The 53,867-nt window shown below is 52.2% G+C and carries 48 protein-coding genes; 27 read left to right on the forward strand and 21 right to left on the reverse strand.

Annotated features, from left to right (window positions below; all coding sequences use genetic code 11):
* Positions 1–64: 64 nt before the first annotated feature.
* From DXU84_RS21915 to DXU84_RS21925, 3 genes are all read left to right on the forward strand, one after another.
* Positions 65–1,942 carry a hypothetical protein gene (locus tag DXU84_RS21915; RefSeq protein WP_228389044.1) on the forward strand — a complete coding sequence of 626 codons (1,878 nt, stop codon included), beginning with the start codon at positions 65–67 and terminating at the stop codon, positions 1,940–1,942.
* A 42-nt stretch (positions 1,943–1,984) separates the two neighbouring features.
* Positions 1,985–3,835, forward strand: a complete 1,851-nt coding sequence (locus tag DXU84_RS21920) for a hypothetical protein (RefSeq protein ID WP_153376655.1) — start codon at positions 1,985–1,987, stop codon at positions 3,833–3,835.
* Positions 3,836–4,260: 425 nt separating this feature from the next.
* Positions 4,261–4,770 (forward strand): GNAT family N-acetyltransferase, encoded by a 510-nt coding sequence (locus DXU84_RS21925; RefSeq protein WP_119261097.1) that lies wholly within the window; start codon positions 4,261–4,263, stop codon positions 4,768–4,770.
* Here the strand turns inward: DXU84_RS21925 and DXU84_RS21930 are convergent.
* The gene (locus DXU84_RS21930) at positions 4,767–5,993 is read right to left on the reverse strand and encodes an MFS transporter (protein ID WP_013573533.1); all 1,227 of its coding nucleotides are present in this window, start codon (positions 5,991–5,993) and stop codon (positions 4,767–4,769) included. The genes DXU84_RS21925 and DXU84_RS21930 overlap by 4 nt on opposite strands.
* 198 nt (positions 5,994–6,191) lie before the next feature.
* Between DXU84_RS21930 and DXU84_RS21935 the strand changes: the two genes are divergently transcribed.
* Positions 6,192–7,898 carry a lysophospholipid acyltransferase family protein gene (locus DXU84_RS21935; protein ID WP_013573532.1) on the forward strand — a complete coding sequence of 569 codons (1,707 nt, stop codon included), beginning with the start codon at positions 6,192–6,194 and terminating at the stop codon, positions 7,896–7,898.
* Between the two features lies 1 nt (position 7,899).
* Here DXU84_RS21935 and DXU84_RS21940 read toward each other — a convergent pair whose 3' ends face one another.
* Both DXU84_RS21940 and DXU84_RS21945 read right to left on the reverse strand, forming a co-directional pair.
* Complete coding sequence (locus DXU84_RS21940) at positions 7,900–9,111, reverse strand: serine hydrolase (protein WP_112152015.1); 1,212 nt, start codon at positions 9,109–9,111, stop codon at positions 7,900–7,902.
* Between the two features lie 35 nt (positions 9,112–9,146).
* Positions 9,147–9,389: a hypothetical protein gene (locus DXU84_RS21945; RefSeq protein WP_013573530.1), complete on the reverse strand. Its 243-nt coding sequence runs from the start codon at positions 9,387–9,389 to the stop codon at positions 9,147–9,149.
* Between the two features lie 156 nt (positions 9,390–9,545).
* On the opposite strand from DXU84_RS21945, the gene DXU84_RS21950 reads away from it, so the two are divergent.
* Both DXU84_RS21950 and DXU84_RS21955 read left to right on the forward strand, forming a co-directional pair.
* Positions 9,546–11,201 carry a methyl-accepting chemotaxis protein gene (locus DXU84_RS21950; protein ID WP_153376656.1) on the forward strand — a complete coding sequence of 552 codons (1,656 nt, stop codon included), beginning with the start codon at positions 9,546–9,548 and terminating at the stop codon, positions 11,199–11,201.
* Between the two features lie 41 nt (positions 11,202–11,242).
* Positions 11,243–11,551, forward strand: a complete 309-nt coding sequence (locus DXU84_RS21955) for a hypothetical protein (protein ID WP_013573528.1) — start codon at positions 11,243–11,245, stop codon at positions 11,549–11,551.
* 140 nt (positions 11,552–11,691) lie between these two features.
* Here DXU84_RS21955 and DXU84_RS21960 read toward each other — a convergent pair whose 3' ends face one another.
* Positions 11,692–12,894 (reverse strand): NAD(P)/FAD-dependent oxidoreductase, encoded by a 1,203-nt coding sequence (locus tag DXU84_RS21960; RefSeq protein WP_112151949.1) that lies wholly within the window; start codon positions 12,892–12,894, stop codon positions 11,692–11,694.
* A gap of 311 nt (positions 12,895–13,205) precedes the next feature.
* Here DXU84_RS21960 and pitA point away from each other — a divergent pair, with 311 nt between their 5' ends.
* Positions 13,206–14,711 (forward strand): inorganic phosphate transporter PitA, encoded by a 1,506-nt coding sequence (gene pitA, locus DXU84_RS21965; RefSeq protein WP_013573526.1) that lies wholly within the window; start codon positions 13,206–13,208, stop codon positions 14,709–14,711.
* 100 nt (positions 14,712–14,811) lie between these two features.
* Here the strand turns inward: pitA and uspB are convergent, their stop codons facing one another.
* Positions 14,812–15,147 (reverse strand): universal stress protein UspB, encoded by a 336-nt coding sequence (uspB, locus tag DXU84_RS21970; protein ID WP_013573525.1) that lies wholly within the window; start codon positions 15,145–15,147, stop codon positions 14,812–14,814.
* Between the two features lie 337 nt (positions 15,148–15,484).
* Here uspB and uspA point away from each other — a divergent pair, with 337 nt between their 5' ends.
* Positions 15,485–15,925 carry a universal stress protein UspA gene (gene uspA / locus DXU84_RS21975; protein ID WP_013573524.1) on the forward strand — a complete coding sequence of 147 codons (441 nt, stop codon included), beginning with the start codon at positions 15,485–15,487 and terminating at the stop codon, positions 15,923–15,925.
* A 93-nt stretch (positions 15,926–16,018) separates the two neighbouring features.
* Here the strand turns inward: uspA and rsmJ are convergent, their stop codons facing one another.
* Positions 16,019–16,765, reverse strand: coding sequence for a 16S rRNA (guanine(1516)-N(2))-methyltransferase RsmJ (gene rsmJ / locus DXU84_RS21980; protein WP_037033739.1), 747 nt, complete (start codon positions 16,763–16,765; stop codon positions 16,019–16,021).
* Between the two features lie 9 nt (positions 16,766–16,774).
* Entirely contained in the window at positions 16,775–18,835 is a 2,061-nt protein-coding gene (prlC, locus tag DXU84_RS21985) for an oligopeptidase A (RefSeq protein WP_153376658.1), read from the reverse strand.
* Positions 18,836–19,016: 181 nt separating this feature from the next.
* Between prlC and DXU84_RS21990 the strand changes: the two genes are divergently transcribed.
* From DXU84_RS21990 to DXU84_RS22000, 3 genes are all read left to right on the forward strand, one after another.
* Entirely contained in the window at positions 19,017–19,859 is an 843-nt protein-coding gene (locus tag DXU84_RS21990; RefSeq protein ID WP_013573521.1) for a 23S rRNA (adenine(2030)-N(6))-methyltransferase RlmJ, read from the forward strand.
* Between the two features lie 176 nt (positions 19,860–20,035).
* Positions 20,036–21,388: a glutathione-disulfide reductase gene (gene gorA, locus DXU84_RS21995; protein ID WP_112151951.1), complete on the forward strand. Its 1,353-nt coding sequence runs from the start codon at positions 20,036–20,038 to the stop codon at positions 21,386–21,388.
* A gap of 267 nt (positions 21,389–21,655) precedes the next feature.
* Positions 21,656–21,889, forward strand: coding sequence for a hypothetical protein (locus tag DXU84_RS22000; protein ID WP_013573519.1), 234 nt, complete (start codon positions 21,656–21,658; stop codon positions 21,887–21,889).
* 83 nt (positions 21,890–21,972) lie between these two features.
* Here DXU84_RS22000 and cho read toward each other — a convergent pair whose 3' ends face one another.
* Positions 21,973–22,824, reverse strand: coding sequence for an excinuclease Cho (gene cho / locus DXU84_RS22005; protein WP_013573518.1), 852 nt, complete (start codon positions 22,822–22,824; stop codon positions 21,973–21,975).
* A gap of 120 nt (positions 22,825–22,944) precedes the next feature.
* Complete coding sequence (locus DXU84_RS22010) at positions 22,945–23,253, reverse strand: antibiotic biosynthesis monooxygenase (protein ID WP_037033745.1); 309 nt, start codon at positions 23,251–23,253, stop codon at positions 22,945–22,947.
* Between the two features lie 139 nt (positions 23,254–23,392).
* On the opposite strand from DXU84_RS22010, the gene DXU84_RS22015 reads away from it, so the two are divergent.
* The gene (locus DXU84_RS22015) at positions 23,393–24,301 is read left to right on the forward strand and encodes a LysR family transcriptional regulator (RefSeq protein WP_013573516.1); all 909 of its coding nucleotides are present in this window, start codon (positions 23,393–23,395) and stop codon (positions 24,299–24,301) included.
* A gap of 37 nt (positions 24,302–24,338) precedes the next feature.
* Here DXU84_RS22015 and DXU84_RS22020 read toward each other — a convergent pair whose 3' ends face one another.
* The 3 genes from DXU84_RS22020 to DXU84_RS22030 form a co-directional block, all read right to left on the reverse strand.
* Entirely contained in the window at positions 24,339–25,925 is a 1,587-nt protein-coding gene (locus DXU84_RS22020) for an MFS transporter (RefSeq protein WP_112197957.1), read from the reverse strand.
* Positions 25,922–26,341, reverse strand: coding sequence for a DoxX family protein (locus DXU84_RS22025; RefSeq protein WP_131638473.1), 420 nt, complete (start codon positions 26,339–26,341; stop codon positions 25,922–25,924). Before DXU84_RS22025 ends, DXU84_RS22020 begins: the two co-directional genes overlap by 4 nt.
* 62 nt (positions 26,342–26,403) lie before the next feature.
* On the reverse strand, positions 26,404–27,045 hold the full coding sequence (locus DXU84_RS22030) for a hydrolase (RefSeq protein ID WP_013573513.1): 642 nt from the start codon (positions 27,043–27,045) through the stop codon (positions 26,404–26,406).
* A 327-nt stretch (positions 27,046–27,372) separates the two neighbouring features.
* Between DXU84_RS22030 and DXU84_RS22035 the strand changes: the two genes are divergently transcribed.
* Entirely contained in the window at positions 27,373–28,194 is an 822-nt protein-coding gene (locus DXU84_RS22035) for an alpha/beta fold hydrolase (protein WP_126124579.1), read from the forward strand.
* A 67-nt stretch (positions 28,195–28,261) separates the two neighbouring features.
* Here DXU84_RS22035 and DXU84_RS22040 read toward each other — a convergent pair whose 3' ends face one another.
* The 3 genes from DXU84_RS22040 to DXU84_RS22050 form a co-directional block, all read right to left on the reverse strand.
* Positions 28,262–31,177, reverse strand: a complete 2,916-nt coding sequence (locus DXU84_RS22040) for an FKBP-type peptidyl-prolyl cis-trans isomerase N-terminal domain-containing protein (RefSeq protein ID WP_153376659.1) — start codon at positions 31,175–31,177, stop codon at positions 28,262–28,264.
* On the reverse strand, positions 31,174–31,542 hold the full coding sequence (locus tag DXU84_RS22045) for a hypothetical protein (RefSeq protein ID WP_037033751.1): 369 nt from the start codon (positions 31,540–31,542) through the stop codon (positions 31,174–31,176). The genes DXU84_RS22040 and DXU84_RS22045 overlap by 4 nt, the downstream gene beginning before the upstream one ends.
* Positions 31,543–32,096: 554 nt before the next feature.
* Positions 32,097–33,029, reverse strand: coding sequence for a sugar-binding transcriptional regulator (locus DXU84_RS22050; protein ID WP_013573509.1), 933 nt, complete (start codon positions 33,027–33,029; stop codon positions 32,097–32,099).
* Positions 33,030–33,262: 233 nt separating this feature from the next.
* Between DXU84_RS22050 and DXU84_RS22055 the strand changes: the two genes are divergently transcribed.
* The 7 genes from DXU84_RS22055 to DXU84_RS22085 all read left to right on the forward strand — a co-directional run bounded on the left by DXU84_RS22055 (position 33,263) and on the right by DXU84_RS22085 (position 37,770).
* Complete coding sequence (locus tag DXU84_RS22055) at positions 33,263–34,198, forward strand: tagatose-bisphosphate aldolase (RefSeq protein ID WP_013573508.1); 936 nt, start codon at positions 33,263–33,265, stop codon at positions 34,196–34,198.
* A complete protein-coding gene (locus DXU84_RS22060; protein WP_013573507.1) occupies positions 34,191–34,787 on the forward strand; it encodes an ATPase AAA in 597 nt (198 codons plus the stop codon). The genes DXU84_RS22055 and DXU84_RS22060 overlap by 8 nt, the downstream gene beginning before the upstream one ends.
* Before the next feature lie 206 nt (positions 34,788–34,993).
* Complete coding sequence (locus DXU84_RS22065; protein ID WP_013573506.1) at positions 34,994–35,437, forward strand: PTS sugar transporter subunit IIA; 444 nt, start codon at positions 34,994–34,996, stop codon at positions 35,435–35,437.
* Positions 35,438–35,501: 64 nt separating this feature from the next.
* Positions 35,502–35,804, forward strand: a complete 303-nt coding sequence (locus DXU84_RS22070; protein ID WP_013573505.1) for a PTS sugar transporter subunit IIB — start codon at positions 35,502–35,504, stop codon at positions 35,802–35,804.
* Positions 35,805–35,876: 72 nt separating this feature from the next.
* Entirely contained in the window at positions 35,877–37,142 is a 1,266-nt protein-coding gene (locus DXU84_RS22075; protein WP_013573504.1) for a PTS sugar transporter subunit IIC, read from the forward strand.
* A gap of 20 nt (positions 37,143–37,162) precedes the next feature.
* Positions 37,163–37,468 carry a hypothetical protein gene (locus tag DXU84_RS22080; RefSeq protein ID WP_013573503.1) on the forward strand — a complete coding sequence of 102 codons (306 nt, stop codon included), beginning with the start codon at positions 37,163–37,165 and terminating at the stop codon, positions 37,466–37,468.
* Positions 37,469–37,587: 119 nt separating this feature from the next.
* Positions 37,588–37,770, forward strand: a complete 183-nt coding sequence (locus tag DXU84_RS22085) for a 4-oxalocrotonate tautomerase (RefSeq protein ID WP_013573502.1) — start codon at positions 37,588–37,590, stop codon at positions 37,768–37,770.
* Positions 37,771–37,839: 69 nt separating this feature from the next.
* Here the strand turns inward: DXU84_RS22085 and msrA are convergent, their stop codons facing one another.
* Positions 37,840–38,382 (reverse strand): peptide-methionine (S)-S-oxide reductase MsrA, encoded by a 543-nt coding sequence (msrA, locus tag DXU84_RS22090; protein WP_013573501.1) that lies wholly within the window; start codon positions 38,380–38,382, stop codon positions 37,840–37,842.
* A 220-nt stretch (positions 38,383–38,602) separates the two neighbouring features.
* Between msrA and DXU84_RS22095 the strand changes: the two genes are divergently transcribed.
* Both DXU84_RS22095 and DXU84_RS22100 read left to right on the forward strand, forming a co-directional pair.
* A complete protein-coding gene (locus DXU84_RS22095; protein ID WP_153376660.1) occupies positions 38,603–39,238 on the forward strand; it encodes a carbonic anhydrase in 636 nt (211 codons plus the stop codon).
* A 163-nt stretch (positions 39,239–39,401) separates the two neighbouring features.
* A complete protein-coding gene (locus DXU84_RS22100) occupies positions 39,402–40,529 on the forward strand; it encodes a GNAT family N-acetyltransferase (RefSeq protein ID WP_112197951.1) in 1,128 nt (375 codons plus the stop codon).
* A gap of 9 nt (positions 40,530–40,538) precedes the next feature.
* Here DXU84_RS22100 and DXU84_RS22105 read toward each other — a convergent pair whose 3' ends face one another.
* Together DXU84_RS22105 and DXU84_RS22110 are read right to left on the reverse strand one after the other, a co-directional pair.
* A complete protein-coding gene (locus DXU84_RS22105; protein WP_153376661.1) occupies positions 40,539–42,386 on the reverse strand; it encodes an ABC transporter ATP-binding protein in 1,848 nt (615 codons plus the stop codon).
* A 102-nt stretch (positions 42,387–42,488) separates the two neighbouring features.
* A complete protein-coding gene (locus DXU84_RS22110) occupies positions 42,489–43,988 on the reverse strand; it encodes an MDR family MFS transporter (RefSeq protein ID WP_013573497.1) in 1,500 nt (499 codons plus the stop codon).
* Between the two features lie 84 nt (positions 43,989–44,072).
* On the opposite strand from DXU84_RS22110, the gene DXU84_RS22115 reads away from it, so the two are divergent.
* The 3 genes from DXU84_RS22115 (at position 44,073) to DXU84_RS22125 (ending at position 47,427) form a co-directional block, all read left to right on the forward strand.
* Positions 44,073–44,774 carry a TetR/AcrR family transcriptional regulator gene (locus DXU84_RS22115; RefSeq protein WP_153376662.1) on the forward strand — a complete coding sequence of 234 codons (702 nt, stop codon included), beginning with the start codon at positions 44,073–44,075 and terminating at the stop codon, positions 44,772–44,774.
* 143 nt (positions 44,775–44,917) lie between these two features.
* Positions 44,918–46,003: a type I restriction endonuclease gene (locus DXU84_RS22120; RefSeq protein ID WP_013573495.1), complete on the forward strand. Its 1,086-nt coding sequence runs from the start codon at positions 44,918–44,920 to the stop codon at positions 46,001–46,003.
* 209 nt (positions 46,004–46,212) lie between these two features.
* Positions 46,213–47,427, forward strand: a complete 1,215-nt coding sequence (locus DXU84_RS22125; protein WP_013573493.1) for an MFS transporter — start codon at positions 46,213–46,215, stop codon at positions 47,425–47,427.
* On the opposite strand, the gene DXU84_RS22130 is transcribed toward DXU84_RS22125, so the two are convergent.
* From DXU84_RS22130 to dcp, 3 genes are all read right to left on the reverse strand, one after another.
* The gene (locus DXU84_RS22130) at positions 47,399–48,151 is read right to left on the reverse strand and encodes an isocitrate lyase/phosphoenolpyruvate mutase family protein (RefSeq protein ID WP_013573492.1); all 753 of its coding nucleotides are present in this window, start codon (positions 48,149–48,151) and stop codon (positions 47,399–47,401) included. The genes DXU84_RS22125 and DXU84_RS22130 overlap by 29 nt on opposite strands.
* A gap of 14 nt (positions 48,152–48,165) precedes the next feature.
* Positions 48,166–49,224, reverse strand: a complete 1,059-nt coding sequence (locus DXU84_RS22135) for a bifunctional transcriptional activator/DNA repair enzyme AdaA (RefSeq protein ID WP_013573491.1) — start codon at positions 49,222–49,224, stop codon at positions 48,166–48,168.
* Positions 49,225–49,361: 137 nt separating this feature from the next.
* Complete coding sequence (gene dcp, locus DXU84_RS22140; RefSeq protein ID WP_013573490.1) at positions 49,362–51,515, reverse strand: peptidyl-dipeptidase Dcp; 2,154 nt, start codon at positions 51,513–51,515, stop codon at positions 49,362–49,364.
* Between the two features lie 187 nt (positions 51,516–51,702).
* Here dcp and DXU84_RS22145 point away from each other — a divergent pair, with 187 nt between their 5' ends.
* Both DXU84_RS22145 and cytX read left to right on the forward strand, forming a co-directional pair.
* Complete coding sequence (locus DXU84_RS22145) at positions 51,703–52,359, forward strand: Qnr family pentapeptide repeat protein (protein WP_013573489.1); 657 nt, start codon at positions 51,703–51,705, stop codon at positions 52,357–52,359.
* A 156-nt stretch (positions 52,360–52,515) separates the two neighbouring features.
* Positions 52,516–53,769 carry a putative hydroxymethylpyrimidine transporter CytX gene (gene cytX / locus DXU84_RS22150; RefSeq protein ID WP_013573488.1) on the forward strand — a complete coding sequence of 418 codons (1,254 nt, stop codon included), beginning with the start codon at positions 52,516–52,518 and terminating at the stop codon, positions 53,767–53,769.
* Positions 53,770–53,867: the final 98 nt, after the last annotated feature.

The raw sequence follows: 53,867 nt of genomic DNA on the forward strand, positions 1-53,867 counted from the left end.
ATGCGAGGGAAGTGAGAGAAAAAAGGTCAAAATATCCCTTAAAAAACAATGCCGGTCACCTTAAGTGACCGGCATTACCAATCAGGGCACCGTTATTTCCTCGTTAAAATCCGCTAAAGGCCGCTGGTTGCAATTACATAACGGCGTCATGGATTTTCGTCAGTTTGGTATAGTTAACCGACAAAATGCTGCAGATGCGGCACTGAAGGCGATGATCAGTGATCCGCTTATTCACCGGATTGAAGCACATACCTCGCTGAATTTCATGTCGCGCCATCGCTTTAACCGTTCGAATATCACCCTCGATTTTAATGGCCAGACAGTGACCGCGACAGGACTGGAAACCCTGGCAGATGCCAAAAATAATTACCTCTCCGCTATTTTCTTTTTCAGGGGAATAGCAGAAGAAAAAACATCAATATCCCTTCTCAGGGATCCTTTGCCTTTATTGTCAGAAATCTATCCGGTAGATGACAGCAGCTTATATCCTGTCGGCCAGTGGTATTGCCTGGAATCGGACAAAGTCTCCGGCCACTGGGAACGCAAAATACAACGACTGGTGCAGGTGACAGAATGCATTGATGAAACGCATATCCGGCTCAATTACAGAAGCGGCTGGGCGCTGGACGCCCAAAGTCAACTGCACTGGCGCAAAGTCACGCCGGTTGAAAATGTCTGTATTCAGAACATGCATTATTTCGCAGAGGGGCAGCTGGCTAATAGCAGTTCCCAGCCGGTCGCCTTCGAATATGCCATTTATTGCGATGTTCTGAATGTTCATGCTCAGGGGACATTCTGGTCAGTCATTTTCCGTCGCTGGAATACCTTCTTTCGCACCGAACAATGCTCGCTGACTAATCCACCTTCGGTTTCCTGGGGCGGCGCAGGCTATCTGACTCAGCAAATTTACTGTCAGTATGGCGTGATTACGGACTGTACGGCATCCAATGCCCGGCATCTTAACGATTTCACCGCCAGCTCTTCCTGCGTGGTAAAGCACTGTCACAGCAACGGTGACAGTTCCGGTGCTTTCGTCACGCACGGTCAGTATGAACATGATCTGCATTTTACGGCCAACTCCGGCATCCTGACACTGGCCAATTCCGGCAAACCCTGGGGACAGTCGGCGGCACGTATTGTCATCAACCAGCACCATTGTTCTATGCTGACAGCCGACACGCACGTTACTGATCTGACCTTAACGGATGTGCACATTTACCGGAGTGTGGAACAGGATAATCTCGGCATATTGCGCCTGAATTGCGACGGACTGACGGTGCAAAACTGCAGCCTCAGCGGAGAACTGACATTACTGCAAAACAGTCAGCGCAGTATCAAAATGAACGTATTCGAAAACTGCGGGTTCGTACTGGATCCTCGCCATGATTCCACTATCAGTAACCTGGCGCCGGATGACCCGTTTATTGTTTCTCATCCTGCTGCCGAAGCCCGGAATTCCATTAATGGCCGTTCGCTGCTGTATTTTTCCCATTGCCAGTTTAAAGGAACGGACAAAGATGTCTCGCTGTTAATTAAAAATAAAGAAGTTAACTTTAACGCCTGCCGTCTTGAAAATGTGTCCCTTATTTTAACGGCTGATGAACCTCAGAAAATCGTTATTAATGGTGATTCCACACTGTCCAGTGATCAGGCCTCCCGGCCTTTACTTTCACGGACCGGCGAACATCCTGTGACCTGGCGATTAGGCCCAATGCAAACTGAAGTGACCGGTGACGATCAGCTTCATATTCACATTACCGCCGGCATTAATCATTATCAGGCGCATCACGTGACATTCACGCACGGTAAGCGGTTATTCACAGATAAGGCATTTTCCCGTCCGTCTTATTTTATTGAACAGAACAATATCATGATAAATACCCGATCCGTTGTGCCAGCCAGTACAGGGCCGCATATTGTGGTTGAAAATACGGAGATATAACAAAATAAAGTGGCTCACCTCTGAGCCTTAAAAGGATTCACCATGAAAACGTTCAATTCTGTATCCGCGCTGAAGAATCATAAAATACGTCTGGATCATAATGTCTTCGTTAATGGTTATTTTCAGGCCGGTGACGGCGGTGGCGGTCATTATCACTGGGACAAAAACTGCGTTCTGCCCGCCAATAACGGCACAGTCATCCCTTCTGACCACTCGGACACCGGACGCTGGCTGCTTATCCATCAGGGCGTGGGCGATTTCCGCACTTTCGGTATTCTCAATGCTGATCAACCCGCCGACGATGCGCTGGATGCATTAGTCAATGACCCGGCCATCAGCCAGATCTTCGCTTTTTCAGATTTGCTTTTTCAGCGCCGCCATCGTTTCTCACGCTCAGACATCACCCTGGATTTCCAGAACAACCGGGTTTTCACCACCGGCATTGCCAGCGCACCGGTCAATGACCCGTTTGCCGCCGTACTGTTCTTCCGGGGCACGGTGACCGGCACCCCCGTCTCCTTCACGCTGACTGAAACGTTGCAGGAGCAAACGGATATTTTCCCGGTCGCGGATTCGTCACTGTTCAGCGTGGGCGACTGGTATGCAGTGCAGGTTGCACCGGTGAAAGGCGCGGCGGAACGCGAGCTGCAAAAGCTGGTGGAAATCATCGCGATTCCTGACAGCACGCATATTCAGATTGGCTATTACAACGGCTGGGAACTGCTGGCTGGCAGGGTGATCAGCTGGCAGAAAGTCGAACCGGTCGCATTCGTCACCATCAAAAATATGCAGTTCTTCGGGGCGGGGGCTGATCAGATCACCGGCAGCCATCCGGTGGCGTTTGAATACGCGGTATATGCCAATGTCGAGGGGATCCATTCGACAGGTTCTTTCTGGCCGGTGGTGATGCGCCGCTGGAATACCCATTATCTGACGCAGCAGTGCTCTCTTATTAATCCGCCGAATACCGCCTTTGGCGGTGCCGGATATCTGACACAGCAAATCTATTGTCTGTATGGACATGTCAGTGATTGCAGCGTGGCGAACGCGCGGCATTTAAATGATTTCACGGCGTCGGCATATTGCCTGGTCGAGAATTGTCACGCCAGCGGACAGAGCGCGGAAAAAGGCCCGTTCGTGACTCACGGTCAGTACGAACATGATCTCACCTATACCGGCAATTCCGGCCTGATGACCTTTGCCAATTCCGGTGCCACCTGGGGAGGCAGCGCCAAACGTATCAATGTACGTAAGCACGTCTGTCCGTGGTTTGTCGCCCGCTCCGGCGTGAGTGAACTGACGCTGGAAGATCTGGTGGTGATCACCAACGAGACTATCCCGCAGTCCGGGATGTTGTGGGTGAATGCCGACGGTTTGCAGATGACCGGCTGTACCGCTGACCGCACCCTGATTATCAGCCAGGCATCGCAACGCGCTGCGCGCCCGAACGTTATTCGTCAGTGTCAGTTTTCCCTGCAGGAGGACGGCGCGCCGGTAGTACAAAGCAACGTCACTGCCGCCATCACCTTTACCGATACGGTATTTAATGACATCAACGGGCATTCATTTGACAGCACGGCGCCGGTGAATTTTGTCCGCTGTACGTTTAATGCCACCACCGAATTTGCACCGCTCACGCTGAAATCCTCCACACTGTCGGTTCAGGCATCGCAGTTTAATCAGGTCGGCTTCACGCTTTCCGGCACTGCGCCAAAGCAAATCGATATTCTTTCCTCAACCCTGACGCAGGCAACGTTCGACTTCACCGACGTCGCCGCACAACCCGCCAGTTCACTGATGTTCCTTAATAACCGTTTATCCGGCAGCACCGTCATCGCCCAACCACCCGCCGGAGATCGGGTGATATGGCAGCAGAATATGATTCTTGCCTGACGCGGGATTCTTCTAATTAACGTGTTTTTAGAAATAGTTTGAGTTGTGGAGAAGATATAAAGGAGTTTTTCGAAATAGTTTGAGTTGTGGGCAGGCGGCCAGCAAGCGAATCCCCGGGAGCATACACAAGTATGTGACCGGGGTGAGCGAGCGCAGCCAACGCATCCACAGCTCAAAATATGAAGAAAAAAAAGCCAGCACCCGGCTGGCTAAGTAATACTGGAAGCAATGTGAGCAATGTCGTGCATTCATGGGGACCCGTTTGACCTTGGTGTGAGGCCATCCCCGGAACGCATGGCAATAATAATCATTATCATTCGCACTTGTAAAGCGTTTTTTTCACCAAACATTCGATTGACAGTTTTCCTATTCCTGATAAATGTAGAGGATATTCAAACAGTAACCACAAAAAGAGGAGTGTCGCCATGAGCGAAATAGTCATTCGTCACGCTGAAGCCGCAGATGCAGAGGCGCTTCAACACCTATACGCTCAGGTTCCTGTTTACAGCGACACCCTGCAACTCCCTTATCCGCCTGCCACGCTATGGGAAGACCGCCTTGCCAATGCCGCACCCGGCCGGTTCGCGCTGGTTGCGTGTATCGACGGCAAACTGGTGGGCAATCTCACCCTGATGGTTGAGCAGCCGTGGCGACGCCGTCATGTGGCGACTTTCGGCATTGGTGTGGATACGCAATTTCAGGGAAGAGGCGTCGGCAGTAAGCTGATCGCTGCTGCCCTTGAGTTATGTGACAAATGGTTGCACGTGATCCGCGTCGAGCTGACGGTTTATGCCGATAATGATGCCGCAATCGGGCTGTACAAAAAGTTCGGTTTCAGCGTTGAAGGCCTCAGCCCGAGCTACGCAATGCGCGACGGCGAACTGGTGGATACGCTGCATATGGGGCGCATCCGTGGCGTACGGCAACCGGTTTAATCAGCACTGACGGAGGCGCTGGTTTCAGCCGGAGGCTGACGTAACAGCAACCGGACGACCAGCGCCAGCGCCATCAGCACCAGCAGCGCCGAGCCAAGATAAATCGCATCAATGCCAGCCTGCGCCATCAGCACACCGGCCAGCGGGCCGGTAATCCCCAGAGATAAATCAAGAAATGCCGAATAGGTCGCCAGCGCGCTGCCCTGATTTTCCTGCGGCAACTTTTTGACTGCCACCACGCCCAGCGCCGGATAGACCAGCGAGAAACCCACACCGGTAATGAAAGCACCGGCCATTGCTGCCCACGCCGTCGGGGCGAAAAACACCATAATCAGCCCGGCAATCTCCACCACAAAACAGGCCAGCGCCACACGCAATCCGCCAAAACGGTTGATGCTGTTGGGCAATAACAGCCGCATGCCGACAAAGGCCACACTGAAGAATGTCAGGGAAAATGCCGCGCCCGGCCAGCCTTTTGCGGCATAAAACAGGGTGATGAAGGTGGCAATCACCCCAAAGCCGGTGGACGCCAGCGCCAGCATCATGCCATAAGGCAATATTTTCCCCAGCACCTGGCGGAACGGGATTTGCGCCGGGGCTTTTGTGACCACCGGCGGCTTGCGCCACGCGGTGATGAGCGCCGTCAGCGCCACCAAAATGATGCACACCGACAACAGCGTCAGGCCGCCGAAACTGAAAATCAGCACACCGAGTGGTGCACCGATCGCCATCGCACCGTAAGTTACCACCCCGCTCCATGAAATCACTTTGCCGATATGCAGGGAGCCGACCACGCTGATGCCCCACAGCGTCGAACCGGTTCCGGCAAAACTTTGCCCGGCACCAAGCATCACGCGCCCGAGACATAACAACGCCAGACTGACCGCCGGTGTGGCGTCAAATCCCAGCGCCAGCAGATAGAACACGCCGCTGAGCAGGCAGCCGCTCAGCCCGAATATCACCACCCTTTTTGGCCCGACTTTATCCGCATAACGCCCGGCATAAGGGCGGCTCAGCAGCGTCGCGAAATATTGCAGGCTGATGACCAGTCCCGCCCAGAAAGCACTGTAGCCGAGATGCTCATGTACATAACCCGGCAGGATCGCCAGTGGCAGGCCGATGGTCAGATAGTTGGCAAAATTGAACACCAGAATCGAGAGAATTCGCAGCGTGGTCTTTGACGGACTGGTGGCAGTCAGGTCGGGCGAAGCAGCGTCAGGCATGGAAAGTCGCGTCTCACAAAAAAGGGTTCTGGCATGTTACGAAGCCGTAAATGAGTGTTTGACTTTATTAGCAATAGCTTGCTTTCGCAACAAATTGAACCGTTGTTTTACTCAGGCTTCCCCGTACTGCCATCAAAGTGACACATCACTGTCATGCGCGCTGATTATGGTCGGGAGACTTCAACCGGAGGACATCCTATGTTCAGCATGGATACCCTGTTTCAGGATCTCGACCCGCAGCAGAAAACCCCTTCCTGGCAACGCAAACTGTTAAAAATCCTGTTCCGCGAAAAAGAGTTTCACCGTTTCGCCGATCAGTATCCGCACCTGAAAGGCATTGATATGGCCGAGCAGGTACTTGAACATTTTAATATCCGCTGTGAACTGACCGAGCGCGACCGGGAGCAGATCCCGAGCTACGGCCCGGTAGTTATCGTAGCGAATCATCCGATTGGCACGCTGGACGGACTGGCGATATTACATGCGGTGGCGTCGGTACGTCCGGATGTCAAAGTGGTGGCGAATCAGTTGCTGTCGCTGGTGTCTTCGCTCGGCAGCCTGATGATCCCGGTGGATAATATGGGCAACCGCACGCGGCGCAATCAGGTCACACAGATGCAGGAACATCTGGAGAATCAGGGCGTGCTGATTGTGTTCCCCGCAGGTGAAGTATCCCGCATGAGTTCGAAAGGCGTGCGCGACGGAAAATGGCACACCGGATTTATCCGCCTCGCCGCCAAAGCCCGTGCACCGGTGGTGCCGGTGCATATCAGTGGCAGCAACAGCGCGCTGTTTTATCTCAGTTCTATGATTTACCGCCCGCTCAGTACGCTTTTACTGGTACATGAAATGTTCGGCCAGCGCGGCAACAGCCTGACGCTTAAAATCGGTGCGCGCATTCCGTATACCAGCTGGCACGATGGACAAATGCAGGCGGGCGATCTGGCAGCGCGTTTTCGTAAACACCTTTACCGCCTCGGCGCTGGCAAGCCGGGTTTGTTCCACACCGAAACGTCGATTGCCCGTGCGGAAAACCGTGCGGTACTAAAACACGCGCTGGAAGCCAGCGAAGTGCTGGGCAACACGCCGGACGGCAAAATGATTTACCTCTATCGTCGTCACGGTGAAGACACTGTGCCGATTTTGCGCGAGCTGGGGCGTTTGCGCGAAATCGCGTTCCGCGCCGTGGGCGAAGGCAGTGGTCGCCGCCGTGATCTCGACGGCTATGATGATGATTATTATCACCTGGTTTTATGGGATCCGCAGGCGCTGGAAATTGTCGGTGCTTACCGGTTCATCCCGACCGCAGAACAAGTCGCCAGCAAAGGGCTGAACGGGATCTACAGCCAGAGCCTGTTCCACTATGGCCATCAGATGGACCCGATTCTGGCGCAGGGTGTCGAACTCGGGCGCAGCTTTATTCAGCCCGCCTACTGGGGAAAGCGCGGGCTGGATTATCTGTGGCTCGGCATCGGCGCGTATCTGGCGAAATATCCGCAGACCCGTTATCTGTTTGGTCCGGTGTCGATTTCCGGCGGAATGCCGCTGCCCGCCCGTGATTTACTGGTGGCGTTTTACCGCCTGTATTTCTCCCCGGCATTACCGCTGGCGACGTCACGACGTCCGTATCCGGCTTCGCTGCCCGATGTGTTAGCACAGTTTTGCGGCGATGATTATCAGGAAGACTTGCAGCGCCTGAAACGCCTGCTGGCGAATCTCGGGTGCAGCATTCCGGCGTTGTATAAACAATATTCCGAGCTTTGCGAAACCGGTGGTGTGCAGTTTATTGATTTCGGCAGCGACCCTGAATTCAACAACTGCATCGACGGGTTAGTGCTGGTGGATCTCAGCCAGTTAAAACCGGCGAAGTTTGAGCGGTATATTGCAGTGCATCAGGCAGAATAGATCACCGGGCTTCTCCCTCTTTAACGGGGGAGGAGAAAAACGTCTCTTTCCCGCAGGTTGCCTTATAGTCATCCGCCATTGCCATTTTCAGCAGTAAATCATGACCAATGTAATTGCTCCAGTTGAAGGTATTCTGTAAAACCACTACCGCATTTTTATGCTTCTTATCAAAACCAATATAACTGGAATAGCCGCCGATATAACCGACCTGGTAAGTAATAATCTGGCCATCTTTATAATCCGTGACCCAGGCAATATTGGCCGCTTCTATTTTTCGCTGGAAATAGACTTTTTCCGTCACCTGAATGGCGTCACTGAGATCGCCTGGTTGTGAATCATCAATATGCGCCCGCAGATATTTCAGCAAGTCATCAGCATTACTGTAAAGGCTGGCCGCCGCTACCATATTATTCGAGAAATGCCAGTCGGGAACGACCTCGCCACGGCGGATAAGTTTAGGCTGATCTCCCGCATGTCCAATCGCACGATACGGATAGGCTTTTAACTGGCTGGCATAAAAACTGGTGTTATCCATTTTTAAGGCATTAAAAATAAAGGCATAAGATAATTGCTGGATATCTTCACCGGTTTTCAATTTCAGAATATAACCGAGCAGTGCATACCCTAAATTAGAATATTGCGGCACAAGCAATAATGGCTTTTTAAATGACGACAGATTATCCACAACGGCGTCGCTGTCCAGTTCATGATAGAAGTTGTCGCCGGTATATAAATACCTGAGAAAACTTTCCAACATATCTTTGGTCATTTTCTGACGGGGCAATCCCGAAGTATGCGTCGCCAGTTGCAGCAGAGTGATATTTTTAGCGTCTTCGCTCAGCGGAATATTTTTTGGCAGTAAATCTGCCAGTTTGTCATCCCACTTTAGCTGCCCTTTGTCGACCAGCCCCGCCACCACTTCTCCCGTCACGCCTTTACTGACCGAACCAAGCGCAAATAGCGTTTCGCCATCAATTTTGTAGCCGTTCACCGCGTTGGTATAGCCATAACCCCAGGTTCTGGCCGCGCCGTTATTTCTGATGATCCCGACCGCCATGCCGCTGGATTTTTCTCTGTGCAGATATCGCTGCGCGACGGTATCCACCATGTCGTCAAGATTTTGGCTACAGGCAAGCTGCTTCACTTCATGAGGATTTTCCTCCACCTGCATTTCAGAAAGTGTACCGCATGACGTCAGAAGCAGAGGAAGCATGATGCTTAAACCGGTAAATCGTCCCGTCATTCTTTTCATTTCATTGATTTATACAGCGCAATAGCACGGTAACAATTATGGGTAAACATCAGATGACCTTGTGACAGAGAAAGAGACATGCCGGATGGCGCAGTGCAGGCCGCAGACTGGGTTATTTCTTCGCGCTTTTCAATGAGAAATTGCTGTGTTCCTGATGTTCTTTTCAACAAACCTTCCTGCCCCTTCGGGAATAATTCAAAAACCGACTCAATGAGAATGAAAAATTTCTTTAAATGCATAAAAAATCACTTTAAACATTCACGTCACGAACATTGAATTAACGTAAATTGTTGAATTAGATCAGTTTAATTAATGTTGATGCAACATTTGCCGATAACCTTGATTCACATCCTGCCGCTTTCCTGAAGGCGGGACTTTTAAAATCAGGGGAAAATATGAACATCACACAGCGTCTTTTACTGACGTTCTCGCTGCTTTCTGCGGCCCTTATCACAATGGGCATCGTCGCGATCATGTTGATTTCGGGTTTCCAGAACCGGTTTGAATATGTTCAGGTCAATACGATCCCTTCAATTAAGGATCTCAATAATCTTATTGATCAAAGCAATAAGCTTTCTCTCACCCTCTATAAACATCAGAGCCAGACTGATAACAGCAAAATGCCTGAAGTAGAAACCCGCATTCAGCAGCAGATTACCGGGTTAAAAACGCTGACAGATTATTATCTGCAGCACGACATCTCAGATGCTGAAGATGAAAGGCTGACGCACGTGGCTTTCGACAATATTCGTAAAGTGGAGGAGGCGCTTCCCGCCTTTCTGACCTCTTCACGGGCGCATCAGGACGAGGTCACTCTGGCAATGATTGAGGGCGATGACAGTATCGGCGGGGCTATCCGTCAGCTCATCTCCGATTACCGAAAGCAGCTTACCTTAAATATCAACATTGGTGAGGAGCTGCGGGCCACCAACCACAACATTTTCAGCACCACACTGTGGGGAATGGGCGGCAGCGTAACGATCATTATCCTGCTGTTGGGATCCCTTGCACTGGCCACCATCCGTCGGGTACGAAAAAGCCTGCTGGACATCGGGGGGATTATGGCCGTTGCCAGCGAGCGGCTTGATCTGACAGTGAGCGCCGATGACAGCCGTCATGATGAAGTGGGCAACATGGCCCGCGCGTTCAACAACCTGATGCAACGCGTATCCGGAGCGCTGCTGTCTGTGAGCGCGGCTTCCCAGTCCGTCAGCAGCGCCTCGGCACAAATCGCGGCCGGTAACGAAGATCTCTCCTCGCGCACCGAGCAGCAAGCGGCCTCTCTGGAACAAACGGCCGCCAGCATGACCGAGCTCAGTGAGACGGTTCGCCAGACGGCTGACAACACGCGCCAGGCCAGCCAGCTGGCGGGTAACATGAATGCGCTGTCGGAGAAAAGTGCATCATCACTTGAGACGATGCTGGGTACGATGGGTGATATCCGCAGCAGTTCGCGCAAAGTCACTGAGATCATCACGCTTATCGAAGGCATCGCCTTCCAGACCAATATTCTGGCGTTAAATGCTGCCGTAGAAGCGGCACGAGCCGGTGAGCACGGTAAAGGCTTTGCTGTTGTTGCCGGTGAAGTCAGAAATCTTTCACAACGTTCGACCACCGCCGCGCGTGAGATAAAAGAACTGATCGACCTTTCCTACAGCCTGATCGAAGCCGGTGCCCATCAGGCGGGCGATGTCGGCGAGAACATGAACTCCATGGGTAATGCCATCCGTCAGGTGACTGATTTGGTCAACGAGATTGCCGCAGCGGCAACAGAACAGAGTCAGGGAATTTCTCAGGTGCATCAGGCGGTCAATCAGATGGATGACGTGACCCAGCAGAACGCCGCGCTGGTTGAAGAAGCCTCTTCAGCCTCGCGCTCGTTGCAGGATCAGGCGGATGGCCTGGCGAGACTGGTCGGCGAATTCAACCTCAGCAACGCCACGGCTCAGCATCAGTCCCTGGCAAAACCGGCGCAGGCACTTGCCGCCCTTCCACGCAAGGAAAAGCCGGGGGCACTCTCAGCCAATGAGGCCGACTGGCAAAGCTTCTGATCAGGCTTTTACCGTCGTCTTATTACCGGGAGAACGTCATTATGGAAAATCTTCAGGAGCATACCGGCCATCTGGAAAAACACAGGGCGCTGGTAGAGAGCTTCGAACAGATGGCGGCGCTGGTGAATCAGCTTGCTACGGGAGAATACCGGTCGCTGGATTTGTACATTAATAACTGCCGCCATTTTCGCGATCGCAGTCTGGAAGTTCAGGCGGTGCTGGCAGATAAGCGTTTTGAAACATACCTGATGCGCAATGATATTACGCTGTATTACAGCATTCACAGCGTAAATATGGCCTTCGGCATGATGACCAACATGCTGGAAAATTTGAAAGGTTTTTTGTCCTGAGAATGTGTTACCGGGGATACGGTAACGCGGCACGGGGTATTTTTTAATCTTTCCCCTGAAGGATCACTTGCTCCTTCAGGGGGATTTTTAATTCACCGCGCAGACAGCACGTCCTGATGGCGGGTACGGGATGAAGAGTGTTAACTGCCACGAACAGCCACCAGATCCTGCGCACATGCCCACGCCGAGCTCCATGCCCACTGGAAATTGTATCCGCCCAGCCAGCCGGTCACATCCACCACTTCGCCGATGAAATACAGGCCGGGGACTTTCGCTGCCGCCATCGTTTTTGAAGATAATTCTTTGGTATCGACGCCGCCGAGTGTGACTTCCGCCGTGCGGTAACCTTCGGTGCCGTTCGGCTGTACCTGCCAGTTTTGCAGTTGCTCAACCAGTTCGGCCTGCTGAGGCACGTTCAGCTGTTTCAGTGTCACGTCCGGCAACTGCCCCAGCGTTTGCAGGCATTCGACCAGACGCTTCGGCAGTTGCATCGCCAGCGTGTTTTTCAGACTCTGATTTGGGTGTTCCTGACGCTGTGCATTCAGAAACGCCGCCAGATCGACATCAGGAAGTAAGTTAACGCTCACAAACTCGCCAGGCTGCCAGTAACTGGAAAGCTGTAAAACGGCCGGGCCGGACATGCCACGATGGGTAAAAAGAATGCTTTCACGGAAGACAGTGCCGTCTTCAGCAGTAAGCACCGCCGGGACTGACACCCCGGAAAGCGTCTGCAAGTGATCGAGCAGCGGCTTGTGCAGGGTAAATGGCACCAGACCGGCGCGGGTCGGCAGTACTTTCAGGCCAAACTGTTCCGCCAGACGGTAACCGAAGGGTGTCGCGCCCAGCCCTGGCATGGAAAGCCCGCCGCTGGCAATAACAAGTGAGTGAGTGCTTACAGTTGAGCCATTCACTTTGATAACAAAGCCATTTTCGGTTTTCTGCACGTCGGAAATCTCGCTGCGCAAGCGCACATCGACATTGCCCTGCTCGCATTCTTTATCGAGCATGGTGACGATTTGCTGCGCCGAGTCGTCGCAGAATAGCTGCCCGAGCGTTTTCTCGTGCCAGGCGATGCCGTAACGGTTGACCATATCGATGAAATCCCACTGGGTGTAACGCGCCAGCGCGGATTTACAGAAATGCGGGTTTTCGGAAAGATAGGCAGCGGGTTCGGCATAAAGGTTGGTGAAATTGCAGCGTCCGCCGCCTGACATCAGAATTTTTCGCCCGGTTTTTTTGCCGTTATCCAGCAGCAGAACACGGCAGCCACCCTGTCCGGCCTGTGCTGCGCAGAACATGCCTGCCGCACCTGCACCAATGACTACCACATCAACCTGTTCCACTTTTGGCCTCTCTTTTCCGGAAATTCAACTACGTTTTAGATAAGGTTTGCCCTGTTAACCAGGGCTTTGAGTCGCGGATTGTAAGGGACGGAGGGCTGTTAAACCAGCCAGACAGACTGCTTGCCGGACGTCGTAAGTAAATGTTTCTGCGTTCAAAGGAGGAATAACATATTGATAGATAAATACTTAATTGAAATAAAGCCAAACATTGAACTGTTTTTAGTCAAAAAAATGTCATATTTTCCTTTTCCCGTCCCCCTGTTCTCGCAGATAATGCGCGGCGTTCATGACCACTAACTGGCGTAACAATTATGCTGCATCTATTTGCCGGATTGGATATTCATACCGGTTCGTTATTGATTCTCGCGTTACTGTTTGTTCTGTTCTATGAAGCCATTAACGGTTTTCATGATACGGCCAACGCAGTGGCAACCGTCATCTATACCCGGGCAATGCGTTCGCAATTAGCGGTCGTGATGGCAGGGGTATTTAACTTCTTTGGCGTCCTGCTCGGTGGTTTGAGTGTGGCCTATGCCATCGTTCATTTACTGCCAACCGATTTGCTGCTCAATGTGGGTTCTGCTCATGGCCTTGCCATGGTGTTCTCTATGTTACTGGCCGCGATCATCTGGAACCTCGGTACCTGGTATTTCGGCCTGCCGGCGTCCAGCTCCCACACCCTTATCGGCGCCATCATTGGCGTAGGGCTGACCAATGCATTAATGACTCACACTTCCGTGGTCGATGCGTTAAACATCCCTAAAATGATTGGTATTTTTGCTTCGCTGATTATCTCTCCGCTGGTCGGGATGATTATCGCCGGTACCATGATTTTCCTGCTGCGCCGTTACTGGAGTGGCAATAAGAAACATGCCCGTATCCACCTGACACCGGCGGAACGTGAGAAGAAAGACGGCAAGAAAAAGCCGCCATTCTGGACACGTACAGGTCTGATTCTGTCGGCTATCGGCGTGAGTTTCTCTCACGGCGCTAACGATGGTCAGAAGGGTATCGGTCTGATCATGCTGGTGCTGATTGGCGTGGCGCCAGCCGGTTTTGTGGTGAATATGAACGCGACCGGTTACGACATTACCCGTACCCGCGACGCCGTGACACACCTCGGCCAGTATTATCAGCAACATGTTGATGCCGTGCCGCACGTGGTTGCACAGACGCCAATAGTGCCGGCACCGGACGTCAATATCGCACCGACCGATGAGCCTAAAGTGTTCCACTGCGACAGCAGCCACGCACTTGACGCTATCGGCCGCGCGCAAACCCTGCTGACCAATCTTCAGTCTTACAGCGACCTGGCACCGGAAGAACGCAGCCATATGCGTCGCCTGCTGATGTGTGTTTCTGATACTGCGGATAAAGTGGCCAAGCTGCCGGAAACCTCTCCTGCAGACAAACGCTTCCTCGGCGAGCTGAAAACAGACATTCTGCAAACCGTTGAATACGCGCCTATCTGGATCATTATCGCTGTGGCACTGGCACTGGCGCTGGGTACGATGATTGGCTGGAAACGTGTCGCAACCACTATCGGTGAGAAGATTGGTAAGAAAGGCATGACTTACGCACAGGGTCTGTCTGCACAGCTCACGGCGGCGGTCTCCATCGGCGTAGCCAGCTATACCGGCATGCCGGTATCCACCACGCACGTGCTGTCTTCTGCGGTCGCAGGAACCATGATTGTCGATGGTGGCGGTGTGCAGTCGAAAACCGTGAAAAACATCGCGATGGCGTGGGTCTTAACCCTGCCTGTGTCGATTGTGCTTTCCGGTGTCCTGTACTGGATTGCACTGAAGCTGATCTGATGATTGTCTGACCGGCATGAAATAAAAAGGCGACCTTGCTCAGCAGGTCGCCTTTTTTGTTTCCTTTTTCACGCATCCTCCCTCGCGTTTCTTTCCGTTTCTAATACCAAATCAGCATGGCTAACATACTGATTAATATTAAACCGACCAATGCTGTTGTCAGGATAAACTGACCGCGAACCCGTTCACAACGGCGAATAAACTCAGGATCGTGATGTTCAACGTAGCGCTGAGCATAAATATAGCGTACCAACCTTATTTGCTTGCTGGGCTGACCGTGAGACGTAAAAAATCCTCCTCCATCAACGTACTGATACAGCAGCGGATCACACCCTCGCAGAACCACCAGCAATGCGCGCAAAGAAGAGTAATAGCGCAGCATATTCACTACACACACAAAACATAAAGCCCAAAACAGCGCAACGGGACTGATCATGATTCCCCCTCAAGGCGAACTGACACCGCGCAATGCGCCCGTCGTGCTGGCACACACCCGGCGTTTCGCCCTGCCTTTCCGCAATTTCACACCCCCGGGCTACGTTCGCCCGCCCTCTTGCCCTATCACAGAAGATTGCCAAAACAGGAGACGCCTGCATTATTCAGTGTAGGAAACGAATCCGTAACTGTTCATATTATTTATATCTATACATAGCCGGAAACGGAAATGGGATCTGTATGCTTGATTTATTTAACCCTTTTGGCGCTATACTGAAGTCATGAGTTTTGCATGATGCTGATATTGCTATTAACCGACTTATGGAAGGAGTTTTCTTATGGCTTACAAACACATACTTATTGCTGTGGACTTGTCACCGGAGAGCAAAGTTCTGGTCGAGAAAGCCGTTTCCATGGCGCGTCCGTATAACGCCAAAGTGTCCCTGATCCACGTTGATGTAAACTATTCCGACCTGTATACCGGTCTGATCGACGTTAATCTGGGTGACATGCAGAAACGTATTTCCGAAGAAACGCATCACGCGTTGAACGAACTGTCGCAAAATGCCGGCTATCCGATTTCAGAAACCCTGAGCGGCAGCGGTGATTTAGCGCAGGTGCTGGTGGATGCCATCAACAAATATGGCATGGACTTAGTACTGTGCGGCCATCACCAGGATTTCTGGAGCAAACTGATGTCCTCCGCACGCCAGCTAATCAACACCGTTCATATCGACATGCTGATCGTGCCGTTGCGCGATGAGGAAGAAGAAGAATAAGAGGCGTTGTTGTTAATTTAAAAAAGCCCGCTGGTTTTCACCTGCGGGCTTTTTTTTATGACAGTAGTGGAAAGACGTTACAGCAGCGGCTTTCTATAACGGCGTATAGATATCAAACCGGTGGCTCTTGGTCACCACGGCGGCCTGTGCAGGGATGTCGGCCATCGGCGGCGCATAGTCCGGGCGTTTCACCACAATACGTTTGGTCGCTAAACGGCGTGCCGGTTCCAGCAGGCCATCAGCATCTTCGTCCGGGCCGACCAGCCCCTGAAACACGCGCATCTCTTTCTTCACCAGCGCACTTTTCTGTTTGTGCGGATACATCGGGTCGAGATACACCACTTCCGGCTTTGGCGAAAGCTCAGCAAGCGCCGTCAGGCTTGAGACGTGCAGCAGCGTCATACGCTCGCGCAGCCACGGGCCAATTTCTGCATCGCGATAACCCCGCGCCAGCCCATCATCAAGCAGTGCCGCGACCACCGGATTACGTTCCAGCATCCGCACTTTGCAACCCAGAGAAGCCAGCACAAACGCATCGCGGCCCAGCCCGGCGGTCGCGTCGACGACATCCGGCAGATAGCGCCCCTTGATGCCGACAGCTTTGGCCACCGCTTCACCGCGCCCGCCGCCAAATTTGCGACGATGCGCCATCGTGCCGCCGACAAAATCGACATAAATCGCGCCGAGTTTCGGCTCATCACGTTTACGTAATTCCAGACGTTCAGGCGTCAGCACCAGTGCCATCACAGCATCCGGGTCAGACGTCAGATTCCAGCGCTGCGCCAGAACAGATAAGGCGCCTTCATCGGCGCCTTCTTCACACAGTAAACACACACTCACAGGCAGAGGTTATCCTTTGATTCCGTAGTGGCGCAGCATAGCATCCAGCTGCGGCTCACGCCCGCGGAAGCGTTTGAACAGCTCCATAGGCTCTTCGGAACCGCCGCGCGACAGAATGTTATCCAGGAACGACTGACCGGTTTCGCGGTTGAAAATCCCTTCTTCTTCAAAGCGGGAATAGGCATCTGCAGACAGCACTTCCGCCCACAGATAGCTGTAGTAACCGGCCGCATAACCGCCTGCAAAGATGTGGCTGAAGGCATGCGGGAACCGGCCCCATGAAGGTGACGGCACCACGGCAACCTGTTTCTTGATTTCAGCCAGCGTTTGCAGGATTTGCGCGCCTTTAGCCGGGTCGTATTCCGCATGCATACGGAAATCGAACAGGCCGAATTCCAGCTGACGCAGGATAAACAACGCCGCCTGATAGTTTTTCGCCGCCAGCATTTTATCCAGCATCTCTTTCGGCAACGGTTCGCCGGTTTCGAAATGACCGGAGATGAACGCCAGTGCGTCCGGCTCCCAGCACCAGTTTTCCATAAACTGGCTTGGCAGCTCGACGGCATCCCACGGCACACCGGCAATACCGGCGACTCCCGGCGTGTCGATGCGGGTCAGCATATGATGCAGGCCGTGACCGAATTCATGGAACAGCGTCGTGACTTCGTTATGGGTAAACAGCGCCGGTTTGTTGCCGACCGGACCGTTAAAGTTACAGGTCAGGTACGCGACCGGTTTTTGCAGTTCGCCGTCGGCTTTACGCATGCTGCCAACGCAGTCGTTCATCCATGCGCCACCGCGTTTGTGTTCGCGGGCATACAGGTCGAGATAGAAGCTGCCGCGCAGGTCGCCGGTTTCATCGAACAGGTCGAAGAAACGCACGTCTTTATGCCAGGTTTCTACGTCTTTACGTTCTTTGGCGGTGATGCCGTAAATGCGTTTCACCACTTCAAACAGCCCTTCCAGCGCACGCTGCTCAGGGAAGTAAGGACGTAACTGTTCGTCGTTGATGGAGAACAGATGCTGTTTCTGTTTTTCGCCGTAGAACGGCAAATCCCAGGCTTCCATTTCGTCCACACCGAAATATTCTTTGGCGAAAGCACGCAGTTGGGCCAGTTCCTGCTCGCCCTGCGGACGCGCACGGGTTGCCAGACCGCTCAGGAAGTCGATCACCTGTTTCGGGCTTTCGGCCATTTTGGTGGCGAGAGACATATCCGCGAAAGAATCAAAACCTAACAACTGAGCCAGTTCGTGACGCAGCGCCAGTTCTTCGGCCATGACTTCACTGTTGTCCCACTTACCGGCATTCGGACCCTGATCGGAGGCGCGGGTAGCAAATGCGCGGTACATCTCTTCACGCAGTTCACGGTTTTCGCCATAGGTGATCACCGGCAGATAGCTCGGGATATCCAGCGTCAACAGCCAGCCTTCCTGCTCTTTCGATTCTGCCAGCGCTTTCGCGGCGGCCAGCGCACTTTCCGGCAGACCTTTCAGGTCATTCTCATCAGTGATGAGTTTGCTCCAGCCCATCGTGGCGTCGAGCACGTTGTTGCTGTAGGTCGAACCCAGCTCAGACAGACGCGCGGAAATTTCGCCATAGCGCTTTTGTTTTTCCATCGGCAAACCAATGCCGGACAGCTCAAAATCACGCAGCGCGTTATCAATGGCTTTTTTCTGTGCCACGGACAGCGTGCTGAAATGTTCGCTGTCTTTTAAATCGCGGTAGGCCTGATACAAACCGGCGTGCTGCCCGGTCCAGGTGCTGAATTCAGACAGAATCGGCAGGCACTGCTCGTAAGCTTCACGCAGTTCCGGGCTGTTTTTTACGGCATTGAGATGCCCGATCGGCGACCAGATGCGGCTCAGGCGGTCATCACTTTCGGCCAGCGGTTGACAGAGATTTTCCCAGGTATAAGGCGCGCCCTGCGCGACAACACGTTCGATCGTCTGACGGCTTTCTTCGATAGCGGATTTCATCGCAGGGACAATATGTTCAGGCTTGATCGCAGAGAAAGGAGGCAGGGAGAACGGTTTTAAGAGCGGATTCGACGCGTTTTGCTGTTCAGTCATAGGGCCAGTCCTTCGTAATAGCGTTTGGGGCTGATGCGCCTGTGGCGCACCACGCCGTGAATTCGGGTCGTCTTAAAGATGACGTAACTTCTAACATGCGGTCAAGTTACGGGGAAATCAATGGGTGGCGGCGGGATAGTCTTTAATGGATAATGCCGCGAAGCCGCAGGAGAAGCCGCACATGTTGAGTTACCGCCACAGTTTTCACGCCGGCAACCATGCCGACGTACTGAAACACACCGTTCAGAGCCTGATCATTGAATCTCTGAAAGAAAAAGAAAAGCCCTTCCTTTATCTCGACACCCACGCGGGTGCCGGGCGTTATCAGCTGAGCGGCGAACATGCCGAACGTACTGGCGAATATCTGGAAGGCATCGCGCGCATCTGGCAGCGGGACGATATTCCTGAAGAACTGGCGGCGTATATGTCAGTCGTCAATCACTTCAACCGCAACGAGAACCTGCGTTATTACCCGGGTTCACCGCTGATTGCCCGTCAGCTGTTGCGCGAAGACGACAAACTGCACCTGACCGAACTGCACCCGAGCGATTTCCCGCTGCTGCGCAGTGAATTCCAGAAAGATGACCGTACCCGCGTTGCGCGTGCCGACGGTTATCAGCAGTTGAAAGCCCAGTTGCCACCGCCTTCACGTCGCGGGCTGATCCTGATGGACCCGCCGTACGAAATGAAAACCGATTATCAGGACGTGGTAAAAGGCATTCAGGAAGGCTACAAACGTTTTGCCACCGGCACTTACGCGCTGTGGTATCCGGTGGTGATGCGCCAGCAAATCAAGAAAATGCTGCGTGATCTCGAAGCGACCGGCATCCGCCGTATTCTGCAAATCGAACTGGGCGTGCGTCCCGACAGCGATCAGCGCGGCATGACCGCTTCCGGCATGATCGTGATTAACCCGCCATGGAAGCTCGAGCAGCAGATGAACAACGTACTGCCGTGGCTGCTCAAAGTGCTGGTGCCTTCCGGTACCGGTCACACCACGGTGAACTGGGTAGTGCCTGAGTAAGTAAAGAATTTCCCTTCGCTGAGGCCTTTTTCTAAGGTCTCAGCTATCAAACCTATTGCAGCCATCGATCCAAACTTTGCGACAAAACGCATTCACGCGCTAAACTCACAAGCAATTTTTAAGATTAGCGACGCCGGTATGGCGTTCTTCATTTTTGACAACTCATGGAAAATCCGATGACCAAACATTATGACTATCTGGCAATTGGCGGCGGCAGCGGCGGTATCGCATCAATCAACCGTGCAGCCATGTATGGGAAAAAATGTGCGCTGATCGAAGCTAAAGAGCTGGGCGGCACGTGCGTCAACGTGGGTTGTGTCCCGAAAAAAGTGATGTGGCATGCCGCGCAAATCGCTGAAGCGATCCGCAACTACGGCCCGGATTACGGCTTTGATACCACCGTGAACAGCTTCAACTGGAAAACGCTGGTCGCCAACCGTACCGCCTACATCGACCGTATCCATACCTCGTACGATAACGTGCTGGGCAAAAATAACGTTGATGTGATCAAAGGCTTCGCCCGTTTCGTTGACGATCATACTGTTGAAGTGAACGGTGAGAAGATCACGGCAGATCACATCCTGATCGCTACCGGCGGACGCCCGAGCCATCCGGATATTCCGGGTGCAGAATACGGCATTGATTCAGACGGTTTCTTCGATCTGACCGAAATGCCAAAACGCGTTGCGGTGGTTGGCGCAGGTTATATCGCGGTAGAAATCGCCGGTGTGATGAACGCGCTGGGTGCTGAAACTCACCTGTTCGTGCGTAAACACGCGCCGCTGCGGACTTTCGATCCGCTGATCGTTGAAACGCTGGTGGAAGTGATGGAAACCGAAGGCCCGGCGCTGCATAAAGAATCCATTCCGAAAGAAGTGGTGAAAAATGCCGACGGCAGCCTGACGCTTAAGCTGGAAAACGGTCAGGAATTTGAAGTCGATAGCCTGGTCTGGGCGATTGGCCGCGAACCGGAAACCGATAACTTCAATCTGAAAGCGACGGGCGTGAAAACCAACGAAAAAGGTTACATCGTCGTCGATAAGTTCCAGAACACCAGCGTAAACGGGATTTACGCCGTTGGCGATAATACCGGTGCCGTTGAACTGACTCCGGTTGCCGTTGCTGCGGGTCGTCGTCTGTCTGAGCGTCTGTTTAACAACAAACCTGACGAACATCTGGATTACAGCAACATTGCGACCGTGGTGTTCAGTCACCCGCCAATCGGTACGGTCGGTCTGACTGAACCGCAGGCGAAAGAGCAGTTCGGCGAAGAAAACGTGAAAGTCTACAAATCTGCTTTCACCGCCATGTACACTGCCGTCACTCAACACCGCCAGCCGTGCCGCATGAAACTGGTGTGCGTCGGTGCTGAAGAGAAAATCGTCGGTATCCACGGTATCGGCTACGGTATGGATGAAATGTTGCAGGGCTTTGCGGTCGCACTGAAAATGGGCGCGACCAAGAAAGACTTCGACAACACCGTCGCCATCCACCCGACCGGTGCGGAAGAGTTTGTGACTATGCGTTAATTCGCCAGTCGGTAAAAAATAAAGGCCTGAGATTTTCTGATCTCAGGCCTTTTTGCTTTTCGACATTGAGCTCAGGGAAATTCAATATGAATTTCTAAGAAAGGTAAAAAACTTAAAATTAAAACCTTTTGAATTCATGTTGATATATAGAAAACCAAAAAAAACTTAACTTAAATAGTTATTTAACTAATTAAAACGGCGTTTCAAAATCTCATCTTAGAAAAAGACAGCGCAATTCCTGTGCTGGCATTAGAAGGAATTAATGAAATGGCTAAAAATGATAATGAATTTATTAATCTGGATAAATCTCAAGAATATGAGTTAAAAGATTGGTTGGGGCGTAATGAGTATTCCAGAAGTCAGGATAACGTTGATGAGTTAAGAAATATTATCATCGATAAACTGAAAAATGGTGACACTGCAAAGAATGTCAGATGGTCCGAACTCGACGCAGCGCTTGCAAACCACCCAAGCTGGTTTAGCGGTTTGGCAACTAAGTAATACGACAAAAGCGAATAAAAGAGGCGATTCATAGCCTCCTCTCACGAGTGAGCGAACTGCTCACTCGTTTTCATTGTACTTTCTCAGTCCAGCAAAATCACTTTCGAACTCTCCGTCTCGAATAGCGGCTTACAGAGTATTTTATAACTGTCGCGGTCAAAGTGCGGCACAGCGATATCGAAGGCTTTGGCGTCTTCCAGCGTTTTGACCGTTCCCAGATAGAACCAGTGATTGATGACGTGATAATCGGTCAGCCCGTTGGCTTCTTCGGCGATGGCAATGCGCCCCGGATACGGCCAGCTGCGGATTCTCAGGGTGCTGAGTGCATTTCTGAGGCGCGCCTGATGGACGTCGGGCGTCTCTTTACCGCAACAGACACCGGCACATTTGCCGAGTGAAAAGCGGAAACACGCACGATTTTTTGCCAGTTTTTCCAGCCCCAGCGCGCCGTAACACAGCTTTTCCTGATCGGCGATATCCCGGATTTTTTCGACTGCCGACATTTTAGTTTTAAACAGGCCAAATAAATCTTCGCTGTGAGAAAAATCCACGTCATCACTAAACACAATACTGGCCGTCAGCCCCTGAAGCCGGATCGAACACAGCTTGCGGGCGGTGCGCAGCCGCTTATTAAACAGCGGTCGTCGGGTTTTAATCAGATCCGATTCCAGCAGTAACGCCCCCACTTCACCGATCGTCTCAATGAATTCAATATCGCGGGTCATATGCAGAAGTTTGGCTTCGGCAGGATTGCGGAAATGCGACATCACGCGGCTGCGGATATTCACGCTTTTACCGATATACAGCGGAAAGGCATTATCGTCGCCGTAAAAAATATAGACGCCGCTGCCGTTGGGTAAGTTTTCTAAGGTATGGCGAAGATGTTCAGGGTACTGATAAAGCTCGGTAAAAAACTCTTTTTCGGGATTCCACAAAATAACTGACCTGCTTTAACCGGATAAACGTCGTATAGAAAACAGACGAATAATACTGGCGATTTATACAGCCTTCAACCTTTATGGAAAAAATCGGGTGTAAATGTTGGACGTCAGGATTTACGCCTGCGTACGCAGCTCAATATATTCCTGTCCGCTCAGTAAGTTGGCTAATGCCGCCTCACGGATTTCGCGCTGATCGGATTGTATCCAGAGATACAAATTATCGACGTTATCAAACCGCACCAGCACGGTATAGATAGTTTCGCCATGCACCGGGCGCAGGATATTTACATTCTGATAACCTGGAAACCGGGCCGCATCGGTCTTCAGCTGTTCCAGCCAGCGTTCATATTCCGTCAGCTTATCCCGCTGTACGCCGTGGGTGATCACCAGAGTAATGTGGTCAGGTTGATGAGGATAAGTCACAGGATGTTCCTTCTGATTAACCGTTGTTCTGGTTAACTGAATGTTGCGTTATATTCATGAACGATACGAAATCAACACGGCCATTCATAACGGAAATATTTTGGGTTGTTGTTAAACAATTTTTGGGGTGGGGAAAATAATGCGATTAAGCCTTGAAGCGCTGCTGATCCTGGATGCGCTGGACAGACACGGCACTTTTGCCGCAGCGGCCGCCAGACTGTTTAAAACCGCTTCTGCACTGAGTTATACCGTGCAGAAAATGGAAAGTGACCTGAACATCAAACTTCTGGACCGCTCAGGCCATCGCGCGACATTCACACCAACAGGCCGTCTGATGCTGGAAAAAGGCCGTGTGCTGCTGCGTGCCGTCAGTGAGCTGGAACAACAAGCGCAGTACGTCGAAAGCGGCTGGGAAAGCAAACTGACCATCAGCGTCGATGCTTCCGTCCCCTTCGCGCTGCTTGCGCCGTTGATTGACCGTTTTTACGCAGAACATCAGCACACGCAGTTATTGTTCCGCCACGATGTACTGGCCGGTTGCTGGGAAGCGCTGAGTTATGGCGAAGCCGACATCGTATTTGGTGCCGTGCAGGAACCGGTGACGCGCAGCGGCATTGAATACCGTCCGATCGGCTGGCTGGAATATGTGTTTGCCGTCGCGCCGCATCACCCGCTCGCCTCGCTGCCGGAACCGCTGGTGCGTGAGCAAATCCGTCAGTATCGCGCCGTGGTGGTTCACGACACGTCCCGCCATGGCACAGGTGCGGATTTGCGCGTGCTCGATGAGCAGAAAATGCTCAGCGTTCATGATTTTAACGCCAAAGTTCACGCGCAAATTGCCGGGCTGGGTTGTGGCTATCTGCCGCGTTATCTGGCCGCCCCCCATCTCGAAAGCGGTGCGCTGGTTGAACGCCGTCTGGATACCGAAACCCGCCGCGATCAGGCTTTTATGGCCTGGAACGAAAACGCGACCGGCAACGCTGCCATGTGGTGGCGCGAAAATTTACAGGATTTCGAGGGCATTGCGGCGGTGTACAGCCAGGCCTGAAAAACAAAAAGCCGCACAATGCGGCTTTTTACGGCGACTAACGCACCGACAGATAATGATGCACCTGAGGTTTATTTTCGCCACGGTGATAACGCGTCACTTCGCTTTGTAAATCGGCATCGGCATGTGACACACGCTGATGCTGACGCAAATGCTCATGCCAGGACTCCACCAGGAACCATTCCACCAGACGCGACGGGTCATCGCTGTGTTCGGTGATCCCCCACGCATAAGCACCGTCACGGCGGCGCGCCAGCGAAAGTTTCCGAATTTCCGCCAGAAACGCCGGGCGATCTTCTTGTGCAATCATGTATTCAATCTGGATCATCACCGGACCGCGGTCGCCCTGCACATCGCCTTCAACCACCGGATTTTCCCAGTGACCGGCAGGCTGTAAATCCGCCTCGCCTGCGGGCAGTTTCAGCCGCCAGCATACCAGCGCGGCGATAACCAGGCCGGTACCGGCGAGTAATAACGCCCCGACCAGACCGGTTTCCTGTGCGATTAATCCCCAGAACAGGCTGCCCGCCGCCATCGCGCCGTTAAATACCATCAGGTACACCGCCAGCCCGCGGCCACGTACCCAGTCAGGCAGCACCGCCTGCGCCACGCCGTTCATGGATGTGAGCGCGATAATCCAGCCAATCCCTAATACCACCATCAGCACCACGGCCAGCCATTTTGCCGGTGACGTCGCCAGCAGCAACATCACGGCGGCGGACAGTAAGGCGGAAAGCAACACCAGCCCGTCAACACTCAGTTTCTGACGTAAACGGGGCAGCAACAGTGCACCGCAAATCGCACCGACGCCCACCGCGCCGAGCAGAATGCCGTAAAATCCGGCGGTACCGTGCAGCATATTGCGGGCAATCAGCGGCAACATCGCCCAGATCGCACTGGCGAAAGCGAAGTAAATCGCGGCACGCAGCAGCACACGATGAAGTTCCCGGCTGGCTTTGACATATCGCAGCCCGGCACGGAACGCGCCAAGAAAGTGTTCTGATAACTCATTTTTCGCTTTGACCGGACGCTTCCACCACAGTAATGCGCCAATCACAAAAACATAGCTCATGACATCTGCGCCATAAGCCGCACCGGCACCGAGACTGGCTAACAGTAAGCCACCGCCCGCAGGCCCTACTGCGCGGGCAATATTAATCCCAAGCGAGTTCAGGGCAACGGCATTTCGCAAATCAGAACGGGGCACCAGTTCCGGCACAATCGCCTGCCAGGCTGGCCCCATCAGCGCCGCACCGATACCGCCGATAAAGGTCAGCGCGACCAGATATTCCACGGTCAGCAAATTATTGTGCGACAACAGAAGCAAGGTTCCGCTGACGCCCGCCAGTAACAACTGAACAAAAATCAGCAGGCGGCGACGGTCAAGAATATCGGACAGCACACCCGCAGGGATCGCCAGCAAAAAAATCGGCAACGTTGCTGCGGTTTGCATCAGCGCCACCGCCGCAGGGTTTGATGACAGCCCGGTGACTAACCATGAGCTGGCCACATCACGCATAAAACTGCCGGTATTGCCGAGAATGGTTGCCACCCAAATCGTGGCAAACAGCCCCTGTTTGAGCGGCGAAAAAGCGCCGCCGGCCGCAACATTATTCTGGCTCATACCCGCTCCTTAAGGTCATTCCAGGCGACATAGATAAAAGCGCCGACCAGCCCGATGTGCTCGAAGAAACCGTTCATCATCATGGCGCGTTCATGGCCGGAAACCTGCCAGTACGCATTCGCCATAAAGTTGGCGCTGAAAGTGAACAGTGCCAGCGCCAGCGCGCCAGCCCAGCGAAAGCGCCCGGAAAGAATCAGCGCTGAAGCGCCCAGTTCCAGCACAATCACGGCCGCAGCCATGGGCGCGGCGGGCGATAAGCCGAAATGCTGCATCTCGGCAATCGCGCCAGGAAAATCGAACAGTTTGACGATACCGCCCTGCAGATACGCGGCACACAAGGCCAGCAGGGCCAACCAGCGGATAACCGCGAAAGGGATAACAGGTGCCGACAGGCGGGAAACAGGGGCATGACGCATGATGTCTCTCCTGCCGGAACCCGCCTGAGCACGGTTCCGGCTTAATGGATAAATGAAGAAGGTTACGCTTTGCGCTGAGGGGCTTTGTGCACCATGGTGTAGGCATAATCGACGCCCATACCGTACGCACCGCTGTGCTCGCGAACCAGATTCATCACATCGTCGTAAGTCTCTTTGCGTGACCAGTCGCGCTGGTATTCGAGCAGAACCTGCTGCCAGGTCACCGGCACCGCACCGGCCTGCACCATACGGTCAATGGAACGTTCGTGTGCATCCACGCTGGTGCCGCCGGAAGTGTCGGTCACCACATACACTTCATACCCTTCTTTCAGCGCCATCAGTGCCGGGAATGTCAGACACACTTCAGTCCACAGGGCCGAGATAATCAGTTTCTTACGGCCAGTGGCTTCAACAGCTTTCACGAATGCCGCGTCTTCCCAGGAGTTCATTGAGGTACGCTCAATCGGTTTCACATCCGGATGTACCGCCAGTAATTCCGGCCAGATATAGCCGCTGAAGCTTTCCGTTTCAACCGAGGTGTAAATCACCGGCACGTTAAAAACTTTGCCCGCTTTAGCGAGAGCGACCGTATTATTTTTAAGCTGCTGGCGATCGATATTCGCAACGCCGAATGACATTTGTGGCTGATGGTCGATGAAAATCAGGGTGGAGTTCTGTGGATCCAGCAGATCGAATTTAGACATTTTCATTTCCTCTCAGAGTGCATTGTTGGGTTGTGTGTTTGTATTTCACGTTGTGTTGTTGTGCTGCTGGAATTAACAATAGGTCAGGACATCAAAAGCGGATAGCGGAAAGAATTTGGCAACTTGTTCAGATTTTTTTGACAGGCATCTCCCTCTCTATACCGTCGTAAATCCCTATTACTTTCAGACTGATAGAAGCAACAAAATCTTTTAACGACTTGTCAAAAATAACCCATTATCAATATTTCCCTGCCATGCCTAATGTTGTTTGCAACACAACACACAACCTGTTTAAAACCTGCAAATAACCGCTGAGGAAATATAAAAATGAGCACATTCAATACCCAAGACGGCACTCAAATTTATTTTAAAGACTGGGGCAAAGGTAAGCCGGTGTTATTCAGCCACGGCTGGCCGCTGGATGCCGATATGTGGGACAGCCAGATGAATTTCCTGGCCGATCGCGGCTACCGCGTTATCGCTTTTGACCGTCGTGGTTTTGGCCGTTCAGAGCAGCCATGGGAAGGTTACAACTACGACACTTTCGCCTCTGACATCAACGATCTGATTGAACATCTCGACCTGCACGACGTTACGCTGGTCGGCTTCTCGATGGGCGGCGGCGATGTGACCCGCTACATCAGCCGTTACGGTTCAGAACGCGTCACCAGCCTGGTATTGCTCGGCGCGGTCACCCCGCTGTTTATTAAAACGGATGATCATCCGCAGGGCGTGGATAAATCAGTATTTGACGGCATCCGGGCCGGTTTACTGAAAGACCGCGCACAGTTCATCAGCGACTTTGCGACGCCGTTCTACGGCACTAATCAGGGGATGACCGTTTCCGACGGCGTGATGACACAGACGCTGAACATCGCGCTGATGGCGTCGCTGAAAGGCACCGTCGATTGTGTCACGGCCTTCTCTGAAACAGATTTCCGCCCGGATATGGCGAAAATTACCGTGCCGACGCTGGTTATTCACGGCAGCGCGGATCAGATAGTGCCGTTCGAAGCCACCGGCAAGCTGGCGGCAGAAATGATTAAAACTGCAGAACTGAAAATCTATGAAGGCGCACCGCACGGTTTTGCCGTCACACATCAGGATCAACTGAACGACGATTTGCTGGCATTCCTGAGCGGAAAATAAATCAGGCCGCAGAAATAAAACAGGCAGGTGATCTGACGATCGCCTGCCTTTTTTTATGCGGCCACTCTTACTTGTCTTTTATACCTAATATTTTGATATTCATGATGGAAAGTGAATTCGGCGGAATTTTACCCGGAATGCCGTCTTTGCCATACGCCAGTTCAGGTGGAATATACAGTGTCGCTTCACCTTGCAAACCCAGCTTCAGCACGACTTCCTGAAGCACTGCAGGGATTTCCGTTACGGACGCGCTGATCACATTATTGTCTTTTTCGCTGGCAATGACTTTACCGTCGCCCAACGTCTCAATAATCTGCAAACGAATGCCCTTATCCATCGTCACTTTAGGTGCAGAACCTGGCTTAGTAATCTGGTAAATAAAGCCAGATTTGGCTTTCACCGCGCCTTTAGCCTTGCCCGCTTTATCGAGGATTTTCTGGTTATTCTCTACATTTGACGTTTTTTGCTTTTCCTGACGAGAGCGGATATCACTGTCCAGACTGTTCAGCGACTCCCGCATGTCTTCAGTCGACATGTTGGACAGCTCATTCATCCGGTCAACAAAGCCTTTAACAATCACATTGCGATCAATTTTCTCACCGGCGGATACCACCTGCTCGATTTTTGAATTCGCGGCCTGCCCCAGCAAATACCCGACAGAATAAGAACGCCCGGTTTTCTTGCTTTCTTTCGCCTGCAACGTTTTAAGTTCTGCATCACTGATCAACTCTCCGCCAGATTGCGTCACGGCAGCAATACTGTGTGAGGCGAGGTCTTTCTTCGTTTTATCCAGTTCGGCTGTCAGCTTATTTTTTTCTTCAGTGACTTTGGTCGCCGCCAGCTGACTCTCGCTGAGCTGGGCTGTCAGACGTTTCACATCCTCAGAAGATTTTGATAATGCCGTTTGTGACGCCTGATAATCACTTTGCGACTTTTTGTTCGCGGCCTCAGACGCCACCAGTTTTTCCGCCTGCGCTGCGCTCTGTTTCTGCAAATCTGCCAGTTGAATACTCAGTAGCGCTTTATCATCCGTGGCTTGTTTCAGGGTTTTCTGCAAAGCCAGATAATCCGCCTGAGATTTCTTATTGGCGGCTTGTGAAACGGACAACTTTTCATTTTGTGCCGCGCCTTGTTTCTGCAACTCTGCCAGTTGGGTTTTCATTTGCGCATTCTCATCAGCGGCCTGTTTCACGCTTTTCTGCAAGACCAGATAGTCAGCCTGTGACTTTTTGATGGTCGCCTCATACACGGACAGTTTGCCATTCTGTGCGGTGCCCTGTTTTTGCAAGTCTGCCAATTGAGTTTTCATTTGCGCATTCTCATCAGCGGCCTGTTTCAGGATTTTCTGCAGAGCGACATAGTCGGCCTGAGATTTTTTAACCGCCGTCTCTGACACTGACAATTTTCCGGTCTGCGCAGCAGTTTCTTTTTGCGATGCCGCCAGTTGGTTTTTCAACCCGGCATTTTCATCGGTCGCCTGTTTGAGGGTTTTCTGCAGAGCCACGTAGTCAGCCTGAGATTTCTTATTCACAGCATCTGAAACTGACAGTTTGTCATTACGTACAGCATCCTGTTTCTGCAAGTCTGCAAGCTGCGATTTCAATTGCGCATTCTCATCAGTGGCCTGTTTAAGGGACTTTTGCAGTAGCTGATTTTCATTGAGGGATTTGTTATTGGCCTCGACAGCGAACGCTATTTTTTCATTCTGGCTGGCGCCTTGCTTTTGCAGGCTGGCCAGCTGCGTTTTCAGTTGAACATTTTCAGCAGCAGCTTGTTTTGCCGTCGTCTGCAACTCAACCACATTAGCCTGAGATTTATTGCCCGTGCTTTGTAAAGCCTGCAATTTATCGGCCTGTGCAGTCGACTGCTTTTGTAGTGTCTCAAACTGCGTTTTAAGCTTATGATTTTCTTCTGTCGCCTGCTGTAATGTCGCATTCAGCACTGCGAATTCTGCCAGAGATTTACCGTTAGCGTGTTCGGATGAGACCAGTTGTTCGATGCGTGCCGAGGATTGCTTTTTCACGGTATCGAGTTGCGTTTTGAGCTGTGTATTCTCACTGCTTAATTTTTTAAAGCTCGCCTCCAGAGCAGCGAATTCTTTCTGGGCTTTTTTAGTCGCCAATTGAGAGGCAGCTACCTGTTCGGAGGATTTTTTGACTGAGCCGTCCTGACTGGTTTTGAATGCGGTTAACTGTGCTTTCAACCGGGCATTTTCACCCATAGTCTTTTTCAAAGATTGCTGAATATCTGCCACTTCGTCCTGGTATTTTTTTGTCGCCGTCTGCGCCACGGAAAGTTTTCCCGTCAGACTTTCAGCATGTTTCTGGCTGCTCTTTAGCTTCTGCAACTGAGTGGTAATCTGCTGGTTTTCTTGTTGTGTATTTTTCAGCGAATTTTGCAGTTTTTTCAGTTCATCCTGCGTTTTTTTCTGCGCAAGTTTTTGATCTGCCGACGGCGGGATGACCACAGGTTTGGCTTTTAACGCCGCGATCTGCGTTTGGAGTTGTTGATTTTCTTTTTGTGTATCCGCATAAGATTTTTGCAAAGCCGCGTATTGATCACGGGATTTTTCTGCCGTGGATTTTGCTGTCTCAAGGGATTTTTTGAGCTGCTCATTGGCCTTTTTCTGGGTGTCGCTGACATTCGCAGTAGCAGGCACCGCAGGTGCAGACTGAGTGCTCGCAGGCTGAAGCGCTTTAGGGGCTTTCCTGACGGGCGCTGGCGTCGGTTTAGGTCGCGGTTTTTGCGCTACCGGTTTTTCAACAAGGGCTTTCGGCACGACGATATTTTTTGGAGGCTGGATCAGCGGAGAGGAAGTCTTATCTTTTTCCGCAAAAACAGACGGTTCTGGAGCAGAAATTAAATTTTCACTCTGCAACTGATCCAAAAGACCCAGGTTAGCATCCACCGGTTCTTCAGCATGGGCTCCCTGTATATTGATCAGGAGCAGAATTAAGAAGAAAGACTTCACTCGCGCCATCATATTTTATTCACTTCCTGAGAGCGCTCGTCCATGCTCTTAAAGGCCGCCCCTTTAACTCTTGCGCAGATAAGTTTTAATTTAGAATCCAGCTCTATGTTCAGGATCTCCTGAGCATCTTTATTTATCAAACCTTTATTGGTTTTATAGACATCATAAGATTTTGTCAGTTGATTAAACTGCTTCTGATATAGATCAAAATCGTGAGGAGAGAGACGTTGTAATGCTTTGAATTCATTAACGCACGTATTATTCGAGCTTTTATTTACTGATACCTCTTTTATCGTAGCCACATTATTTTTAGTGCTACAAGCAGTCAATGCGATTAACGCAATGAGAGTCAAAGACATTAAGCAAGGCTTATTCATGGGGATTATCCTGTAGGGTTTTACTGCTAGAACACATTATTTTCCCAGCAAAGTACCCCGTGGAACACCCACTTTTACTGAAATGATCATTTAGCAAACACCACATCAAATAAAAACAAAATAAAATCAATAAGTTAAATTAATAAAAATGAAAAAAACCTTTCTTTTTTATGCGTAAAAGAAAATAATTCGTCGTTGTAACGATGTCTTAATGGATAAATAATTTGTGAAAATTGACATATATCATTATTTATTTTTCAGAAATCCCGCGAGATCCTCAAATATCAATTAACATTTCTGGATAAAACGGAATGCTCCTCAATCACGATTAGGATTATTGGTAGCTTTAATTTTCAAACCACCTTCCCTGCATCCAAACGTTCAACAAGAAAATCAATCATACTACGGGGAAACTGCAGTGCTCATCAGGGCACGGCATTTCCGACGGTGCGGTGTGATAGCATAGATGCAGAAACGAAAAGGCATTCCCGCAAAGGAATGCCTTTTTCTTTTAAGCATATTTTTTAAGCACTGCTTTTTTAAGCAAGCAGGCGTCAGACCACCGGCAGTTTATCCAGAATCGCCTGTGCGGTATTCACGTCTGTCACTAATGAATTAATCATGCCTGAACGCACGGCACCGATAATCCCTGCCGCTTTTTCCGGCGTTGCCGCCACGCCGATAGTCAGCGGCGTATTGCGTAGCTGTTCAACCGAGGCCGCAATCATTCGCTCCTCGCCTTCCCAGTGCAATAACTCTCCGGTTCCCGTGAAGTAATGGCGCAGCACATCGCCTGCGGCATCGCTCAATGCCTGCTCACCGGGCGTCGCGGTAGTGGATTCACTCGGTTTCGGGGTATGCGTCAGACCCACACCGACAATCGCCGCATCGAGTTTGTCCCACAGTGAAATGATTTCCTGCACGCTCGGGTCCGAGAGAAACGCATCACGCAGTTCCGCCGAAGAAAGATAAGGGGCATGAAGAAAATACGGTGTGCCTTCCATCTGTTCCGCCGCACGGCGCACGAACTCGGTTATCTGAAAATGCGGCGCAGATTGTTGCATCCCGCCGTTGAGCGCCACGGTCATGATCCCCGGCAGACGGGGCATACCGGCCAGCGTGACTTCGCGCACTGCTCTTCCCCAGCCGATGCCGAGCACCGATCCCGCGCCTAAACCGGCTTCCTGTAAAAGAGAAGCCAGCGGCGTCGCCAGCGCGCCGAGCACATTACCCGGCGGTGCATCCACAACATACGCATGTTTCAGCCCGAGACGTTTTATCAGGTCTGCCGTCATGTCTTCCGGTGACGATAATCCCACCACTTCGATGCGCACAATCCCCGCCGCGCGGGCTTTATTCAACAACCGGGAAATGGTTGCCGTCGACACATCCAGCTTGCGTGCAATCTCCACCTGAGACATATCAGACTCGTAATGCAGCTTCGCCACCAGATGCATCATGGCACGCGTTGCTGCAATATCTTGCAAAATTGGCTCTTTCAGCTTGAAATTCCTTTCAGTAATGAATTACACTCAAATCGTCGATTGAGGGATTATTGCGCAACACCTGTAAAAATGCAATGTGCCGGATCGGGCTTCAACCCTTGTAATACGGCATGTTACGCGATTTTCCGCCCCGTTTTTTCAGGGGGGAAAGACAGAACGTCCAGTGTAATCGAGATTTTTTAATCTGTAATAAATTTCACGCAAAGGAGAGTTCCATGTCAAAGATGTCTACCTCAGAATTACGTAGCTACCAGCAGATTTGCGGTAAAAATGGCGCGATGCTGGTGATCGCCTGTGATCAGCGCGGTGCCATGCGCAGCCTGCTCGCCAGCGACCCGCAACAGCAATCTGCCATTTCAGAACACGAACTCGGGCTGATTAAAGCCGACATCACGCAATATCTTGCCAGCAAAGCCTCCTGCGTACTGGTCGATCCGGTCTGTGCCGTTCCGCAACTGGTGGACAACGGCATTATTGCCCGCGACACCGCGCTGCTGATTGGCCTGGATGCGTCGGGCTGGGACAGTTCGCCGGAAGGCTACCGCCTGTCACGGCTGGTGGAGAATGTCGATGCACGTCGTGTGCGTGAACTCGGTGCGACCGGCGGCAAAATCATGGTGTATCTGCGTTCAGACCAGGAAGCAGCAAACCGTCATAACATTGATATTCTGCGCCAGAGCATTGAGGATTTCGCCCGCGAAGACCTGCTGCTGGTGGTGGAGTTTCTGACCTATAAACTCGACAACGAAACCGAGGAAGAATATAAAGAAAAAGTCCCGTCTCTGATTTATGGCGGCACCAAGATTTGTCTGGAATGCGGCGCGAAGGTGCTGAAACTGCCTTATCCTGGCTCAAAACAAGCCTGTGCTGACATCACAAAACTCGCTGGCGACGTGCCGTGGGCCGTGCTTTCTGCCGGGGTTGACCATTCCACCTTCCTCAAACAAGTGGCAGATGCCATGAGCGAAGGCGCATCAGGCGTTATCGCAGGCCGTTCATTATGGAAAGACTGCATCTCACTGGACCGCAACGCGACGAAATCCCGTCTTGAATCGCTGGCGGTACCGCGTCTGAACGAACTTCAGGCCGTCATTGAACAGTATTTCCATGCACCGTCACACAACCAGACACAACAGGTGGAACATGTCTGAAAACAGAAATGCCTCACGAAATGGCTCAACCGGCAAACGCGTCATCCTGGTGAACGGGATCCCGGCGTCAGGTAAAAGCCGGCTCGCCGTTGAGCTTTCTGCATACAGCGGCTGGCTGCAACTGTCGCTTGATGGCATTAAAAATCCGTTTCTTCAGCGATTAGAGAATGTTGACCGCCCTTTTAACCGCGTACTCGGGCTGGCAAGTTATCAGGTTATCTGGGACATCATCGGCGGCGCGCCCGAAGGCAGCACCTTTATTGTCGATGCCTGGTTTGGTTTTCAGCCCAAAGAGGTGTTGCAGGATTATCTGCAACGGGCGGGCATATCGCAGGTTGTGGAAATCTGGTGCCAGATTGATGCTGAACTGGCGGCCGAACGATTTTCTTCACGGCTGGGCGAGCGTTTACCGGGACATGTCGGGGCAGAATATATCCCCGAATTAAAAATTCTCGCAGGAAAAGCACGACCAATAACCCCGGGACCAGTTTATTCTGTTGACCAGAATGTTATCGGCCAAAATAAGCCTGTAAATATTGTTGATATTCATGCGTGGATAATCAATTCATTCAATACGCAAATTCAATAAATACTGACCGGAGGAAATATTCATTTACTGAAAAAGTAAGTTAAATCTGATATCAGGACCTTGTTAAACCTCTACTATCATTCATTCTTTCAGGTCTTTTGAAATTATTATCTTTCATTGATGGCTAATAGGATTGGATAGATCACAGTTTTTATTTTAATTAAATATCATACTGAGAAAAGACCCTATTCATATGAAGAGGTATTATGTTAAGCGACTGGATTAATGAAAATAACACGCAAATCATTAGCAAAATAGATGACTGGAAAAGTGCCGTGGCATTTGCCGTGCAACCATTAATTGATTCGGGCGCAGCGGAAAGTCGTTATCTTCAGGCTATATATGATATGCACCGGGAAATCGGGCCTTATTATGTTTTGGGCGAAGGTATTGCGATGCCGCACGCCCGGCCGGAAGAAGGGGTTAACCGAACGGCACTGTCTTTGGTCATTGTTTCAGAAGGCGTTGAGTTTGGCAGTGAAGATAATGATCCGGTTTACGTTATCTTCGCGCTGGCCGCGGTGGACAGCCATTCACACATCGAAATGATTGCCAGCCTTTCCCATCTGTTCTGCGATGACGAGGCAGCGGAACGATTAAAACGCAGTAAAAACAAGCAGGAAGCATTAGAGATTATCCGACAGTTTTAGACGTGAAGTGAAAAAGATAAACATAACCCTTTATGAACACCTACAAAGAACGTAAGGAAAAATGATGAAAAAGCTATCAATCCTGGCGGTATGCGGTGCGGGTCTGGGCAGCAGTTTTGCCTGTGAAATGAGTATCGAAGCGGCACTGAAGGATCTGGGTGTGGAAGCCGATTTATCACATTGTGATATTTCAAGCGCCACGTCTTCAAGAGCCGACATTATTATGACCGGCGAAAATTTCAGATCGCAATTCCAGCATTACACCATCAACGCCAATATTATTTACCTGAAAAGACTGGTCGATAAAAATGAAATAAAGAGCAAGCTGACGCCTATTCTTCAGGAGATGGGTCACCTGGCCACTTAATAACAGACCCACTCAATTCACAATACTTATAAATCGATAAAACAATTACCGTGAACTCTACAGGGGACGCTTATGTCTTTCCTTCACTTTATTGTCAATGATGTATTAGGCCAGGCATCAATTTTAATCTCACTGATCGCCATGATTGGTCTGATCGCATTAAAGAAAAGCACCGGCCAGATCATTACCGGTACATTAAAAACGCTGCTGGGTTTTCTGGTTCTGCTTTCCGGGGCCAGCATTATTGTTAATGCCCTGACCTTTCTGGGTGAAATATTCCAGAAAGGGTTTCACATGCGCGGGATTGTTACCGACGTCGGTTCTATTGCCGGTATCGCACAACAAACTCTCGGCCGTGAAACCGCATTAATTATGGTTCTGGCGTTTATCGTTAATATCCTGATTGCCCGCCTGACCCGTTTCAAATATATCTTTCTCACCGGACAAGCATCGCTGTGGATGGCCACGGTGTGTTCCGTTATCGGTTATATGGGCGGCTTGCGCGGCACGGAACTGATCCTGACTGGCGGCATTATTGCGGGCGTCATGGCCGTCGGGATGCCGGTGCTGGCTCAGCCGATTGTGCGTAAAATCACCGGGTCCGATGATATTGCACTCGGCCATTTTTGCACCATCGGCTATATCGTGCAGGCAGGCGTGGCGAAAATCACCGGCGATGTCAGTAAAAGCACCGAAGATTTCGAGCTGCCGCAATCTTTCTCGTTCCTGCAGGACACCTACCTGTCGATGATGGTGGTGATGATCCCGATTTACCTGATCCCGGCGATTGCCGCAGGCCCGGAAGTCGTCGCGCCTTACGCCAACAGCGTTAATTATCTGGTCTATTCGTTCCTGCAATCCATTCAGTTTGTGGTCGGTGTTTACGTTCTGCTGTCGGGTGTGCGCCTGTTGCTGGCGGAAATCGTACCGGCATTTCGCGGCATCGCCCTGCGCATCGTCCCGAATGCCATTCCGGCACTCGATTGTCCGGTGCTTTTCCCGTACGCACCGAACGCCGTCATTATCGGTTTCATCTCTACCACCATTGGCTCCATCATCGGTATGTTCCTGTTCCCGAGTCTCGGGCTGGCGATGATTTTACCGGGCATGCTGACCAACTTCTTCGCAGGCGGCACGGCGGGAATCTTCGGCAATGCAGTCGGCGGACGACGCGGCGCGATTATCGGCGGTATCTTCCACGGCCTGTTTATCACCCTGCTGCCTGCGCTGTTGCTGCCGCTGCTGGGCAAGTTCGGCTTCTCGAACGTGACATTCAGTGACTCAGACGTGATCAGCGTCGGGCTGGTATTCGGCCATATTCTCAACTTCTTCCACTAAGCAAGCCGGAGGTCATGGTTATGGACACACGCATTGAGCAAATTCTGGCGCAGCAATTGCCGCCGCAGGAGTCGGCAAAAGCGCTGAATGAGCTGGGAAAACAGTATCAGGAACAGCAGGATCTGGACGCGGCCATTGCCTGCTGGGAGCAAAGCATGGCCTGTTACGGCAAGCCGGGTTTTGCACAGGCACAGCTGATGAAAGCCTACAATGCGCGACGGCGGCAGTGCTCTGAAGCCGGTGACGGCAAAGGGCTGGAGCGATTTTCCGAAAAAATCGATGCACTGATGCAGCAAAGTAAGGATGCAATCCGCTACGGATTCTGAAGCAATTAAAAGCCAGAACAGAGGTTCTGGCTTTTGTTTTGCACGTCTTTATTCTTCCCAATCCTTACGTAGAATAGAGGCTGCCCCCGCCGTGAGGGCCTAATCACTAAGGATTTACTATGCCGATGATCCGTCTGGAAATGTTTCCTGGCCGTACCCCCGAACAAAAACGTGACTTTGTCCGCGAAGTGACCCGCCTGGCAGCAGAAACCCTGAAATGTAAACCTGAAAGTGTGGATGTAGTGATCACTGAAATACCGAAATCACATTGGGCAAAAGGGGGAGTGTTGCCGGAAGAATAACAGGCGGAGATGAATCGTCGTCAGCCAGCACGCATTAATGTGCTGGCTGAGCAACGGATAAGGATGTTTTTACTGCTGTAACGATTTCGTCCGCTGCGCAAAACTCTTGCGCAACTTTTGCAGTTTCGGTGGGATCACCGCCATGCAATAACGGTTCTGCTGCCCCGCACCATCCCAGTAATTCTGGTGATAGCCTTCGGCCACATACACTTCGCCGAGTGGTTCGATGCTGGTCACAATCGGATCACTGTGATCGTGCTGCGCGCGCAGTATCGCCGCTTCCGCCTCTGCTTTTTGCTGTTCATTGGCCGGGAAAATCGCCGAACGGTATTGCGTGCCGACATCATTTCCCTGGCGGTTAAGCTGGGTCGGATCGTGCGTCACAAAGTGAATATCCAGCAAATCGCCGTAAGTCAGTTTTTCCGGGTCAAACCCCACGCGGATGGCTTCCGCATGACCGGTCGTGCCGGTACAGACCTGCTCATAATTTGGGTTCGGGCGACGCCCGCCGGTGTAGACACTTTCCACCGACTCCACGCCAATGACGTCTTTGAACACCGCTTCTGTACACCAGAAACAGCCACCACCGAAAATAGCGTATTCGATTGTCATACAGACTCCTTCACTGAGGGGGTAGAGGAAATATGGGGACGAATAATGCTGAGATAAAGGTATGGCATTAAAAAAACAGAATGTGAAATTCTTATCGCCGGTAAATGATATTATTTTGTGCCTGCTTATTTCCCTGTAAATAGTGTTGATATTGTGTCTGATTGATCTGCCTTTTTTTTCGTGGCAGACTCACTGGCATTGAAATACATGGAATTCCCCTATGAAAGATGTCATTGAAGGTTTCCTCAGATTCCAGAAAGAGGCGTTTCCACAGCGTTCTAAGTTATTCAAAGAACTCGCGTTAAACCAAAATCCTAAGACCTTGTTTATATCCTGTTCTGACAGCCGGTTAGTGCCGGAATTAGTCACGCAGCGTGAACCGGGCGAACTGTTTGTTATCCGTAATGCCGGTAATATTGTGCCGCCATTCGGGCCGGAACCGGGCGGCGTTTCCGCCACGGTGGAGTACGCGGTTAAAGCGCTGGGCGTGAAAGATATCGTCATCTGCGGGCACTCCAACTGCGGCGCAATGAGCGCGATTGCCAACTGCACCTGTCTGGATCACATGCCAGCGGTCGCACACTGGCTGCGTTATTCCGATGCCGCAAAAGCCATCAATGAATCCGTCGAACACGAAAACCCTGAGGCACGCGTCAACGGTATGGTGCACCAGAACGTCGTGGCCCAGCTGAGTAACCTGCGCACGCATCCTTGCGTAGCGGTCGCCCTGGCGAAAGGGGAAATTACCTTGCACGGCTGGGTGTATGATATTGAATCGGGTTGCATCGAAGCCTTTGATGCGAAAAGCGGAGCCTTTATTTCGCTGTCCGATAACCCGGAAGTACGCGCCAGTTAATTACCCGTTAAATAAAACATCCGGAACATTTTTAAATAATGTTCCGGATGATAAATCAGCGACTTAAGACTTATTATATTGTTATCTTAACCTCTGCCGTAATATCCCCCTGCCTGCACGACAGTTAACTGATTTCTCTTTTACGCTACAGCGAGAATAATTGATGCCTGTTATCACGTTAAACCGTCTGGCTGATTTGCCAGCCGCACAGTGGGATGCGCTGGTGCCTGCGCAGCAGCCTTTCCTCAGCTATGCATTTTTATCCGCGCTGGAAGACAGCGGCAGCCTCGGGCCGCATTCCGGCTGGCATCCGCAGCATCTTCTCTGGCAGGAAAACGGGGAAATCCGCGCCGCCATTCCCGGCTATCGCAAACGCCATTCTTACGGCGAATACGTGTTTGATCAGGGCTGGGCGGATGCCTGCCAGCGTTCAGGTATTGCCTATTACCCGAAATGGCTGGGTGCGGTGCCGTTCAGCCCGGTGACCGGCGCACGGCTGCTGGGCGATGAATCTGCTGCGATCAGTCTGTTGCAGGCACTGCCGGATTTTCTGCAAGAAAATGGCCTGACCGGCGCACACATCAATTTTACCGATGAGCGCGCCAACCGGCTGATCGGCGGTGAAGCGGTCTGGCAGCACCGGCAGGGCCTGCAATATCACTGGCAGAACCGCGGTTATCGCGATTTTCAGGATTACCTCGACGCACTCACCTCACGCAAGCGCAAACAGTTTCGCAAAGAGCGCGAACAGGTGGCCGCGCAGGGCATTGAATTTGTCTGGCTGAAAGGCGCGCAGGTGACTGAAGCACAATGGGATTTCGTTTATGCCTGCTACAGCAATACCTATGCGGTACGCGGCCAGTCACCGTATCTGACCCGCACATTTTTCAGCCTGCTGGCGGAAAGAATGCCGGAGGCGATCCGCGTGGTATTCGCGCAGCAAAACGGCCGTGATGTCGCCATGGCGTTCAGTTTAATCAGCGGTGATACGTTTTATGGCCGCTACTGGGGATGCGTGGCGGAATTCGACCGGCTGCATTTTGAAACCTGTTTTTATCAGGGAATGGAATACGCGATTGCCAGCGGCCTCAAACGGTTTGATGCGGGCGCACAGGGCGAACACAAACTGCTGCGTGGCTTTGAGCCGGTGATCACCGACTCATGGCACTATTTACGGCATCCGGGTTTGCGTGACGCCGTGGAAGATTTTTTAGTGGAAGAGCGTGCCGCCGTGCAGCGCTGGGCGGACGAAGCCCGCGAAGTGCTGCCCTACCGGCACGACGTCTGTTAAGTTCGGGCCCTAATCCATGCCGACAAATCCACCGGTCTGGTGTTGCCACAAGCGCGCATAAACCCCGCCGTGCGCCAGCAGCTCGGCGTGATTGCCCGTCTCAACAATCTGCCCTTTTTCCAGCACCACCAGGCGGTCCATTTTGGCAATCGTCGATAAGCGGTGCGCAATGGCAATCACCGTTTTACCGCCCATCAGCGTCTCCAGACTTTCCTGAATAGCCGCTTCCACTTCGGAATCCAGCGCCGACGTGGCTTCATCCATGATCAGGATCGGTGCGTTTTTCAGTAATACGCGGGCAATCGCAATACGCTGACGCTGGCCGCCGGAAAGTTTGACGCCGCGCTCACCGACATGCGCATCCAGCCCGGTACGGCCCAGCGAATCATAAAGTTGCGGAATGAATTCATCGGCACGCGCCTGACGAATTGCCAGTTGCAACTCCTCTTCCGTCGCGCCCGGCCTGCCGTACAGCAGGTTGTCGCGGATGGAACGATGCAGCAGCGAGGTGTCCTGGGTAATCATACCGATTTGCGCGCGCAGGCTTTCCTGCGTGACGTCGGCAATATTTTGCTGATCAATCAGAATGCGACCGCTGTCGATGTCATACAGACGCAGCAGCAGATTCACCAGCGTGGATTTCCCCGCGCCGGAAGGCCCGATCAGGCCGATCTTCTCGCCGGGACGGATTGCCAGATCCAGATTGGGGATCACCCTGCCGCCTTCTCCGGAATTCTCTTTGCCGTAATTAAACTGAATGTGATCAAAGTGGATCGCCCCCTGATCGACTTTCAGCGCTTTCGCCTGCGGGATATCCGTTACCGTCAATGGCCGCGCAATGGTGTGCAGGCCGTCCTGCACCATGCCGATATTTTCGAAAATACCGTTCACCACCCACATGATCCAGCCGGACATATTCACAATACGAATAACCAGACCCGTCGCCAGCGCGATAGCCCCGACGCTTATCAGCGACTGGGTCCACAACCACAAGGCAAGACCGGTGGTGCTGACAATCAGCAACCCGTTCAGCGTGGTGACCGACACGTCCATGCCGGTGACCAGACGCCCTGCCAGTTGGGTTTTCTCGGTCTGTTCGCTAATCGCTTCGCGCGCGTATTTTTGCTCGAGATCGGTATGCGCAAACAGTTTCAGCGTCGTGATGTTGGTGTAACCATCGACGATGCAGCCCATCAGTTTTGAGCGCGCTTCCGATGACTGCACCGAGCGTTGTTTCACACGCGGCACGAAATAACGCAGGCAAACGCCGTAACCGAAGATCCAGATAATCAGCGGGATCATCAGCCGCCAGTCCGCCTCGGCAAACAGGAACAGCGCACTGGCGGCGTAAATCACCACATGCCAGATGGCGTCCACCGCCTGCACCGCCGAATCGCGCAACGAGTTACCGGTCTGCATAATGCGCTGGGCAATGCGCCCGGCGAAATCGCTCTGGAAAAAGTTCAGGCTCTGTTTGAGGACATACTTATGATTCTGCCAGCGGATCATGCTGGTCATGCCGGGACTGATAGCCTGGTGAACCAGCAAATCATGCAACCCGATAAACACCGGCCGCAGGATCATCGCCACCGCCGCCATCCATAAAAGCTCGCCCATATGGTCGGTGAAAAAACTGCCCGGCGGTGTGTCTTTGGTCAGGTCGATAATCTGGCTGAGATAGCTGAACAGCGAAACCTCAATCAGCGCACCGATCAGTCCCACCACCAGTAAAACGGCGAAACTCGGCCAGACCTGACGCAGATAATAAAGATAGAAAGGCAGAACCTGATCCGGCGGTTCAGCAGCCGGTGCCTCACGGAAGATGTCGATCATTCGCTCGAAACGGCGAAACAGCATAGCGATCCCCTTTATGATATCCCTGCCGGCGTTGCTGGTTTCCATGCCATTTCAACGCCGTAAAGGGGAAAGCTTAGTGCAAATCGCCGGGATTGCGGCCGGTTATTTCTTCAGCACCGCATCTTTTTGCAGCAGCGACAGGACAAACGCCAGCACCATCACGCACGCGGCAATCAGATACACCGAGTGCAGCGCCGAGCCAAATGCCTGCAAATAATCAGCGCGGATGGCGGCCGGTAATTCCTGCACCGCCTGCGCGCTGAGTGAGCGGGGAAGCACCGTGCCTTCGGGGATCAGCGCCACCAGTTGATCACGCAGAACGTGGGTGAAAATCGCCCCAAACATTGCCACGCCGATGGAACCACCAATCGAGCGGAACAGTGTCACACCGGAGGTCGCCACGCCCATTTGTTTCATCGATACCGAGTTTTGTACCGCCAGCACCAGCACCTGCATCACCATCCCCAGGCCGAAACCGAGCACGCCGATGTAGAGATACAGCATATGTACCGGCGTGCTGACTTTCAGAAAGCCCAGCAGCACCATACCGGCGAAACTCAGTAAGGTGCCGATAATCGGAAAAATACGATAACGGCCAATACGGCTGATCAGACGCCCGCTGACGATCGAACTGAACAGCAATGCGCCCATCAGCGGCAGCAGTTGCATCCCCGCTTCTGACGGCGACGAGCCTTTCACCACCTGCAGATACAGCGGCAGGAAGGTCATCGACCCCATCAGTGACATGCCGATAATAAAACTGATTGCGCAACTGAGCAGGAAGGTGCGGTCGCGGAACAGACCCAGCGGAATGATCGGCTCGGCCGCCAGCGTTTCTTCATAAATAAAGCCACCAAGGGTCACCAGCCCGAACGCCAGAATGCACCACAGTTGCGGATCCGACCACTGATACACCGTGCCACCTTCGCTGGTGAACAAGATGATGCAGGTCAGCGCCGCCGCGAGATACCCCGCGCCGAGAAAATCGATTTCATGGCGGATGCGTGCAGTCTGCGATTTCAGCGCCACGCCAATCACCAGCAGGGCGAAAATCCCCAGCGGCAGATTGATGTAGAAAATCCAGCGCCAGGAAATATGCTCAACCAGAAAACCACCGATCAGCGGCCCGATGACGGTCGCCAGACCAAATACCCCGCCGAACAGCCCCTGATATTTCCCACGCTCGGACGGCGGAATGACATCGCCGACCGCCGCCATACTGACCACCATCAGCCCGCCGCCGCCCAGCCCCTGCAGGGCGCGCATCAGAATCAGTTGCGTCATGTTCTGCGCCAGCCCGCACAATACCGAACCGAGCAGGAACACGATAATCGCCGTTTGCAGCACGATTTTGCGACCGAGCAGATCACCAAACTTACCGTACAGCGGCACCACAATGGTGGAGGCCAGCAGATAAGAGGTCACCACCCACGAAAGCTGATCCAGGCCACCGAGCTCGCTGACGATAGTCGGCAGCGCGGTGGACACAATCGTCTGGTCGAGTGCGGCCAGCAGCATCACCAGCATCAGCGCGGAGAACAGCAGCTTTATCGAAGGCTTCTGTTCCGCCACCTCGCTCTGTGCCGAATTTATTGTCGTCATGAATGACATCCTGACTTGTAATTAATTAACTGTATAATTAATATTGAAGCATCAAATTCATCTGGTCAATGGATCGCCCTCCTTATGGCAGACAGAAAAATCTCAGAAACGCCAGGATCCGCACAAAAGGATCAAAACGAAGCCAACACGCCCGTGCGTCGTCCGGGTCGTCCGCGCAGTGCAAAATCCGGAGCGGATAAGCGTGAACTGCTGCTGGACGCCGCCCTGAAACTGTTTGCCCAATACGGCATCGCCGAAACGCCGCTGAGCATGATCGCCAAAGAAGCAGGCGTCACTACTGCCATGCTGCATTACTATTTCAAGACCCGCGAACAACTGCTGGACGTGATGATCGACGAACGTTTTCAGCCAGTCCGTGCCGGATTTACTGATATTTTCCAAACACATGCCGACGATCCGCTTCTGGCGATCACTAATATGGCGCAGTGCATGATTGATGCGGCAGAAAAATACCCGTGGGTGGCACCGCTGTGGGTGCGGGAAGTCATCAGCGAAAGCGGTATGCTGAAAAAACGCATGGAAGAACGTAACGGCGACAAAAACCGCAAAATCGTACAGGAATGCATTACCCGCTGGCAGGCCGAAGGAAAACTGAATCCGGATCTCAATCCGGCATTGCTGTTCATTTCCCTATTCGGTCTGACGCTGTTCCCGATGGCCTCAATGAAAATGAGACAGGAAGGCGCGTCGCCCATTTCCCCCGATATGTTGCGTAAACACGTCGCCCTTTTGCTGTTCCACGGCGTTGCGCCGCAGAAGCCGTAAGCTATTGACTATTATTTCTTGTTTATCGTCGGCATTTCACCAAATAAGTGATCAATGCCGCAATTTTTCATCTGGTGTTATCTCCCTATATTCCCTATAAATAAATATCACACAGCAGTGATTTAAAAATAATAGAGGTATATATGGAAATCCTTGAACAATTAAACAGTTTGGCCATAAAAATTAAGCAACAGTCGCCATTGATTCAAACTGAAGAAGCCACGAAAAACGCATTTGTTATGCCATTTATTAATAAGATCCTTGGATATGATGTCTTTGACCCAACGGAGGTTATTCCAGAATTTATCTGTGATGTGGGTACCAAAAAAGGCGAAAAAATAGATTACGCAATTCTTAAAAGCGGGGAAATTCAAATCCTTGTGGAATGTAAAAAAATCGGCGAATCCCTCAATGTTAACCATGCCTCTCAATTATTCCGATATTTTCATGTCACAAACGCGCGAATATCCATTCTGACTAACGGGCAGGTGTATAAGTTTTTTACTGATCTCGACGCACCCAACAAGATGGATGAGAAACCTTTTTTTGAGCTAGATCTGCTTGATTTAGATGAAAATCTTGTTCCGGAGCTGATCAAGCTTACCAAATCAGCTTTCGACGTGGAATCCATTGTTAATGCGGCAGGTGAACTGAAATACGTCAGCCAGATTAAGAAGATATTTCTTGCTCAATTCACTAATCCTGAAGAAGATTTCGTTAAATTTTTTGCCTCGCGTGTTTATGACGGAATCCTCACACAAAAAGTACGTGAGCAATTTAATACTCTTACCCGTAAAGCCGCGAGCCAGTTGTTAAATGATCAGGTAAACGAAAGACTTAAATCAGCACTCAGCGGCACGGCGCAGAATTTGCCGGTGAAAGAAATCGAAGAAGAATCCAGTACTGCACCAGCAATTATAAATACACCTGAAACGGATCAGATTGTTACCTCCGAGGAAGAACTGGAAGGATTCCACATCGTCAAGTCAATCATAAGAACCATTGTCGATGCGAAACGCATCACGCCAAGGGATACCAAAAGCTATTTTGGTATTCTCATTGATGACAACAACAGGAAACCTATTTGTCGCCTCCATTTTAATCGCACGCAATTTTATATTGGGCTGTTTGATGCAGAAAAAAATGAGACCCGGCATCCGATAGATTCCCTGGATGATATCTACAAGTTCACTGAGCATCTTAATAAAACAGCCCAGAGTTATAACTGAAGAGCTAAGGATAATTTCATGAACCTGCAGAAGCAGGTTCATGATTCTTCCACGGCGTTGCGCCGCAGAAGTTATAAGCCGGGCCACGACCTGCGCGGGTTATCCCGTGCAACTCTCTTAAATCCCTCTTTTTTGTAATGAAAAATACTGTGCAGACTCCTTTATGATGTAACGAAAATGTTGCTGTTAATCAGGGAATGCCATTCAACATGAAGGGAATGCCGCCATTAATTCTTGCGCTGTTAGCCAGTTCGTTAGTACTCACTATCGGACGTGGCGTCACACTGCCGTTTATCACTATTTATCTGACTGAGCACTATCATCTGCTGCCCAAAAGCGTCGGGATCATTCTCGGTGCCAGCCTGGCAATCGGGATTCTCAGTAGTCTGTACGGCGGCTATCTGGTCGATAAATTCAATCACCGGACGCTGATTACCGTCTCCATCAGCCTGTTCGGGCTGAGCTTTTTACTGTTGCCGTTTCTGCCGAATGTGACCGGCGTGCTGCTGGTACTGGCGCTGCTCAATGCCGCTTACGCCCTGCTCAGCATCACGCTCAAAGCCTGTATCGCCAGCTGGTTGCCGGTAGAAAAAAGGGTGAAGGCATTTTCGATGAATTACACGCTGGTGAATGTCGGCTGGGCAGTGGGCTCGTCGCTGGGCGTGTGGCTGGCGGGTTTCAGCCCGCTGCTGCCGTTCGTGATTTCCGGCGTACTGGCGCTCGGTACCGTGATTTCCCTGACCTGGGGATTGCGCAATATCCCGCATAAACCGCCGCAAACAGAACAGGAACAGAAACCCCTGCCAAAACCGAACCTTCGTCAGACACTGAGCATTCTGGCCCATGACCGTCGTCTGATTTACTTCACACTGGGCAGCACGCTGGGTTCGGTGGTGTTCGGGCAATTCGCCGGTTATCTCTCCCAGTACCTGATTCTGGTCTCAAACGCCGCTTTTGCGTACAAAATCATCGGCGCGGTGATGATCACCAACGCCGTGATTGTTATTACCTTCCAGTACGTATTAAGCAGCCGGATGAAACAAAACAGCCTGCTGAAATGGCTGCTTCTCGGCACGATTTTCTTCATCATCGGCCTGATCGGCTTTATGACCGCCGGACAATCGGTGTTGCTTTGGGTGATCGCGATGGCGATTTTCAGCTTTGGCGAACTGATTGTTATCCCGGTGGAATATATGTTTATCGACTTTATCGCGCCGGAAAATATGAAGGGCAGCTATTACGGCATGCAGAACCTGAGCAATCTGGGTGGCGCGATAAACCCGGTCATGTGTGGTTTTCTGCTCAGTTACACCGCCCCGCCGGTGATGTTTATCGCGCTGATTGCCGCCTCGGTTGGCGGTCTGCTGTTCTTCTGGATGGGGCACCGTCTGGCGGCTAATACAGCACAGCCGCGTGCTGTTTAAGGGTTTCCATCAGCCCGATATAAGGATGCGGGCCATAGCTTATCCGGCTGACACCCGCCGCAGTGAGATCAGCCAGCGGTGGTGTCAGGTTGCTGGCCATAATATTCACCGGCAGCGCTGATACCTCACAGAGTTCGGCAATCAGTGTCAGGTCACTCAAACCGGGGGCAAAAAAACCGCTGGCTCCCGCATCCTTATAGGCAGTCAGCCGCTTTTTAGCTTCCGCCATCAGCACCGGATGCCGCGTGGCGTCGGGTTCCTGTAAAAAGACATCGGTGCGCGCATTGATAAATAACGCCATTCCCTGATTTTCCGCCACCTGACGAAGCGAGTTCAGAATCTCGCATTGTTCACGGACGCCGTTCAGCGCGGATAATCCCATTTGCTGATCCTCAACATTAATACCCACGACACCCGCCTGCAAAAGTGCGCTCAGGTTGTCGCGGCGATCCGCACCATAACCGGTCTCGAAATCCACCGTGAGCGGCAGACTGATCACAGAGGCAATGCGTTGCACCGTCCGTAACAGGCTGGAAAAAGGCATGGCTTCGCCATCCTGATACCCCTGCGCCGCCGCACACGACCAGCTTCCGGTAGCGATGGCTTTTGCCCCCGACTGCGCCACCGCCAGCGCGCTGCCCGCATCCCAGATGTTGTATAAAATGACCGGATTGTGCTTCTGGTGAAGTTGTGAAAATGCCAGTGCCCGACTTTGCTGATTCATACCCTGCTCCTCGTTTAGCGGCTCAACGCCATTCTTCGTTCGTGTTCAATCAGCCACCGCTTGCGCCATAATCCGCCGCCGTAACCGGTCAGCGAACCATCAGCACCAATGACGCGATGACAAGGGATCAGGATTGAAATCTGGTTAGCCCCGTTGGCACGGGCGACTGCGCGGGAAGCCGTGGCCTGCCCGATATCCGCCGCCAGCGCGGAGTAACTGCGCAGTTCACCCGCCGGAATAGCCCTGAGCGCATCCCAGACTTTACGGGTAAACAATGAACCGAATTCCGCCAGTGGCGTGATAAATGTGTGCTTTTCACCCGCGAAATACGCCGCCAGTTCCAGTTCGAGCTGATCAATCAGCGGCGTTCGTCCAAAAATAATTTCAGAGGACGTCAGTTGTTTCAGCCGCTCAATTTCATTAGGTAATGCCGGACGATCAATAAACTCCAGCAGATACAGTGCGTCGTGGCTGGCGATCGACAGCATGGAACCGATCGGCGTATCCAGCCAGTCAGCCTTCAGAAACTGATGCTTTCTGGCCTGGCTCGGGTTCAGCCCGATTTGACGGGTGATCGCCGCTCGAAATCCGCTGCCGGATTCAAAACTCGCATCCAGTTGGGCATCAATTACCGGCTCTCCCCCGGCCAGCGCATCGACACCCTTGCCGATTCTGCGTAAGCGCGCCATTTCCAGAAAAGTGATGCCAAACTGTCGTTTAAAGGCGCGGCGGACGGTGGAAGGATCAACGTTCATCGCCTGCACATCGCCCTCGCTCCACTTTTTGTCTGGCTCGTTTTCCAGCGCAGCCAGCAATTTCAGCACCAGCGGGTCTTTTTCTCCGCCCTGCATCAGCGGCCGGCAGCGTTTACAGGGCCGGAATCCGGCTTCCATCGCGCTGACCATCGACGGATAAAATACCGAGTTCTCGCGCTTAGGTTTTCGTGCCGGGCAGGTCAGGCGGCAAAAAATACCGGTGCTTTTGACGCCGACAAAAGCAAAGCCGTCATAGGCCGGATCACGGGCAATCAGCGCAGCATAAAGCACATCATCGTCAGGTAAATCGAACAGCATGATTTCACTCGCAGACCGGAAACATGGGGAAAAGCATAGGGGAATTTCAGCGGGAGAAGCGACGTTTTTCGGGCGTTGATTTTAAATATTCACAGCAAGAGTGTCCGTGCCCGGCGTGATACCGGGCACGGCTATTTTTACTCCTCCAGTCCGCGGTTTTTCAGCATCGGCTCAATTGACGGAGCCTTGCCACGCCAGGTTTCGTAGAGTTTTTCCAGATCTTCGCTGTTACCGCGTGAGAGGATCTGATCACGGAATTTCTGACCGTTCTCCCGCGTCAGCCCGCCCTGCTCAGTGATACCGGCAAAGGCATCATCAGCCAGCATTTCGGTCCACAGATAGGCATAGTATCCGGCGGCATAGCCGTTACCCCAGATGTGCTGGAAATAACTGGAACGGTAGCGCGGCGGCACATACGCCAGATTCACTTTATCTTTCGCCAGCGACTCCGCTTCAAACTTATCAACATCCTGCTGCGGTGCGTCCGCGCTCAGGCTGTGCCAGTGCATATCCAGTAACGCAGCCGCCAGCAGTTCGGTCATGTCATAGCCTTTGTTGAACTTGCTGGCCTTCTCTATTTTGTCCTGCAAAGCCTGCGGCATCACTTCACCGGTCTGATAATGTTTGGCGAAGTGAGTAAACACTTTCGGATCACTCGCCCAGTGCTCGTTAAACTGCGACGGGAATTCGACAAAATCACGCGGCGTCGCGGTACCGGAAAGACCCGGATATTCCTGATCGGCAAACAGGCCATGCAGCGTGTGACCAAATTCGTGGAACATAGTGATAACGTCGTCCCACGACAGCAGCGCCGGTTGCCCCGCCGCCGGTTTCTGGAAATTCGCCACGTTGTAAATCACCGGTTTCGTGCCCAGCAATTTCGACTGATCGACGTAGTTGCTCATCCATGCGCCGCCGCCTTTATTATCGCGCTGATAATAATCGGCGTAGAACAGCGCCATCGATTTACCGTCTTTATCGAACACCTCAAAAACCCGCACATCAGGATTGTAAACCGGCAGGTCTTTGCGTTCTTTAAAGGTGATGCCATACAGCAAGTTAGCGGCATAAAACACGCCGTTTTCCAGCACATTATTCAGCTCGAAATAGGGTTTGATCTGCGCGTCGTCCAGATCATATTTCTCTTTGCGAACCTGCTGGGCGTAGTGCTGCCAGTCCCAGGCAGTCACTTTGAAGCCGCCCTTCTGTTTATCGATTTCTGCCTGAATATCCTGCGCTTCACGCTGCGCGCGGGCGGTCGCGGCTGGCACAATTTTGTGCATGAAATCCAGTGCAGCCTGCGGCGTTTTCGCCATCTGATCTTCCAGTTTCCACGCGGCATAACTCGGGAAACCCAGCACCTGAGCCTGCTGTGCGCGAACTTTTGCCAGCTTCGCAATCAGCTCACGGGTGTCGTTGGCATCGCCTTTTTCAGCGCGATTGATTGAGGCCTCATACAGTGCCTGGCGCGTGTCGCGGTCATCCAGTGACTGTAACAACGGCTGCTGCGTGGTGTTTTGCAAAACCAGAAGCCAGGCATTATCCAGCTTGCGGTCTTTGGCGGCCTGCGCGGCTGCCGATAATTCGGCGTCACTCAGCCCGGCAAGCTGCGCTTTATCTTTCACCGTCAGCCCGCCCGCTTTGGTGGCGGCCAGCAATTTATTAGTGAACTGCGTGCTGAGCGTTGCCGCCTGTTGATTCAGCGCTTTGAGTTTGTCTTTATCCGCATCCGAAAGATTGGCACCTGACAGCTCGAAATCCTTAAAAGTCACCTCAATCAGGCGCTGTGATTCGGGGGAAATTTTCAGGCTGCTGCGCTGGTCATAGACCGCTTTCAGCCGCGCAAACAGCTTGCTGTTGAGATGAATGCTGTCATCCATCGCCGCCAGTTTTGGCGAGGTATCTTCGTCAATTTTTTGCAGCGTATCGTTGGTATTCGCGCCGGTCATCGCGCCAAAAACGTTTTGCACGCGTTGCAGCATGACGCCGGATTTTTCCAGGGCCGCATAAGTATTTTCAAAGGTTGGCGGCGCGCTGTCGCTGGCGATTTTATCGACTTCAGCCAGTTTCTGGCGGATGCCTTCGAGGATCGCCGGTTCATAATCGCTGTCTTTATAGAGATTAAATTGCGGCGCCTGATATTCCAGCGGGCTGGGTTTCAGAAATGGGTTATCGGCATTAATAGCGTGATTCATGACGTGCTCCTGAGTGGCGGGCTGTGCGGTTTCCGCAGCCCCTGCAAACTGGCTGACAGCCAGGCTGGTTGCCAAAAAGAGAGATGACAAACGCATTCCAGTCTTCCTTATCTGAGTGAGAGAAGTGCTCCGTTAAGTCATTGAGAATAGACCTCACTCAGCGATCCGGCAAAAGGCAAACGTAGGTAAATCGTGTTATTACGAGGCGGATTCCATATTTTCGATAAAACTTTTCTGTCAGGATACCGGCCTTAGCAGGGCATAAAAGATGACAGAGGTTCCGATGATCAAAGACCAGACGTTCAGTGACCAGCGTTTTAGCGTGAAGCAGTTTACCGGCGAGACACTGGAGAACTGCCGCTTTTACCGCTGCCGTTTTGACAGCACCGATCTGTCAGAAACGGCGTTCGTCGATTGTCTGTTTTACGATGATGGGGAACAAAAAGGCTGCTCTTTCCAGCATGCAAAATTGCAGGATGCCAGCTTTAAACGCTGTGATCTGACGATGGCTGATTTCAAAAACATTCAGGCACTGGGTTGTGAAATCCGTGAATGCAAAGCCACTGGCGCAGATTTCAGCGGCGCGAGTTTTATGAATATGATCACCTCGCGCACCTGGTTTTGCAGCGCCTTCATGACCAAAAATAACTTCAGCTACGCGAACTTCAGCAAAGTCATTCTGGAGAAATGCGAGTTATGGGAAAACCGCTGGACCGGCGCGAACGTGCAGGGCGCAAACTTCAGCGGCTCCGACCTTTCCGGCGGCGAATTCACCGAGTTCGACTGGAATAACGTCAACATTACCCATTGCGACCTGACGAACTCCGATCTGGGTGAGCTGAATATCCGTAAAGTCGATCTCGATGGCGTGAAAATCGACGACTGGCAGCAGAGTCATTTGCTGGAAAAATTGGGGATGATTGTGATCCATTCGAAGTGAGAGGATACGATATAAAAAACCGCTCTCTGAAGCGGCTTTTTTGTGCCTGAAATCCCCAGGCTGCCCGCCGGAAAGTGCGCTTCCCCTCCGCCCTTCATCAGAATCTCACCGCAATATGCTATAACAGACCTTCGCTTTAGCCACGAAATTAACCTCATGAAAGATAATAGTATTTATTCGCCTCAGGCGTCTGTGCCGGAAAAATCACGGGTGCTGGGCTGGTCTGATTTATTCTCGCTGTGGTTCTCGCTCGGTATGGGTCTGATGGTATTGCAGGCCGGTGCCATTCTGGCTCCGGGCCTCGGGCTGGCGGGCTCGCTGGCAGCCATTGTGTTGGGGTCTGCCGTCGGCGTTGCGCTGCTGGCACTGGTCGGGGTGATCGGCGGGCAGACGGGCATGTCGTCGATGGCGTCGCTGAGGCTCAGCCTCGGCAAACGCGGCGTGGCACTGCCGGTGCTGTTCAATCTGATCCAGTTGATCGGCTGGGGCGCGTTCGAAATTGTGGTGATGCGCGATGCGGCCAGTCTGCTGGCAAAACGCGCCTGGGGCGACGGCAGTTTTTGGGCGAATCCGACCCTCTGGACGTTTATTTTCGGCGTCGTTGCCACCTTGCTGGCGGCCAGCGGGCCGCTGGCGTTTATCCGCCTGGTACTGCGCCGCTGGGGGATCTGGCTGTTGCTGGCGAGCTGTGCGTGGCTGACCGGTTATCTGTTCCTGCACGCCGATTTATCCACACTGTGGCATAAAGCCGGGGACGGTTCGATGCCGTTCGCGCTGGCCTGCGATATTGTGGTGTCGATGGCATTTTCGTGGCTGCCACTGGTGTCGGATTACACCCGTTTCGGCAAATCTGCGCGGCAAAACTTCTGGGGAACGGCCTGCGGATATTTCCTCGGCAGCGTGTGGATGATGGCGCTCGGCGTGGCGTATACGCTGGCGTTTGTCAGCACCTCGACCGATGCCAATGCGCTGCTGCTGGCGCTTTCCGGGATCGCACTGGGTATTCCGCTGTTACTGATTCTGGTGGATGAGCATGAAAATGCCTTTGCGGATATTCACTCAGCGGCGGTGTCGGCGGGGACTTCCCTGCCGGTCAGCGTGGGTAAACTGACGCTGGGTATCGGCCTGCTGTGTACGCTGATCGCCTGGGCCGTTCCGCTGACGCAATACGAAAACTTCCTGCTGCTGATTGGCTCCGTGTTTGCGCCGCTGTTTGGTGTGGTGCTGACGCATCATTTTGTTCTGCGCAGGCAGACACAAAAAGACCTGAATATACGTTCCCTCGCAGCCTGGATTACCGGCATTGTGGTTTATCATCTGATGGCAAATCTGCTGCCGGATATCGGCGCGACAATTCCGTCGCTGCTGGTGGCGGGGCTGGTGTGCTGGGGATTAGGGCGTAAAGCCTGAGATAAAAAAACCGCCCCGAAGGGTAATGCCGATCGTTTAAGGATCAGTTGACCGATCCGGTGGCTCGTGTAAAAAGGGTTCATGCTCATCATGGACCC

The organism is Rahnella sp. RcJ3 (assembly GCF_009498575.1).
GTDB lineage: Bacteria > Pseudomonadota > Gammaproteobacteria > Enterobacterales > Enterobacteriaceae > Rahnella > Rahnella aceris.

Excerpts from the sequence above, each read along its gene's own strand:
- DXU84_RS22115 (WP_153376662.1), top strand. The coding sequence starts at position 44,073 with ATGGCAGACAGAAAAATCTCAGAAACGCCAGGATCCGCACAAAAGGAT.
- DXU84_RS22085 (WP_013573502.1), top strand. The coding sequence starts at position 37,588 with ATGCCGATGATCCGTCTGGAAATGTTTCCTGGCCGTACCCCCGAACAA.
- DXU84_RS22045 (WP_037033751.1), bottom strand. The coding sequence starts at position 31,542 with ATGAATAAGCCTTGCTTAATGTCTTTGACTCTCATTGCGTTAATCGCA.
- DXU84_RS21920 (WP_153376655.1), top strand. The coding sequence starts at position 1,985 with ATGAAAACGTTCAATTCTGTATCCGCGCTGAAGAATCATAAAATACGT.
- DXU84_RS22030 (WP_013573513.1), bottom strand. The coding sequence starts at position 27,045 with ATGTCTAAATTCGATCTGCTGGATCCACAGAACTCCACCCTGATTTTC.
- DXU84_RS22125 (WP_013573493.1), top strand. The coding sequence starts at position 46,213 with ATGAAGGGAATGCCGCCATTAATTCTTGCGCTGTTAGCCAGTTCGTTA.
- DXU84_RS22070 (WP_013573505.1), top strand. The coding sequence starts at position 35,502 with ATGAAAAAGCTATCAATCCTGGCGGTATGCGGTGCGGGTCTGGGCAGC.
- gorA (WP_112151951.1), top strand. The coding sequence starts at position 20,036 with ATGACCAAACATTATGACTATCTGGCAATTGGCGGCGGCAGCGGCGGT.
- dcp (WP_013573490.1), bottom strand. The coding sequence starts at position 51,515 with ATGCGTTTGTCATCTCTCTTTTTGGCAACCAGCCTGGCTGTCAGCCAG.
- DXU84_RS22145 (WP_013573489.1), top strand. The coding sequence starts at position 51,703 with ATGATCAAAGACCAGACGTTCAGTGACCAGCGTTTTAGCGTGAAGCAG.
- DXU84_RS21950 (WP_153376656.1), top strand. The coding sequence starts at position 9,546 with ATGAACATCACACAGCGTCTTTTACTGACGTTCTCGCTGCTTTCTGCG.
- prlC (WP_153376658.1), bottom strand. The coding sequence starts at position 18,835 with ATGACTGAACAGCAAAACGCGTCGAATCCGCTCTTAAAACCGTTCTCC.
- DXU84_RS22100 (WP_112197951.1), top strand. The coding sequence starts at position 39,402 with ATGCCTGTTATCACGTTAAACCGTCTGGCTGATTTGCCAGCCGCACAG.
- pitA (WP_013573526.1), top strand. The coding sequence starts at position 13,206 with ATGCTGCATCTATTTGCCGGATTGGATATTCATACCGGTTCGTTATTG.
- DXU84_RS22135 (WP_013573491.1), bottom strand. The coding sequence starts at position 49,224 with ATGCTGTTCGATTTACCTGACGATGATGTGCTTTATGCTGCGCTGATT.
- DXU84_RS21930 (WP_013573533.1), bottom strand. The coding sequence starts at position 5,993 with ATGCCTGACGCTGCTTCGCCCGACCTGACTGCCACCAGTCCGTCAAAG.
- DXU84_RS22055 (WP_013573508.1), top strand. The coding sequence starts at position 33,263 with ATGTCAAAGATGTCTACCTCAGAATTACGTAGCTACCAGCAGATTTGC.
- DXU84_RS21925 (WP_119261097.1), top strand. The coding sequence starts at position 4,261 with ATGAGCGAAATAGTCATTCGTCACGCTGAAGCCGCAGATGCAGAGGCG.
- DXU84_RS22120 (WP_013573495.1), top strand. The coding sequence starts at position 44,918 with ATGGAAATCCTTGAACAATTAAACAGTTTGGCCATAAAAATTAAGCAA.
- DXU84_RS22105 (WP_153376661.1), bottom strand. The coding sequence starts at position 42,386 with ATGCTGTTTCGCCGTTTCGAGCGAATGATCGACATCTTCCGTGAGGCA.
- cytX (WP_013573488.1), top strand. The coding sequence starts at position 52,516 with ATGAAAGATAATAGTATTTATTCGCCTCAGGCGTCTGTGCCGGAAAAA.
- DXU84_RS22035 (WP_126124579.1), top strand. The coding sequence starts at position 27,373 with ATGAGCACATTCAATACCCAAGACGGCACTCAAATTTATTTTAAAGAC.
- DXU84_RS21940 (WP_112152015.1), bottom strand. The coding sequence starts at position 9,111 with ATGCTTCCTCTGCTTCTGACGTCATGCGGTACACTTTCTGAAATGCAG.
- DXU84_RS22095 (WP_153376660.1), top strand. The coding sequence starts at position 38,603 with ATGAAAGATGTCATTGAAGGTTTCCTCAGATTCCAGAAAGAGGCGTTT.
- DXU84_RS22110 (WP_013573497.1), bottom strand. The coding sequence starts at position 43,988 with ATGACGACAATAAATTCGGCACAGAGCGAGGTGGCGGAACAGAAGCCT.
- DXU84_RS22040 (WP_153376659.1), bottom strand. The coding sequence starts at position 31,177 with ATGATGGCGCGAGTGAAGTCTTTCTTCTTAATTCTGCTCCTGATCAAT.
- DXU84_RS22015 (WP_013573516.1), top strand. The coding sequence starts at position 23,393 with ATGCGATTAAGCCTTGAAGCGCTGCTGATCCTGGATGCGCTGGACAGA.
- DXU84_RS22025 (WP_131638473.1), bottom strand. The coding sequence starts at position 26,341 with ATGCGTCATGCCCCTGTTTCCCGCCTGTCGGCACCTGTTATCCCTTTC.
- DXU84_RS22075 (WP_013573504.1), top strand. The coding sequence starts at position 35,877 with ATGTCTTTCCTTCACTTTATTGTCAATGATGTATTAGGCCAGGCATCA.
- DXU84_RS22000 (WP_013573519.1), top strand. The coding sequence starts at position 21,656 with ATGGCTAAAAATGATAATGAATTTATTAATCTGGATAAATCTCAAGAA.
- DXU84_RS21955 (WP_013573528.1), top strand. The coding sequence starts at position 11,243 with ATGGAAAATCTTCAGGAGCATACCGGCCATCTGGAAAAACACAGGGCG.
- msrA (WP_013573501.1), bottom strand. The coding sequence starts at position 38,382 with ATGACAATCGAATACGCTATTTTCGGTGGTGGCTGTTTCTGGTGTACA.
- DXU84_RS21935 (WP_013573532.1), top strand. The coding sequence starts at position 6,192 with ATGTTCAGCATGGATACCCTGTTTCAGGATCTCGACCCGCAGCAGAAA.
- uspA (WP_013573524.1), top strand. The coding sequence starts at position 15,485 with ATGGCTTACAAACACATACTTATTGCTGTGGACTTGTCACCGGAGAGC.
- DXU84_RS22065 (WP_013573506.1), top strand. The coding sequence starts at position 34,994 with ATGTTAAGCGACTGGATTAATGAAAATAACACGCAAATCATTAGCAAA.
- DXU84_RS22130 (WP_013573492.1), bottom strand. The coding sequence starts at position 48,151 with ATGAATCAGCAAAGTCGGGCACTGGCATTTTCACAACTTCACCAGAAG.
- DXU84_RS22080 (WP_013573503.1), top strand. The coding sequence starts at position 37,163 with ATGGACACACGCATTGAGCAAATTCTGGCGCAGCAATTGCCGCCGCAG.
- DXU84_RS21990 (WP_013573521.1), top strand. The coding sequence starts at position 19,017 with ATGTTGAGTTACCGCCACAGTTTTCACGCCGGCAACCATGCCGACGTA.
- uspB (WP_013573525.1), bottom strand. The coding sequence starts at position 15,147 with ATGATCAGTCCCGTTGCGCTGTTTTGGGCTTTATGTTTTGTGTGTGTA.
- DXU84_RS21945 (WP_013573530.1), bottom strand. The coding sequence starts at position 9,389 with ATGCATTTAAAGAAATTTTTCATTCTCATTGAGTCGGTTTTTGAATTA.
- DXU84_RS22060 (WP_013573507.1), top strand. The coding sequence starts at position 34,191 with ATGTCTGAAAACAGAAATGCCTCACGAAATGGCTCAACCGGCAAACGC.
- DXU84_RS22020 (WP_112197957.1), bottom strand. The coding sequence starts at position 25,925 with ATGAGCCAGAATAATGTTGCGGCCGGCGGCGCTTTTTCGCCGCTCAAA.